The organism is uncultured Varibaculum sp. (genome assembly GCF_902489465.1).
Classification (GTDB): Bacteria; Actinomycetota; Actinomycetes; order Actinomycetales; family Actinomycetaceae; genus Varibaculum.
Genome location: NZ_CABTZZ010000012.1, coordinates 1 through 57,671, shown reverse-complemented (window position 1 = coordinate 57,671; position 57,671 = coordinate 1). Strand labels below are relative to the sequence as shown.

The following is a 57,671-nucleotide window of genomic DNA, read 5'->3' as shown; positions in this document are numbered from 1 at the left end:
ACGGAAACTCGCTAATCAGTGCGGTTGAGGCCGATGGTAAAGACTTCAAAGTCAAAGACCAGATCACTTACAAAGACCTCAAACCCGGCACCTACACTGCCTTCGCCACCCTGGTAAACAAAGACAATCCGAAAGACATTATTGCTAGCGGACGTCAAGTATTTACCAATGGTTCCGAAAATGGCTCCGCCCTGGTAGAGCTGACAGTTCCTGGTTCCAAAGTAAAGGCCGATGGCAAGTATGTGGTGTTCGAGCGCATCTACCAAGGTGAGCAAAGCACTGAACCCAGCGGTGAACCCTACGCGAAACACGAAGAAATCACCGATGGCTCCCAAACCATCACCGTAACCCCCAAGAATCCGGTACCCGCCGAGTTCAAGATCGTGAAAAAGACCGTCGGGGGCAACACCGATAGCGATCGGGTATTCGACTTCGATGTAAGCTGTGACGGGTTTAAGACCACCGCCACCGTGTTGGTGCGCAAAGGCGAAACCCAAGGCGAGACCACCGTCTCCAACAAAGCACTAACCAGCGGCATGAGCTGCCAGGTCAGTGAAAAAGCAGTAACCGACACCCTGAACACGGTAAAAGTGAAATTCACTGGCACTGAAACCAACAGTGACGGTACCGTAGCGAAGTTCAACCTCACCGAGGACAACGCTAAGACCGTAGTGGTGACTGCCACCAACACTTACACGCCGAAAGAAGCAAAATTCACCGTTCGCAAGAACGTAGAAGGAGCCGGAGTAACCCACTTCAGTGTGCCTAACTCCTTCGACTTCTCCTACAAGTGTGACGGCGACGCTTCCTGGAACGCCCTACCTAGCTTGAAAGCAGGAGAAACCTCCGCGGCCATCAAAGTAAAGCCCGGCGTAACCTGCCAGATCAAGGAAAATAGTGCGACCCCGGAGAACCTGGATCGGAAACTGCAATGGCAAGGTGCCCAAAGTGTGGCCGACGGAGTAGCAACCTTTAAGGCAGAAGCTGCCAGCCAGGTTGCCCTAGTTGCCACCAACACCTACACCGAGAAGACCGGGCAACTGGAAATCTCCAAGCAGGTAGTAGACGGAACCGCCGGTGCAGGCACCATTCCGGGCACATTCGAAATGAAATACATTTGTGCCACCGGCCAGAAAGCCGAAAGTGTAACCAAGCCGCTAACCTCCATTAGCGTAAACAAAGGTGGAAGTGCAACCATCACTGGTATTCCAGTAGGTTCCCAGTGTGCAGTCTACGAAGATACCACCGGTATCAACGTACCGAACACCACTTTGACCACCACGTTTAACGGTAACGCCCCGCAGCAGGTAACTATCGGGGGACAAGTTCTGCACAACGCGGCACTATCCAACCCGATCAAAGCCGGTGAAAACCAAAAAGCTACCATCAACGTAGAAAACAAATACGTAAACCAGAAAGTTGGGGGCTTCGAAGTAGAGAAGCTCGTCTCCGGAGTAGTTTCTCCCGAAACCGTCCTCAAAGACGTAGCCTTCGACTTCGGATACTCCTGCGAGATTCCTGGCAATGCGAACGCGGTTAAAGGCAGCTTCAAGCTCAAGCATGGTGAAACCTTCACCAGCGCTGACCCTGCCAACCCGCAGCTGAACAACCTGCCCGTAAACACCGTATGTAAAGTATGGGAAGAAACCCCCAAGTCCAGTGCAAACGCTGACTATGTAGGTTCTGAGCTACGGGCAAGTGCCACCAACGGTGCGGAAGTAACCGGAACCGACGGGAAACTAGAACTCACCATTAAGCTGAACAAAGCTGCAGCTAAAGCCAAGATCTTGGCTACCAACCAGTACAGCCAGCAGCTCGGTGGGTTCACCCTGAAGAAAGAAGTTCAAGGCAGCGCTGACCAGGCTCTGGATATCCAGTCCTACAAGTTCAAGCTGACCTACATGGACGGCACCAACACCCACGAAGTAGAGAAAACCATTACCGCTGGTGGATCCTACTCGCATTGGGGAATACCGGTTAACAGCCAAATCAAGGTGGAAGAACTCGGCGCTATTGACAGCAAGGGTAACTTCATTCCGGTAGACGAACTGTCTACTGCCAAAGTGAAGCACTCGATTAGCTGGAACGGCACCCAGGATGATTCCTCTACCGCGTCCGCTAACACCTTCACCATCAACAAAGCGATGACTGAAGCACAGTGGAAAGAAAATGGTAAGCAGGCGAACGTGGTAGTGAAAGCCACCAACGCCTACAAGGCGATCGAACAAAAGGGTACCTTCTCCGTGCAGAAGACTTCGGTGAAAGTAGCCGGTGAAAGCGCTGATAAGGTAAAGGATCTACCCGCCAGCTACAACTTCACCTATGACTGCTCCGATGGCACTCACGGTAATATCCCCAACGTGAAGCCGGGCGGCGAGCCGGTAGTGGCTCCCGCACAGTTCCGCGCAGGTACCGTTTGTACCGTAACTGAGCAGCAAGTGCTACCTAAAGGTACCAATGCCCAGACCGTAAGCTGGACAGTTGACGGTAAAGGCAAAGGCGTAGGTCCGGCCGCTGGAACCAGCGCCACTGTAACCATCGGTTCAGATGCGAAGACCCCGGTAGCCGTACAGGCCGCTAACGAATATCAGACCCCCGATGAGCCGAAGATTGCTACTGAGCTTAAAGGCGAAGGACGCGATGGCAATATCGACCTGGTAGAGGACGCGGATCACACCTACACCCTGACCGATAAGATCAGCTACTGGAACCTGGAGGTCGGCAAGACCTACAAGTTCTCCGGTGAACTGGTAGTACCTAACGCGGATAAGACCGATGCCACCCGCACCGGAATCAAAGCCGAAAAGGAAGTTACCATTACCACCCCAAGTGGAGTAGTGGAACTGCCGTTCAAGCTGACCCAGGAAGATGTAGCCAAGTACTCGACGCTAGTAGCGTTCGAAAAGCTAGACCTGCAGGTCGAAGGCGGATTTGAACCGGTCACTAAGCACGAAGATCCCAAGGACGAAAACCAGACCAAGCAGGTCAATCCCTGGATCGCCACCGTACTTACTGATGAAGGTGGAAACAAGCAGATCGATACCACCGGTAAAGCCGATAGCGATCTGGTAACCCTGGTTGACACCGTGAAATACCGGAACCTAGAAGCTGGTAAGACCTACCACTTGACCGGGAAACTGGTTGACGGATCCGGAAACCCGATCGGGGTCAGCTCCACCTCCAAGGCATTCACCGTTCCTGGCGAGGCTGGAACCCTCCAGTCCGGTGAAACCAAGATGACCTTCCAGGTCACCGTGGGGCAGATCCGTCAGAACGCGAAACTGGTGGCATTCGAATACCTCCATCCGGGCGAACCTAACACCCCCGGTGACGAGACCGTAGTCACCAAGCACGAAGACCCGAATGATGAAAATCAGACGGTAAACGAAGGGCCGCGGGCTGCAACCACCGCTCAAAGCTCGACGGGTACCAAGGTATTCGACGCTAAGACCCCGGCCAAAGTACTTGACCGCGTAACTTGGTCGAAACTGCCTGCCGGAAACTACGTGCTGGTTGGTACCCTGATGGACAAAGGCACCAAACAGCCGGTACCGAACGTAAATGCGGAAATCGTGAAGTTCACCGTGAGCAGCGGCGAGCTGAAAGGTATCCAAGAAATGACGTTCACCGTTCCCGCAGAGCAGGTGAAAGCGAACTCGCAGTTCGTTGCCTTCGAGAAGATTTACCGCCAAGGCGATGTCGATGAAAACGGCAACGTTAAGGACGGAACGACCGTAGTAGTGGAACACTCGGATCTCAACGACTCGGCACAAACGGTAACCATCGGTGAAGAACCTCAAAGCCCGGTAACTCCGACACTAACTTTGCAGAAAGTTGTGAAGAGCGAAGGACTAGAGGTTCCCTCCACCAAGGAGTTCACCTTCACTTTGAAGTGCTCCAACCCTGCCAAGCAGCAGACCTACAAGGTTACTGCCGGATCCAAGATCTCGCTGCCCTACGTCAAGGGAGCCAACTGCACCCTTACTGAGGATCGCGAGGCTGCCAAGGTAGCGGGCATTGCCCCCTCCCAGGTATCCTTCAGCGCGGACTCCGACAAGATCGGTCTGATCAGCTCCGAAAACTCGGCCTCCTTCAAGATGCCGGCAGAAGAGCTGACCGAAGTAAATGTAGTGTTCACTGCGACCAACACCTACCCGGCACCGGAGAAGCCCACCGTGGCGACCTCCGCTAAAGATGCCAACGGCACCAAGGGTATGTATGGCCAAACCAAGCAGGCCAACCAGATTTATGCTGGAACCTCCGCCAAGATCGTGGACGAGGTATCCTGGGCGAACCTGCTGCCTGGCGACTACGTGCTCATCGGTAAGCTGATGGACAAAGACACCGGTAAAGCGGTAACTTCCTACACTTCAACCCCGGCACCATTCACGGTGAAAGAGGGCGAGAAGAACGGGACGCTGGATAACACCTTTACCGTCAGCGGTGATTCCCTGAAGGCTGGTAGCCACTACGTGGTTTACGAATACATCTACCGTGCAGGTGATGTAACCGGAGTAACCCCGAACAATGACGCCAAGCCGGTTGTAGAACACGCCGTAATCACCGACGCAGACCAGACGGTGGAGGCGATTACGCCTCCAACTCCGCCGGCTGCCAAAGTAAAGGTTATGAAGAAGGTAGTGGCCTCGGGTATGGAGGTATCCAATAACCGCGCCTACTACTTCACCTTGAGTTGCCTGGATAAGGATGGCCAGCCTGCAGGCGATAAGACCCTGTTGGTACGTCCGGACAAGGCAACCGAAGTAACTGATTTGCGGTCCGGCTACGTGTGCTCGATTCACGAGGATCTCAATGCCGCACTCGAGCAGCAGGTAACACCGTCAGTCTCACTGACCAGCGGAACCAACGGTTTCAGCGTGCAGCAAGACTCCACAGCAGGATCGGCACACTTCACCGTACCGGCGGCCACCGACGAGGTGCCCGAAGTGCTGGTGAACGTGACCAACACCTACAACAAGATTGGCAAGCCGGAACTGCAGACCAACGCGGTAACCGATAACGGTACCTCAACCGTGCAGGCAGGAATCGCTACCACCGTGACCGATAAAGTCACCTGGAAGAACCTACCTGAAGGTAAGTACTTGCTGACCGGTAAACTGATGCACATTACGGATAACAACGCTGCTCCGGTAGCGGGAGTTACCAATGAACCAGTGGTAGTGGAAATCACCAAGGATAACTCCTTGGCGGGTAGCACCACCATGAAGTTCAATGTGCCGGCGGGAGCCATCAGTCAGGCTGGAAAGTACGTAGTGTACGAATACCTGTACAACTATGAAGATACTGAAGGTGGAAATCCAAAGCCGAACACCTCTACCGTGGTTTCCCACAATGACCCCAGTGATGAAGCGCAAACCGTGACCGTTACCGAGGCACCCTCGGTAAGCACCACTGCCACCACCGATGGAGCCAATGAAAAGGAAATCCAAAAAGGTAAAGCTGCGGTAGTAACCGACACCGTTAACTGGAAGAATCTGCCTACCGGCAACTACCAGGCGCTCAGCGAACTGGTAGACGCCAAGGGCAATCCAGTTGTCGGAGCCACCACTAAGGCGGTTCCCTTCACTGTTAACGATGGTGAAGAGGCAGGCAGCGTGACTACCAAGATCCAGCTACCGGCAACTGCTACCTCGACTGTAGGAGCAAAGTTCGTAGTCTTCGAACGGATCTACCGCGCCAGCGATGTGGATTCTAAGACCGGGCGTCCCACTGCAGGCGCTCAGCCGGTAGTGTCCGAACTGGATCTGAACGCTATCAACCAGACCGTGCGCGTGGTTGAAAGTCCGAAGGGACCGCCAGCCATTACCTTCACCAAGGTAACTGAGAAAGTTCTCGACGGTGAGGTTCCGGATAAGGATCGTAAGTTCAAGTTCACCATTAGCTGTGACAAGAACTTCGGAGGAGCATTCGAATTTGATATGCCTGCCGGAGTATCCGCCGGACTGCCTGCCGACAAGCAGCTGCAAGTGGGTACGGTATGTACCTTGACTGAAATGCTGACCGATGAGGCGAACCCCGACGGGATTCTCCCCGATACGATCAGCTTCAGCTCCTCGGATCCGGCCATGACGGTTTCGAAGATTGGCAAGCAAACCGCTCAGTTCACGGTGCCCGATGTAGATACCAAAGTGGTTCCCGAGATTCAGGTAACCATTAAGAATACCTACAGCAAGGACTTCCCTGAACTAGGAACCATTGCTCGCGACAACGCCGATCAGGACAAAGTCCTCAACCTTAAGAAGGGCGAGAACGCTCAGGTACAAGATGTTGCTACCTGGAAGAACCTGAAACCGGGCAAGTACACCATGATCGGTACCTTGATGGACAAGCTGACCGGTAAGCCTGTCGTAGGGGCCAACACCCCGGCGGTTGACTTCGAGGTCAAGAAAGGCGAAAAGACCGGAACCATCTACGCACTATTCACAGTGCCGGGAGACAAGATCTCGACCAAGGCCAGTTGGGTAGTATTCGAGCAGGTATACAAAGCCTCCGATGTTAAAGATGGCAAGGTAGTGGGTAAAGCTACTCCGGTAGTGGATCACTCTAACCTCGAGGATGCCGACCAGACGGTTCAGGTAACACCTCCGCCGGCCTCACCGGAAGAAAAGACTCCGGAGATCGCCACGGTTGCCCAAAACGGTACCACCTACAACGACGGAACCAAGGATCCGAACCTTGGTAAACCGGTATTGACCCCAGGTCAAGATGCGGTGATCGTAGATACGGTCAAGTGGAAGAACCTGGAGCCTGGTGAATACACCATCACCGGAACCCTGATGGATAAATCCAGCAGCGTTCCACTAACCTACCTGGACAAGGACGGCAAGCTGCAAGTGGCTGCTACAGCTGAACGCGGATCCTTCTCCGTCAAGGAAGGCGAAACTGCAGGAGAGGCGAAAGTCTACTTCAAGGTTAAAGGTGAAGCTATTCAGGCTAATAAGCAATACGTAGTATTCGAAGATCTGTACAAGACTGCGGATATTAAAGACGGAGAGCCTAGCCCTGGCGCTGAAAAGGTAGCGCAGCACCATGACATTAATGATGCTGCTCAGACCCTAAGCGTCGAGAACCCGACACCGGGTACGCCTCCGGAAACTCCGGAAACCCCCAAGACTCCGAACACTCCGGGCACCACGCCTCCCGGACCGACTCCGAGAACCCCCTCCGGGTTCCGGGGAGTGGTGAGCACGGTCTTAGCTAAGACCGGTTCCACCACCGGAATCATGGCAATGACCGGTGTTCTAGCAATGGTTGCGGGAGTCGGATTAGTCCTGATCCGCCGCTACCAACGCGAAGAACTCGAGGACTAGGAAAGACATACAACTAAATAGCTAGAAGGATCTCGGGGTCGGAAGTAAAGCTTCCGACCCCGAGGCTTTGTATCCGTGCCTTTTTCGGGGGGTTGAAAATCTGGCGGCAGTCCACTAAAAATGCTGGCGAAAAAGGAGGGTCTGGCACGGTTCAGGTGGCGTCTGCGGGGGCAAAAGTTTTCCTCCTGCCCAAGAATTTGGAAAACGTAGCGACGTTTTCCAAATTCTTATGCCCACCGCACCCACTCGGATAAAACTTTTGCCCCCGCTCCTCCAGTCGTTCCTTTTTACCGGCCGCGACCCTTATGAACCGTCAACCCAACGTTTTGATGTCGCCGTTGTCATCTTGTTGTTAAACCCGAAATTGAGTGCGGTAGGAGGTCTTATACGTGTCTGGCAGCTTCTAAATCACTTACGTACTGAATAGATGTGCAGCGGCACAAGGATGTCGCTGTGAAGTGGGCCTAAGTTTTATCCGAGCAGGCGCGGTGGGCATAGAGTCCGGTAAATACCCGTGGTATTTACCGGACTCTGGGCAGGAGGAAAAACTTAGGCCCGCTTTGCGTTGTATGCGGGTAGCTTGTTACCGAGCCAGACCCGTGCCGGGGCGTCACGTGGTTACAGCAGCAAAATGGCAGAAAAATGCCCTCCCTGCTTGGGCAGGGAGGGCATTGTTAACTATTTGAATGACTTACGGGTTACTTTTCAACCTTGTCTTTTACTGCGTCAACAGCTTTATCGGCTTTATCGGCCACGTCCTCGGCAACCTCTTTGGCCTTGTCCTGAGCCTTTTCTGCTGCTTCCTGCGGATCGAATTCGCTCACTTCTACATCCTCCCAGTACTCTTCTGCCCACGGATCGTCAACTGGTTGCGAACGCCGGTACAGTACATACCCAACGCAACCGGCAACGGCAGCTAGTAGCAGGAATAGTAGAGTCTTACGCCCCCGCTTAGGTTCCGGTTTACCAAATGTTTCTGCTGATTGTTTCTTCACTTGCTTAGCAGCCTCCTTCAAAGACTTCTCGGAATGCTTCTTTACCTCATGGAACTGGTCACGCACATTGTCTACCGCATGTTCTACACCCGGTACTAGTTCACTGCTAACTTTTTCCTGCAGATCTTGAGCGCCCTCAAGAACAATATCTTTCCCTTGATCTGCCAAACTCCGTGCCTGTTTGAGCAGCTTATACGGGCAGCATTTCTTCATGTTCGCTCCTTTATCTTAGGCATACCGAAGCACCCCGCTTCGGTAGCGACAGCTTGTACTCTCTTAGTCTAAACGTTACCGCCTAGCTTGTGGGAAGAATAGCCCCAGATTTAGCTACTCTTCGGTAAGCTTGAGTGTCGGTAATTTGGCTTTCATGAAAGGATAAGGACTATGGAAGCAACAATTCACACTTCAAAAGGCGACATTAAAGTCGAACTATTTGCGGATAAAACTCCGATTACGGTAAACAACTTCAAAGGTCTAGCCACTGGCGGACGAGAATGGCAAAACCCGGCTACCGGACTTAAATCCAATGAACCCCTTTACGACGGGGTGATTTTTCACCGCGTAATCCAGGGATTCATGATTCAGACCGGCGATCCCCTCGGTAACGGCACCGGTGGCCCCGGTTACCGTTTCGGGGACGAGATCGTACCGGAACTGACTTTCAATGAACCCTACGTGCTGGGAATGGCCAATGCCGGTCCGGGAACCAACGGATCCCAGTTCTTCATCACCCAGGTGCCCACCGAATGGCTAAACGGCAAACACACCGTATTCGGTAAAGTAACCGACCAGGCATCGCGCGAGGTAGTCGACGCGATCGCCGCGGTGAGCACCGACGGACGTGACCGTCCGCTCGATGACATCATCATCGAATCCATCGAAATCAGCGAATAAGCTGTGGTTTGCACCAATTCAGTGGTGGCAAAAATAATCATCGGGACAAATGACGAACTCTAAGCAGCGCGTCAATGTAATCAACGCCCTCATCATTGCCTGCGGGATTGTCTATGTGGCCTCATGGTTAGCTCCGAGCCTGGTAGAGCAGTTTCTGTTCTATCCCGGCTTGGGGTTCACTCAGCCCTGGCGGTTTTTGACCGCAGCCTTCCTGCATGGCGGGATCGTGCATTTAGCGTCTAATATGGCGTTCTTGTACATCCTGGGTGAGCTCGCTCGCCGGGTGATTAGCAACTATCAGATCCTACTTATCTACCTGCTCTCTGCCTGGGGAGGATCGCTCGGCACCCTGGTGTGGGCACTGATTACCGGGCAGCAGCAGGCGGTAGTCGGCGCCTCTGGAGCAGTGTTGGGATTATGTGCGGGAGTATTCGTCTATACTCGCAACCTACACGGCTCCTCCAGCGCTCTGGGTGGGTTGCTAATAATTAACCTGCTGATCGGATTCGTCATCCCTAATGTCTCTTGGCAAGGACACTTAGGGGGCGCCCTGGTGGGAGCGCTTATCGGATGGGCGCTGCGCCTGGTGGGCGTGATCTCCGGTAGACGGGGACGGAAAAAACTGGGGACAGGCCTGCCGGACGTGGTGGATCGACAGCGAGCCACCGCCACCGTTAAACGCACGCAAATTATCGGAAATATACTGGTCACCCTGCTATCGGTAACATTACTGCTGGTGATTACCGTGGCCTGCTATATCTGAGAAAAACCAGCCAACCCCGCTCTGGGCGAACCCTAAGATTCCAAAGGTGCTCCCCTGAGTCCGGTAGATGCCCTATTTCCTCGCTGCGACGTCCTCGTCCTCGTAAAAAAATAACCTTAGCCGGTAGTGAAACCAAGCGAGGGCACGGGGAAAAACCTAATAATGTACATAGTGGAGTCAATTCCCTAACCGAAAGAATCCTCTCCAAAGGTCAAGGAGTAAAATGTTCGAACGCTTTACAGATCGGGCGCGCCGGGTAGTGGTGCTGGCGCAAGATGAGGCACGCAGCCTGGAGCATAACTATATCGGTACCGAACATATCCTCTTGGGGCTGATCCGCGAGGGCGAAGGCGTCGCCGCGAAAGCATTGGAAATGGCGAACATTTCCCTCGAGGGCGTGCGCGATCAGGTCATTGAGATCATCGGCAAGGGCGAGAACGATTCGAAAGACCATATCCCCTTTACTCCGCGCGCCAAGAAAGTCTTAGAACTGTCGATGCGGGAAGCCCTGCAGCTGGGGCACAACTATATTGGTACCGAGCATATCCTCTTGGGGCTGATTCGCGAGGGCGAAGGCGTCGCCAACCAGGTGCTCACCAACCTGGGTGCTGACCTGGGAAGTATTCGCCAAAACGTGATTCACCTGCTCTCCGGTTACCCGGGAGCGGGGCAAAACGAAGCGGGCGGAGAAACCGTGGGGGTTGGTACCGGCACCCAGAAGCCGCAAAAGTCAGGTTCAGCCATCCTCGACCAGTTTGGACGGAACCTTTCGGAGGCGGCGCGGGAAAACAAACTAGATCCGGTGATCGGGCGCGTCAACGAGATGGAACGGGTAATGCAGATCCTTTCGCGGCGCACCAAAAACAACCCGGTGCTGATCGGGGAACCCGGGGTGGGTAAAACCGCAGTAGTAGAGGGACTTGCGCAGGCGATTGTGCGCGGAGACGTTCCCGAAACCCTGAAAGACAAGCACATTTACTCCCTGGATATGGGGTCGTTGATCGCCGGATCGCGTTACCGCGGCGACTTCGAGGAACGCTTGAAGAAAGTTCTGAAAGAAATCCGCACTCGCGGGGACATTATTCTATTCATCGACGAGATCCACACCCTGGTGGGTGCCGGAGCCGCCGAGGGCGCGATCGATGCCGCCTCCATCCTTAAACCGATGCTCGCGCGGGGGGAATTGCAGACCATTGGGGCTACCACCACCGAGGAATACCGTAAATATATTGAAAAAGATGCGGCCTTGGAGCGGCGCTTCCAGCCGGTGCAGGTAGAACAACCCAGCGTGGAGGACACGGTAAAGATTCTGACTGGTTTGCGTGACCGTTACGAGGCGCACCACCGGGTAATCATTACCGATGATGCGATTCGGGCGGCAGCCTCTTTGTCTGACCGTTATATTTCGGATCGCTACCTGCCTGATAAGGCCATCGATTTGATTGACGAGGCCGGGGCGCGCCTGCGGATCCACCGCATGACCGCTCCTCCCGAGATTCGGGAAATGGACGAAAAAATCAATGAGGCGCGCCGGGATAAAGAGGCCGCGATTGATGCCCAAGATTTCGAGAAGGCCGCGCGCCTGCGTGATGAGGAAAAGCAACTTGGCGAAAAACGCGCCCAGTTGGAGGCTGACTGGAAGTCCGGGGAAGGTGACCGGATCGGTACGGTTGATGAAGATGCTATCGCGGAAATTTTGGCGATGTCTACCGGCATCCCGGTGTTTAAGCTGACTGAAAAGGAAAGCGCGAAACTGCTGCATATGGAAGATGAGCTGCACAAGCGGGTTATCGGCCAAAACGAGGCGGTCAGTGCGCTTTCGAAATCTATTCGCAGGACGCGCGCAGGGCTTAAAGACCCGAATCGTCCCGGCGGCTCCTTTATCTTTGCCGGCCCCACCGGGGTGGGTAAAACCGAGTTGGCGAAGACTTTGGCCGAGTTCCTGTTCGGTGACGAGTCAGCGCTAATCCAGCTGGATATGTCGGAGTTCGGGGAAAAACATACTTCCTCACGCCTATTTGGGGCACCTCCCGGATATGTCGGCTATGACGAGGGCGGGCAGCTGACCGAAAAGGTGCGCCGCAAACCTTTCTCAGTGGTGCTCTTTGACGAGATCGAAAAAGCCCACGCCGATATTTTCAACACTCTCTTGCAGGTGCTAGAAGATGGGCGGCTTACTGATTCCCAAGGGCGGATGGTTGACTTCAAGAACACCGTAATCATCATGACCACCAACCTGGGCACCCGCGAAATCAATAAAGGGGTGCAAACCGGTTTCCAGGTCGATAATGACCAGGTCGGTTCTTATCAGCGGATGAAGAATCGGGTTCAGGAAGAACTCAAGCAGCAGTTCCGTCCGGAATTCCTCAACCGTGTGGACGAAGTAATCGTGTTCCCGCAACTGGGTATGGAAGAAATCCGCGAGATTGTGGACTTGATGATCACTAAACTGCAAGAGCGCACCCAAGAGCAAGATATGACCCTAAAGCTCACCGATGCAGCTCGCGAAGAACTAGCCACTCGCGGTTTCGATCCCGTGTTGGGGGCACGCCCTTTGCGGCGGACTATCCAGCGCGATATCGAGGACGCCCTCAGCGAAAAGATTCTTTTCGGAGATATCGAGCCGGGTCAAGAAATCGTGGTGGATGTACGCGAGGGCGAGGACGGGGAAAAGGAATTTACCTTTAACGGCAAGTAAACTGCACCTACTTGTCTCTCCCCCGTAAGTTGTCCTTCCGGATATATTTTCGGTGTCCCTGCCCGCGCTTTGATATAGGGGCAGTTAACCTGTAAGTGAGGATAACTTTGTAAACCTGTCTGACCCTTGAAGTTAGAACCTATAAGTTCTAAACTGTTAGTGTGTGGACGGTTGATGTTGAGCTGGTAGCCGAATGGCTGGTAACGCTCGACGAAAACTCGCGCGCACAGGTCGTTGCGGCTTTGGAGATACTGCAAGAGCAAGGTCCGGCGCTGGGCAGACCTCTGGTAGACCGGATTTCAGGTTCTCGGCATCAGAATATGAAAGAGCTGCGTCCAGGCTCTAGTGGCAAGAGCGAAATCAGAATTCTGTTCGCTTTTGACCCTATTCGGCAAGCTATCTTGTTAGTTGCTGGGGATAAGTCAGGGCAGTGGCAACGCTGGTACCGAAAGAATATCCCTATTGCTGACGAGCTTTATGACCGGCATCTAGAACAGTTGCGAAGGAGGAAGTGAAATGACTGTAACTTTAGAGGATTTTCTAGCGGAACATCCGGTGGACAGAACTTTAGTTGATTCTCATAAGCAACGGATGATGGCGGAAGTGCGCGCCTATAAACTGCGAGAACTGCGGGAAGCGTCCGGACTAACGCAGCAGCAACTGGCCGCACGTATCGGGGTTTCGCAGCGACAGGTTTCCAAGATTGAACGCGGAGATTTAGAAAGCACCAAAGTTGGCACTATCAGGGGTTATCTGGAGGCCGTGGGGGGAGGGCTCGCGGTAGAGTTCGTCCGCGGTGACGCCCGTATCCGCGTCGCCTAGAAAGATAACTGGGCACGCTTAGACTAGGTGGATCAATACTGCACGAAGGGACGGGGAAAAGGAAATTTACCTTTAACAGCAAGTAATCCCCGTGCACAGCTAGCCTCTGCGTCCATTCTTGCCCGGCGAGGCTGGTAGCCTGCAGATTAGGGCAGTCTTTTGACTGATCATATGCTCCCGGGTTAAAAGATCCTTTCATTACCTCCGCTGCTTATAATCTCGCTATAATGTAGAGGTGAGAGCGTAAGGAGGATACGTGAGTGCAGTAGCGGAGGGAAAGATCGGGTTACGACCTGAGATAACTCATGCTGCTGATGAGGCTTCGTCCTCGCAAATTAAATCTACCGACCATGCTGGTGCTAAAGATAGTGCTCACCGGGAAACCTCTATAGGGCAGCCGATTCTGTTCCTGGACGTAGATGGGCCGCTAAACCTGTGGGGGAGGGCAAACCGGCGTATCCTCAATCCGCTGCTGCGTGCCCACTTGGTACATCTACAACCAGATAATTCCTTTAACGTTAATGTGGTGCTATCCCGCCTTCTGGGCTCGCGCCTGCGGGAACTTGGCAAATATTTCGAAGTGCGGTGGGCGACCTCCTGGAATCAGTGGGCTAATCAGCATCTTTCCCCCCTGCTGGGTATTTCGAAGAATCTTCCCTGGGTGCGCTGCCCTAACGGTGACCCGCGAGCAAAGTTTCCCGAAGTTATGTCTGCTGCCGGAGCCGCCAGTTTCGCCTGGGTAGATGATTACTTAACCGAGGAAGTAGCCCAACAAACTCGTACGAAATTGCGCTCTCCGCAGTGCGCTCTTTTGGTTTCGCCCCATATTATGTGTGGTATAGATCGCGAAGTTGCCCACCTGCTAAAATGGTTTTCGCAGATCCCGCAAACGGAGCGGGAACCAGGCAGACGCGAGGCGCGGAAAGCGGCTAGCCTGCTAAGTTCAGGGCGAGTTTCCGCCTGGCTGGTTACTCCCTCAATGGTGATGTGTTTAAGTTTGCGAAAGGGGGCAAAGCGCTATGGCTAAACTGACGCTAGCGAAAGTGGCGAAGCGTTGCCTGGAAATATCAAAACAGCTAAACCCCCAACTTGACGATCCTCGTTTACAGGATCTGCGCGTCAGTATCGAGCAGGCACGCCGCGCGATTAAGGAAGGGCAGTTACCACGTTGGCAGGTAAAACGACTGGTAGATACGGTCGCTTTGACCGCAATGCTCACAGGTAATGCTCAACTCGCGGAACAAGTTTTTGGGTTGTGGATGAAATCCGGGCAGTCTATCTCCCAAAACCCGGCATCTTTGGTATTAGAACCACTCCCGGATTTAGGAAAAAAATCCGCGGGTGAAGGAAACACGAAAATGCGTCCAGCCCCCGCGCCGCCACGAGAAGCGTCCTCACCAGCACCAAATCTCAAAGTAGCCCCCGGCTCTTCCCGCCCGGTGGCACCCAAAGCACCCGAACCTGCGCCAGCACCAATAGTTTCCAGTCGTCCCGCAGTTTCAGCTGGTCACCCCCAAGATAATTTTGATAGTGCCGAGGGGGCATCACCACTTGCTAACCCGGGGCAACCTGCTGCGGAGATAGCTGCGGAAGATGTTGATGACCCCCAAAGCTTAGGAATGGGACTAGCGGCTATGGTCTCGGCAGCTTACGCGGCTGAAAACGATAGTGCCCAAAATCCTGCGGATAGTGCCGGGGTGAAGCAAGCCCCCAGCACAAATCCGGCGCCGCAGCCTGTGGAAGCAGAATCAAATTCTCACCAGAGCAATCCAGAGGCAGTCGCAACCACGCCAGCTCCTGCGGTTTCTGCTAACCCTGAATGGAGCGCTTCGCGCGGACAAATGCCCTGGCTACCCGTACAGAGCCCGGCTAGCGCACCGGATCAGCGAGGGGAAGTCCAACCGGCTCCCGCCGCGAGTGGTGCGGCGGACTCATCCCAGGTAAAACCGGAAACCAGCCCGGGCAATGTTTTGGCTCCGGGCAGCGAGTTTCCTCCGCGCCGCTCCCTGGTAAACCGAGATCTGCCCCCACAGCCTCCCACCCTTGCCAACAGCCAGATACGACCGGCGCCTGCTCCGCCCTCTGATCAGCCCTTGCCAAGTACAGCTCCTCCAAAGCCAGCGGCGCTACCACAGTCGGCATCGGTTATGCCCCTAGATTCCCCAACCTCACCGGTATCAAATCCAACTACTCCCATGGAAACCCCACTCGCGGTATCGATGTCTTCGCCAGCTCCGTTGGCTCAGGAATTGACCCCGCAACTACAAACTGAATACCCGGATGGTAACGCGACGATTACACCACTTGCAGCTGCCCAGCCGCCGGAAGCGTTCCCTGCTGCTCCCGCGCAGGCAAGTCCTGCGCCATCACCGACAGGAACGCCGGCAGCTGCCCCAACTGAAGCGGCGCCGGCGCAGGCAGCACCACTTGATGATGCTGCTATCTGGGATTATTTCCAAAAGATGGGTTTTGATTCCAAACTCAATATGAGTTTCGAAGAGTTCGTGGCACGCAAGAACCATACTGTGACCAGTAACGCTGGAACTGGGAGTAACCTAGCAGCGCATCCGGCAACGCAACCAGAAGCACCGCGTTCGGCTTTTGCAGAAGTGCCGGATGAAATGCCAGCTAACCTGCTAGCATCACAGTCAGAATCCTCAGAATCAGCCCTATCGCCAGCAGCATCAGCTCTGCGACGAGCTGCCCAAAGTCCGCTGGCGCCCTCCCGAATACCTCCCGCCGCCCCTCATAAGCCCCGGGAAATATTAGCCGATGCCGACCGCCAACCTTCAACCAGGCTAATCACTATTCGAGTACGCGGATACTTTGACTATCAACCCCGCTTTACACGTCCGAAACAACGTCTTGATGAACCAGCAGTGGCCGGCTCTACCACCTCTTTCGCTAAAAGTATTATTAGTGTCGAAGGGCCGATGCCACTGGAATTTCTGGCGCGCCGCTTGTGTCAGAAGTACCGGATTGAATATCACGATCAGCGACCGGAAGAAATCAGCCGTTGCCTCGGATCCGCTTTACGCCTGATATCAGAGCCCGGAATGCGCACTGTTTGGCCAGCTGGGGTCGATCCCCTCAGCTGGAATACTGCCCTGCAATCTCCAATTGGATTACCCCGTAAACTGGAGTCGCTGACCCTAACTGAGGTAGCTAACGCCTTGCGGTGGCAGATTTCCCGTACTAACAGCATGGAGCGAACAGAAATTATAGGTGAAGCCTTTAAGTTGCTTTACGGTATTTCTCCGTTAACTGCGCCAGCTAGACAGTTAGCAGATAGAGCTATTTCCTATGGGATAGCCAATAATCTATTGGCAGCCGGGGACGGCACCCTGTGGCTGCCTTAATCGCTGTCTGAAAACTAATACGGGTAAACGTTTTTCGGAGCTAATTCGCTATGACATAAACATTGGTTTGTTCAGCGGGTTTAAACTGATAGTTGTTGGATTTATGGTTAAGTCCAAGAAACTCCCCATTTTAAGGAATAAGAAAGATGGTTTTTTGTTCGCAATGTGGCAATGACAATCCTGACGCGGCAGTTTTTTGTAGTAAATGTGGTACTCGTCTTGAAGCAACTAACCGTACTGCGGAAGCTAACACCGGACAGGATTCGCAGCCGTTAGCTACTAATGTCTCTCCAGCCTCGCAAAATCAGCCTCATCCCGATAGCACTTACCCCGGTTCCAGTGCCTATCCCGGGCAGTACTCACCCGTCTCCTCGCCCTATCCGGGACAGCCCACTCCCGGATACTCGGCTGCGGGTGCGTCTTCGCCTGGATACCCCAATTCCGGGGGGTACCCCTATCAGATGCCTCCTGCAGGCGGATACGCGGCTCCCGCGGCAAATGCTGTCACGTCCTCGAATAAGAAAAATCGGGGGCTAATCATCGCCCTGGCCAGTGCCCTGGCAATAGTGTTAGTGCTAACCATCGGGGGCTGGTTTTACTACTCGAACTATGTGTCGCAGCTTTCCGGCACCACAGCCGACTATGATGCTTTGCGTACCGAGCTAATGGAAAACCATGCCAACTATGATTTAGAAATCGTAAGTACCGATGTCTCTCAATATCCGACGGTGCGGCTGTACTTGTCGTTAACAGATAGTGATCAGCAAGAACTTACCCTTAAATCCCCCACCGGGGCGATAAAAGAAAAAATAGCTGGTGGGAGCGAAATAAAACGCGAAATAAAGAAGATAGAGAGGATAAAAGACAACCAGGGCGTAGGTTTCGAGGTGCTCTTAGATAAGTCGGCTTCCATGTCGGAAGATTTAGGGGAAATGCAAAACGCCATGCGTAACTTTGTAAACACTCTCGACTATAAAGTGGGTGATAAAGCGGAGCTAATGGCGTTCGATACCTACCTGATGTATATGTCCACGCTAACCGGAGAAAAAAATAGGTTATTGACCGGGATCTCAAATATCACCGCCGATGGCGATACTGCTTTATATGATGCTTTATACGAGGGCGTAGCAAATGCGGGGAACCGGACAGGATCGAACTGTGTGATTGCCTTTACCGATGGGATCGAAAACTCTAGTTCCCACACCTTGGATGAAGTAATCAGCCTGGCCACCGAAAAAGCAGTGCCAATCTATCTAATTGGCAGTTCGGAATCTGATTTAGACACCTTGCAGCAAATCGCGGATGAAACCAAAGGGTATCTGTGGGATATTAGTTCGATCTCCGATATGGGCGAAGTCCTAGAAAAGATTAACTCTCGGCAAAAGAATCTTTACACTATCGAATACACTTCCGACTCCAAGGCAGACCCTTATGCAGAGCGGACAATTTCGGCACTGATTGGTGATGCCGATGACTTCAAAGTGGGAGCTATTAAAGACGGGTTTGCCTTTACTCCGGTTAAACGTTCTGGCATAGAGAAGCACAAGAGCCGTTACGAGGCATTTAGAGAAGATAAGACCTGGTCAGAGGCTAATAATACCTGTATGGCAAAGGGTGGGCATTTGGTGACTATAACCAGCCAACAAGAAGAACAACAGGTGATTTCGTTAGTTGAATCTAAAGGAATCGAGTTCGCCTGGATGGGTGGATACACTTCCGAAAGAGATAGTGGCGTTTTTGCCCACTGGGTGACTGGCGAAGAATGGTCATATCAGAACTGGTTCCCCGGCGAACCCTCACATACTGATTTAGACGGGGCACCGGAGTTCTATCTGCTGTTGTGGAAGATTAGAGGTCAGTGGTCGTGGAATGACGAACGTGACAACATGTTTGCTGCTCCCGATGCCGGAGACAGAATTAGTGGGAAAGCCGGTTACGTTTGTGAGTACGAACAGTAGGAATCACGGATAACGATGACAAAAAGAAAACCAGTGGTTAGCAAGAGTTTTATAAAAAAATGGCGCCTGGTAGTGGCGGCAATCCTAGTGACATTTGCCATGGGAACGGTAAGTGCTTGTAGCAGCGCCACTGATGCCCCAAAAGCGACGCCGGAAAAATCTACTCCCGGCTCTACCGCTAGCACTTTGACGAAAAGTACCGATCCGGATCCGGCTGCATCCTTGGTAGCAAAAATGTCTTTAGAAGATAAAGTTGCGCAGATGTTTATGGTGACTCCGGAAGCGCTCTCCAAGTTCAATGGGAGCGTAGTGGCTTCGGGGGAACAAACTAAACAGGCGTTTGCGAAGCGACCAGTGGGGGGAGTTATATATAACTCTGCGAATCTACAATCGCCGGAGCAAGTAAAAACCATGCTCTCTAACCTGCAAAAATACAGTAAAGATCGGGTCGGGATCCCCGTCTTTATCGCGGTTGACGAGGAGGGCGGCACGGTCGCTCGGGTCAGCGGCTCCAAGAGCATGGGGATTAAACCCTATCCGAATATGAGTGAGGTAGGTGCTGGCAAAGATGGTAATCGCGCCCTCCAAATTGGTGCCGAAATGGGGAAATATCTTGCTGATCTCGGGTTTAATATCGATTTTGCCCCCGATGCCGATGTATTGACGAATCCGCAAAATGATTTGCTTAAATATCGGGCGTTCGGCAGTGATCCCCAGACGGTTACCACTATGACAGCTGCTTTTACTAAAGGTTTGCAGACCAGTGGAGTACTTGCCACCTATAAGCATTTTCCTGGCCACGGCTCTACCAGTGCAGACTCCCATAAAGGGATAACCGTTTCGCAACAGGATGCGACCGAGCTGGAACAGGTGGATTTAGTGCCTTTTAAAGATGCGGTTGCTAAAGACGTAAAACTGATTATGGTTAGCCACGTTTGTTTTCCGAAAGCTTTTGGAGATAACACTCCTGCCAGCCTGTCAAAAAAGGTGGTGACTGGCTGGGCGCGAGAAAAGCTACAGTATCAAGGAATTTTGATCACCGATGCCATGAGTATGGGGGCGATTAGTGATAACTATCAGCCCTCAGAGGCCGCGGTTAAGGCAATCCAGGCAGGGATTGATATTGTGCTTGATCCTAAAGATTTTGATGCCGCCTACCAGGGGGTTCTGGCAGCGGTTAAATCCGGGAAGATCAGTCAGGAACAAGTAAACCAGGCAGTGACTAGAATCGTAGCCACCAAGTTGCAGTTAAATGCAGCTAAGTGATTCCAGGAGCAATTAGCGCAGCGGGAAGTATTGCGCTGCTAGTAGGCTTTTCACGCTGTTAAGTCAGCTGGTCAGCTAGAGCGTAGGCTCCTGACTGTCGCTTGCGTGATCCAACGTGGATCCTAGGGAACGAGGACGCCGATAGCCTAGAGGGCGCAGCGGAATAATCGGGCTGATGGGTAATCCCCATAATCAGCGATTACCTACCCGCGGTAGTCCGTAAAACGTGCGGGGGAAACTTTTGCGGGGGTTGGGAAATATTTCCCAACCCCCGCAAGGCATTTATTTAGTTATGGAACTACCGCAGTGCCTAGATTTTCACCTGCTCCGAAAGTGGAGTGTGATTACCGAAGCGGTGGTTAGTGAAGGCTACTGCCTGTTCGCGAACAAATGGGATCATTTCTACTCGTCCACAAGCAGTCACCGGATGCGACCAGACCGCCACATTCACATTTCCGTTAACTGCTTCATTGACTGCCTTAACATCTCCACCGATTAGGCGGATACGTCCATCTAGTCCGGCACCGGCGGCCCAGGCGGGCAGACGGTCACGGAAGGCCTGATCGGACTCGACTTCGTAATCGATGTGCTGTACTCGCAGGTACTGGAGCAGTGCGGAGTCTGGTTCTTGCGGCATCGATACCGAGACTTGAGAACCAACGGCGCGACCGGCAGCTGCCAGCATTAACACCTGAGAAGCGTCCTCTCCTTCGGATAGGCGGATAAGTACCGGCAGTGGGCGGTAACGCAACACGTTACGTTCAACCCGCAGATCCGAGGGGTCATGTCCGATAGCGAACTCGCTGTCCAGAGCCTGCTGTGAAGAACGCAGCGAGGACATTACGAACTCTTTGTTGGAGTCCAAAGAGCGCGCTACTTTCGCGGCTTCAACCAAGGCGCGGTTGCGCAGCTCCACGTCCTCGTTTTCCGGAATACCATCGGCTTCCCATTCGCCTAAACCGAACAGATAGGACGGGCCGCCAGCTTTCGTACCCGCCCCAATCGCGGAGTTCTTCCAACCGCCGAAGGGCTGACGGCGCACGATAGCGCCGGTGATACCGCGGTTGACGTAGACGTTACCGGCCTGTACGCGATCTAGCCACAGGTTGATTTCATCGGCATCCAATGAGTGCAAACCAGCGGTCAAACCGTAGTCGGTAGCGTTTTGGATCTCGATGGCTTCTTCCAGGGTGTCACAGCGGATAATCCCGAGAATCGGACCGAAGTATTCGGTCAGGTGGTATTCACTGCCCGGTTGTACCCCAGCACGAATGCCGGGAGTCCATAGTTTCCCGGATTCATCAAGCTGCTTGGGTTTGAGCGCCCAATGCTCTCCCGGTCCCAAAGTGGTTAGGCCGCGCAGCAGCTTCCCCTTTGCGGGAGTACACAGCGAACCGGTTTGGCTGGAGGGGTTGGAGGGGTAGTCCACAACCAGGGAACGTACACCGTCAAGTAGCTGACGATGAACCCTTTCGGAGTATCCGACTGAACCGACCAGGATGGCCAGGGAAGAAGCGGAGCACTTTTGCCCACAGTGGCTAAACGCAGAGTTAATAATATCTTTAACCGCCAGGTCTAGATCCGCCGAGGGGGTGACGATAATAGCGTTCTTACCAGAGGTTTCCGCCAACAGCCCCATATTGTTGTCCCAGGAACGGAACATCTTGGCGGTGTCGATCGAACCAGTCAAGATCACGCGATCTACTCGCTCATCAGCCATCAGGTTCTTGCCGAGTTCCCGATTGCCTAATTGGACAAACTGTAGAACCTCACGCGGAACTCCCGCTTCCCACATAATCTGGGCAAGCAGCGCGCCCGTGCGGCACGATTCTTTGGCCGGCTTGAAGATCACTGCCGAACCTGCTGCCAACGCCGAAACGGTCGAACCAGTAGGAATAGCGATCGGGAAGTTCCAGGGCGGGGTCGAAACCGTTACCCGTGCCGGCTGGAACTTAGCGCCCGCTTGCTGTTCTAGCTCCAGGCACTGCTGCGCGTAGTAGTGGCAGAAGTCCACGGCCTCCGATACCTCGATATCGCCGCCATCTAGGGCTTTGCCACATTCTGCGGCCGCAATCTCCATCAGCTTCGCCCGGTTTTGGCTCAATAGCACGCCAACGCGGTGAATAATCTCGCTGCGTTCCTTAGCGGGACGTGCTGCCCACACTTCGGCGGCCGCGGCTGCTCCAGCCAACATTTGATCTAGCACCTTAGCATCGGAAACGGTAGCTTCCTCAACCTCTTTAATCCCAATCTGGCAATCGGGAATCGCCTTTACGATTTGGCGTGACCATTCGATGTTTTCCGGTAGCGAAGGATCAGAATCCGGAGTGTTTTCGAAAGTCCACTCCCCATCCTTTTGTACGAAAGATTTAATATCTTCAGCCGTCTCGGTGAGACGATTTTGCTGGCGTACCGGGCCGACCTCGACGTCGTAGACCCGCTCTAAGGCGCGCCTAAAACGCTGCTCTTCCTTGTGGAGCACATTGGCGTCATCCAGATCAAAAATATCAGACATAAAGTTCTGATCCAGCGAGTTTTCTTCCAGCCGCCGCACCAGATAGGCAATGGCCACGTCGTATTCTTCCGGATTAACTACCGGCACGTAGAACAGGAGGTGACCGGTGTCCTCGGCTACTGCCTTGGACTGGGGAGAAGCCATTCCGGTCAGCATCTCGAACTCTACGCCGCCGGACTCTAACACTCCCCGCTCATGTGCCAGTTCGTAGGCAAAGCCCACGGTGAACAGGTTCATTCCAGCCACGCCGATTTTAATGTTGCGAGTGTGCTCTTTAGTCAGGGCGTAGTCCAACACCTTCATATAGTTAGAGTCGGTGTCTTGCTTGCTCTTTTGGGTAGTGAGTTTCCAGCCACGCTCACGAGAATCAACGGTTTCCATCGACAGGTTCGCGCCCTTAACTACGCGAACTTTGATCCTTCCGCCCCCATTGGCTACGCGCCGCGCTGCCCATTCTTGCAGGTTCTGCATTGCGGGGAGGGCGTCGGGCAGGTAAGCCTGTAACACGATGCCGGCTTCCAGCTTTTCTAGACCGGGGGTTTCCAGAATCTTCTTGAATACATCAATGGTCATATGGAGGTCTTTGTATTCTTCCATATCCAGGTTGATGAACTTCTTTGGTTCATAGGAGTTGGCGCGGCGATATAGCGGCAGGAGAGCCTTTACGGCTCGATCGACCACGTGATCATATGCCCAAGGATTGTGAGGGCCGGTGACTGCAGATACCTTCAAAGATACGTATTCAACATCTGGACGTTCCAGTAGCGCCATGGTGTCGGTGAGCCGCTTATTAGCCTCTTCATCACCCAGGATGGCTTCACCCAGCAGGTTCATATTGAGCCGCATTCCGCCTTGCTTTAACCGCTCAATCGCCGGTCCTAGTTTGGCATCAGATACGTCCAGAACCAGATCCCCGACTAGTTTCGCGAACACAGTGCGGGTAATGGGAATAACCATTTTAGGTAGCAGCGGAGCCATTGCGCCGCCCACCTTAAAGGGTAAACGCAGGTACCAGGGCAGGAAGCTCACGGACGAGGACGAGAGACGGTTTAGCTCCTCAGCGGCGACTTTAATGTCCTCGGGGCGAATAACCCCGTCAACAAAGGCAACGGTGAAGTCTAGACCTGCTTGATCTTCGAGCACCTGGGACAAGAGTTTGGCTGCCCGATCTTCCGGGTATTTCTCAGACTCTCGTACCCATTTTTGGGCACGAGCAACCGCCAAATCCGCTAAGTGACGGCAGTCGCCGGTTTCCCCACCAACTTTGGGGGGAGCCACGCTTTCTGACATTTGTTTGCGTCCTTTCTTAGGAAACTGTTAATAGGTATCGATCGCACCTAAGGCGTAGAGAGCCGAGCTGTATAGTAGCTCGACCCTCTACGCACTTATATGTTCAAGGTAACACTAGATGCGTGGGCGTGTACCCTGATTTAGGGGACTTTTTTCCTAGAGTCCACTTTTATTTGCTGGACTTGTCTGTAGTCAGCGATTCCTCCCCCGCTACCTGGGCAAACGGAACGGTAGTAATAGGAGTTACGGAGCGACCTTTCAGAGCCGAATTGATTTCATCTTGTGAAGCGTGAGCGAGCTTGACCGACAGATCGAACTCCTCATCGATTTCGGCATTCGGCTTGTAGGTGGCGCGGGAAACCAACCAAGATACCAGGAGGTTCAGCAAGAACCCAGGCAGGATCTCGTATACCTGGAAGATCATCGGTAAGGTATCGGGCAGGTTGCCCCAGATACCCACGGTAATAGCGCCCACGGCCATACCGGCTGCCGCACCCTGCCAGGTGTATTTACGCCAGTAGAGGCTGAGTACAATTACAGGACCAAAGGCGGCGCCGAATCCTGCCCAGGCGAAGGATACCAGTCCCAGGATCGAATCAGTGCGGAACCAGGCAAAGAAAGCGGCGATAACCGAAATCGCTAAAACCACCATCCGGCCGGCATTGATACCCTTGGCGCCCAGCAAACGGCGCTTCTTGATACCGCGGTAGATATCTTCTACTACTGCAGAGGAAGTCACCAGCAGCTGTGAAGAAACGGTAGACATGATGGCGGCCAAAATAGCAGCCAACATAAAACCGGCTAGTACCGAGGGGAAGAGCTGTTGACCCATCACCAGGTAGATACTTTCTTGCGGATTCTGTTTCACCAGTGCCAAGGCTTCTTTGATTCCAGCGAGACCGTTTTCGGACAGGGCACGCCCGATTAGGGCGGTCAAAGTGGCGCCCAAAACGCACAGGAACATCCAGCCGATGCCCAGGCGACGAGCCGAAGTTGCTTCCTTGGGCGAGCGTAATGCCATGTAGCGCACGATCACATGGGGCATACCTACATAACCCAGACCCCAGGCCAAGCCGTTAAGGATGGACAGTTTACCGGCCGCTCCATCACCTACTATGGAGAACATATGTCCTTCCAGGCCGTTCAGGGTGTCGGTCATTACTCCAAAGCCACCTAGGGCAACTATGCCGAAGATTGGTACTAGGAGCAGGGCGATTAACATCATAATGCCCTGTACCATATCGGTCCAGGAGACAGCTAGGAACCCGCCTACCAAGGTGTAGAGGATGACTACGCCGGCTACGAGCACCATGCCTACGTGGTAGTTGACATGGAAAATAGATTCGAAGAACACCCCACCGGACACCATGCCGCTGGCTACGTAGATGGTAAAGAAGAAAAGAATAATAATCCCGGCTACCAGCTGGAGAATAAACTTATTGTCCTTTAGTCGCGCAGACATGAAGGAAGGTACGGTAATCGAATCTCCCGCTATTTGCGAATAGGAACGCAAGCGAGGAGCTACCCATTTCCAGGCGCACCAGGAGCCGATCAGCAAGCCGATAGCAATCCAAGATTCAACTAAACCGGTTAAATAGAGTGCCCCGGGCAGTCCCATCATTAGCCACCCTGACATATCTGCGGCTCCCGCAGAGAGGGCGGCGACTAGGGGAGGTAAGGAACGTCCACCAACCATGAAGTCATCCATGGTTTGAGTGCGGGTGTAACCATAGATACCAATCAGAATCATGGCTACGAAATAGATAACCATTGCAATGGCGATACCGCTGGTGCTTCCGCTGCTAATAAAATCTGCCGCACCGACGGTGGGCATCAGTAATGTTGAGAATGTAGTTATCATTTGCTCTCCATTGGGGTTAATGCCGATACTTTCGACTTCGAAACATATTATCTTGCTGTCAAGCAAATCACAATATCCCCCGGGACTTTAGGTATGTGAGAGCTAGAGATCCTTTTTGCTATATTTGGGGTAAAAGGCCAGGAAAATCCCGGTTTTAAGCGCATATTTATTAAGTATTTTTTTCTAAAAAAATCTAGGCCTTAAGACCTGTATTGCTATGATGCAGGTCACTAAAAACCTAAAAAGCTGGCTTCAAAAAGCTTGGAAAGACAAAATTCGCCGAGCGTATTTTTACTAACTTGCTTTTTTCTTTACCTTCGGAGGAGAGTTATTTTCACCAACCCGGGAGCGCAGGCATATCGACAGCTTGCCTAGAGAGGGTCAGAGTATTTCTCAGATCCCGGCTTTCAGTTCAAGTTAGTTAGGGGATAAACCAGCGCGGTAGCTATGGCTGCCGCTCCCTCCCCACGGCCGGTGAAACCCAACTTGTCCGAGGTAGTCGCAGAAATCGATACCGGTGCCCCTACCGCTTCCTCCAGTACAGCGCGCGCCTGTTGATAACGCTGCCCCATCCGGGGGCGGTTCGCGATCACTTGGACCGCGGCGTTTCCCAGTCCCCACCCGGCCTGATGAATAATCTCCATAGTGGCTGCCAGTAGCTGGGTGCCGCTGGCACCTTTCCACTCGGGACGGTCAGTACCAAAATGGGTACCCAGATCCCCTTGACCAGCAGCTGATAGAATCGCGTCACACAGAGCATGAGCCGCAACATCGGCATCCGAATGTCCTTTAAGCGGGGGCTCTCCCGGCCAAGAAAGTCCAGCAACCATGCAGGGACGAGCAGCCGAGCTGGGGTCTTTGGGTTCGGCAAAAGCGTGAACGTCGCTACCGATGCCCACTCGCGGTAGTAGGCAGGGAGCGGAATTATTATCCGTACTAGGGGGATTGCTAGCCGAAAAATCCGGGCGGACAGAGGCGCGGGAATTGTTCATGTCCTCAGTTTAGCGATCGTGGTTCCCTTGCGAGTCACGGTTGCCTGACAGTAATAAAGCCCGATGGTATCCACAAGGCCTAGGGACACTAAAATATCTCACCGCTAAAACCCCTAGGGATCTAGGCGAAATACCTCCAGGTCAACAATTCTCGGCTCCGGGTAATCTGCCATATGTACGATTAGCATTCCCGCGGTTTTTAAATAGGGGTCATCCTGGGGCAGCAATCTGCCTAGATGGTTAGGGGTGAGCGGTGCTAGCTCCCCGATAATCCCCGGAATCGTGGGACGATGTACGCAAATTGCCAAGGGAGCGGCCGGCTGACCTTGCTGACTTTCCGAAAGCAATCCCCGGATTATCCCTCGCATCCGCGAGGGATCTTCCCGATAGGCGTCCTCGGTGAAGGAAGCCTCCGTTTTTAAGGTAGTGCCCGAAAGCGTGGCATAAGGGGCGACCGTGGCCACGCAGCGGCGCCACGGCGAAGTTATTATCTGATTGATACCAAAGGCAGAAAGCGCGGGAAGTAGGCGTAACACTTGCGAGGAGCCGCGCCTCGAAAGCGGCCGGGTCATTTCGTTACCCTCCCAATGGGAGCGTTTAGTGGCTTTAGCGTGCCGGAGCACCGCCAGTGTCCGAGTGCTCAAAGTACGTTCCGCCAGTCGGGTGAGCAGTTCTTCCAGCAGGCGTCGATCCCCGCGGCGAGTCAGCAGGCGCATCGCTTTGCGCGCACCCACCCATTGTGACTTATCAATTTCCTTGCTCGGAGCTGGGGGAGCCAGAGGGCGCGCCCGCAAAGTTTCCGCGGGAACATCTGGGAATCCTACCCAGTAATAAACTTCTTTGGTCACTCCCGATCCCAAACGGTAACGCTGCACGGTCAGCGGCGCTCCTAGGCGAATCGGAACTCCAGTTTCCTCTTCAACTTCGCGTACCGCGGTTGCAGGGATTGCTTCCCCGGGTTCGCGTTTGCCTTTGGGCCAAGACCAGTCATCATAGCGGGGACGATGTACAATCAGCACCTCTATGTCCTGGCGCTGGGCGGGGATGGAAGTGCCGGGAATTGGGGTGGCTCCCTCTCGCAGACGCCACACTAGTGCGCCTGCGGAACGTACTATCCGCATATGCGGTGGCTTAGGTCGAGCCGTCATGGTAGCAACTTGCCTTTCTCGTAATCTGTCTCTATTGTCTAACAAATTACTTATAAGGTCATTTCCCCAGGTAAAAAGGGTGGTAACTGTTCAACATGAAGAGTTAGATGGACGATCAGCCGTTTAGCGTCCTTTCATCCGCGAGTTAGCCTTGTTAATTAGGTACTCTTGAATGTCCATAAGGGGCGAGCCATCTTTGCTATTAATATGTCGCCGCCAAGTACCGTCCCGGCGTAAATGCCAAGAAGATACTGCTGGAGAGGCCTGAAGCTTCACCAAATCCATTAGTTCCGCGGTCATATCAGGATCTTTGATCCTAATCAAAGCCTCCACCCGGCGATCTAAGTTGCGGTGCATCAGGTCAGCTGAACCGATCCAAACCTCTGGTTGTCCGGCATTTTCAAAAGCGTAAATACGCGAATGCTCCAGAAAACGCCCCAAAATGGAACGCACTCGGATATTTTCCGATAGCCCACGTACCCCGGAGCGAATCGTGCAAATCCCGCGCACCACAATATCTATCGGTACCCCGGCCTGACTGGCTCGATAGAGAGCATCAGTTACCGCCTCGTCTACCAGGGAGTTTACTTTAATCCCGATATAGGCGGGCAAGCCTTTGCGGTGATTGTCTACTTCACGTTCAATGCGTTCAATAATGCCCGGGCGGATAGAGCGCGGAGCCACCAGCAGGCGATGGAAGGAAGTGCGGGGCGCATAACCGGATAGCTGATTGAACAGGCGAGTAAGGTCTTGGGCTACCTCGCGATCGCAGGTAAGCAACCCCAAATCCTCGTATCCGCGTGCTGTCTTGGGGTGATAGTTGCCGGTGCCCACATGGCAGTAACGGCGCAGGCCGTCGGCTTCTTCGCGAACCACCATCGACAGTTTGCAATGGGTCTTCAAACCTACCATGCCATAGACCACATGTACCCCGGCGCGCTCTAATTTACGCGCCCAGGAAATATTGGCGTCCTCGTCGAAACGGGCTTTGATCTCTACAATCGCCAACACCTGTTTGCCGTTTTGTGCCGCCTCGATCAGGGCAGACACGATCGGTGAATCCGAGGAAGTACGGTACAAGGTTTGTTTTAGGGAACGCACTTTGGGATCCCTGGCGGCGTAGGTGACGAAATGCTGCACCGAGGTAGAGAAGGAATCATAAGGGTGATGCAACAGCACATCGTGACTGCGAATCATGGCGAAAATATCGGTGGGGGTAGCCGATTCTACTTCGGCAAGACCGGCAGCAGTGGCCGGTACAAACTTTTGGTATTTCAGTTCCGGTAAATCTAGTTCATGCAGCTCGTTTAGGCAGCGCAAATCAATTGGTTCCGGTAGAGCAAAAACGTCCTCCATTCCGATCTCTAATTTGGCAACCAGGAAGTCTAATACTGGCCGCGAGATGCCTTCGGCAACCTCTAGGCGCACTGCTGGGCCGAAACGGCGCCGTAGCAATTCTTGTTCCATTGCGGTAAGCAGGTTCTCGGCGTCGTCCTCTTCGACTTCCAAATCCTCATTGCGGGTCAGGCGGAACACGTGATGTTCCAAGATTTCCATCCCGGGAAAGAGGTGATCGAGGTGCGGACCAATTACATCCTCCAGAGTAATGAAGGTGGCTTCCCCGTTAGTATCAATCGCGTCTTCCGGGCTGACCTGGTCTATTGCTTGCTCCACACAGATTAGCCGAGGCAGGCTTTCCGGGATTTTAACCCGGGCAAAATGCTGTTTTCCCGTTAAGGGATTGCGCACTACTACCGCCAAATTAACTGACAGTCCCGAAATGTAGGGGAAGGGGTGTGAAGGATCGACCGCCAGCGGAGTCAGGATCGGGAAAATCTGGCGGCGGAAATACCCGTGCAGAAAATCTTGTTGCTCCGAGGAAAGGTCATTCCAACGCCGCAGTTTGATCCCCACATTTTCTAGTTCGCCTAGCAAAGTGTTTTGCACGAAACCGGCTTGCCGAGCACACAATACTTGGGCGCGCTCTGTCACCAGGTCAAGCACTTGCCGGGGGGTAAGGCCGGAGGCGGCGGTGCGGGCAATTCCGGCGGCAATGCGGCGTTTTAGTCCCGCTACGCGCACCATATAGAACTCATCCAAGTTGGAAGAGAAAATAGTGGTGAACCAGGCGCGCTCTAAGATTGGGAGCCGCTCGTCCTCTGCTTGCTCTAATACCCGCTGGTTGAACTGCATCCAAGATAGTTCCCGGTCCCCGAAACGACCTTTGGGGAGGGGCTTGTCTTGACCGAGGGGACCGGCTTGTGCGAGTTTGTCCATCCCGGGTGCCTCTCGCAAAGTGGAGGGGCTGATTTGGGAAAGATCATCGGGGCCATCGGTTTGGGCGTGACCGCCCGCTAATGCTTCTGTATCGGAATACCTTTGCGCCTTAGATTTGGCTTTTCCTGGGGAATCAGCAGGCTTACTGGCAGCTGCCGGTTTCCCGGTCTTGGCTTTCTTTTCGCTAGCTGGTTTTCCAGCGTTATTTTCCGAGGCAGGAGGCTTACCGGATTTATCGACCTTTTGCCCCCCTATAAACGGGGGTTTTTTATCGGGGAGGGCGTAGTCCGCGTCCTCGTAATCGGTGCCGGGAAACTGTTCAGGAGAGGTTTTTGAAGATATTAGCTCGTCAGCGGTGGCGGTCTCAAAGTTGGATTGTGCCGCTTGCCGGTCTACCTGGGATACTGGTTCAGTTTGCGGGTTTTCTTTATATATCCGGGCAATGTCGGCAGGCGAAGGCACCACCTGGGGGTCCCCTTGCGCATCCTCTTTAATTTTAGCTTTGCCTACTTTAGGTTCTGGCTTGTTGTCAGCTTCCTGTTTGCTGTTCATGCCGATCCCTTCTAATGAATGATTTGGTGACGGTACTGAACTAGTCCGGGTATATTTAGTTCTAGTTTAGGCGATTTACCTTGGCTGCACGCGCTGAAAGCTTTAGGTCGCGCGCGGTTTGTAATAGCGCTTCGGGACGCAGGGTTACCGGATCAGCCAGTTTATCTCGGGCGTCTTTAATCCAGTCAGCACTGACCCCACTGGCCAGTACTTTCAGGAAATCGCTGGTGCGATCTAGCAGCGGAGCCAGCTGATCAATTGAGGTTTGCGTTCGCCAAAGCTCCGCTAGTTTATTCATGAGGGCAAAAACCGATTTTTCGCAATGCTCGCGCGAAAAAACTTCCCCAATTTCAAGAGCTGCCAGCCCCTGCTGGAAGCGTTCATTTACCAGATCTGGATCGCGTAAATACCATTGATACACCAAGTAAAGCCGCCAAAGCGTTCCGGGCAAAGTATTGGCTGGTGAGGCGGACCAGAGTTCACTGACCGTATCTATCCCGCCAGATTCTAGCAGCTGGCGTAAACGTTTAACCTTATCGTCACTTTCTTTTTCGATTCCTAGCAGAGTTTGCGCTACCAAGTGGGCAACCTCCGAAGAGATCGCCCCGTCCTCGGCACCGGGAATGTTTTCTGCCTGCTCGGCATCTAGCATCGCTGGCCTGCGCGGAGTTCTCCGTGTAGTCATTTGTTTCCTCCTTTAATATTCCTATTGTCTCCCATGCATCATTACTTGGGGCAGCTTTGCTTTTATTGCGTGAGTTAGGAGCTAGCGGCGTTCAAAGTAGGGTTTGCCCGTTTCTTCGCCGCTGCTTCCTGCACTCGTGCCTATTAGTAAAAGTGGCTGAGCCAATGTGTGAGACCGCTCAATAAAATGCGAGATAGTCGCTACTCGCGGATAGAATAATTTCAGGTTTGAGGTGCTAAAAGATGGCGCCGCCAGATTGAGTATGTAAAAGGAAGGGTTTTAGTGTCTGACCGTCCGCTTAGTGTCGCTGTAGTTGGAGCCGGCCCCGCCGGCATCTATGCTTCTGATATTTTGTCCAAATCTGGTCTTGACGTAGAGATTGACCTCTTTGAACGTCTACCTGCACCCTATGGATTAGTTCGGTATGGCGTAGCGCCCGATCATCCCCGGATTCGAGCCATTATTACTGCCCTCTACAAGGTCTTGCAGCGCGGTGATATCCGTTTGCTGGCAAATGTGAATGTTGGCGGCGAGGACGCCGATATTACTGTCGATGACCTGCATGAACACTATGATGCGATTATTTTCGCTACCGGGTCTGACCGTGATAAACCGATTGATTTGCCCGGTCAGGATTTGCCGGAATGCTATGGGGCTGCCGATTTTGTTTCTTGGTATGATGGCAACCCGGATTATCCGCGTTTTTGGCCCTTAGAAGCGAAAGAGGTCGCGGTTATCGGGGTCGGTAACGTCGCCCTCGATATTGCGCGGGTAATGGCGAAGCACCCTGCCGATATGCTCAAAACCGAGATTCCGGAAAACGTGGCGAAAGAGCTCTACAAATCCCCGATAACCGATGTGCATGTTTTCGGGCGGCGCGGACCGGCTCAGGTGAAATTCACCCCCTTGGAACTGCGCGAACTCGGGCAGCAGCCGGGAGTAAAAGTTATTGTTTCCGAGGAAGATTTTGAGTTCGATGAAGGCTCGGAGCAGGCGATTGCGGCTTCTAAACAAACCAAAATGGTGGTTGATACCTTAATTAATTACGCTATGGACGAGGACGATAGGGATGCTGATCGCCGTATTCACCTGCATCTATTCTCGGCTCCGAAAGAGATTTTAGCTGATGAGGACGGGCATGTGCGCGCCCTGGTTACCGAGCGTACCCAGCTGAACGGGGACGGAACGGTTTCCGGGACTGGCGAGCTGCGGGAAACTCCGGTACAGGCGGTTTATCGCGCGGTGGGATATTTCTCTTCCCCGATTGCGGGCTTGCCTTTCGATAAGCGTCGGGGAGTAATCCCCAATCAGGAAGGACGGGTCACCGATTTGGAGGGAACTCCTTTGAACGGGATTTACGCTACCGGTTGGGTAAAGCGCGGCCCGGTGGGGCTGATTGGGTCTACCAAGTCTGATGCGCAGCAAACTATCTCCCACCTGGTAGAGGACGCGGAAGCTGGCAAGCTAGTGGCTACCGGGGAAGCGGTGGGTCACGATGCCATGATTGAGCTTCTGGAGCAGCGGGGGGTTCCTTTCTCTACCTGGCATGGTTGGGAACTGTTGGACGAATACGAAAAGCAGCTGGGCGCAGACTTTGGCGAGGTCGAGGGCGGCCGTGGTGAGCGCGAACGGGTCAAGGTAGTTTCCCGCAAAGCCATGAGCGCGATTTCTCGCGGGGAAACAGTTCCGGAAGATTTAATCGGTAAGGACGGCGAATAGTTAGCTCACCTGTCTTTTTATCTTTGGTGAAGCTGCAGGTCTTTGGCAGGAATTTGTCAGTATTTGTGCAGTTTCACCTGTTAGATTGCGGGTAAACCAGGAGGAACAAATGGGCAAGAAACGTATTAGTAATGGCTTGAAAACTGGGCTGCTGTTCGCTGTGATGTGGGCGTTGCTGCTGCTAGTTGGCTATCTGATTGCTTACGGTACCGGCAGTTCCGCTTTTATCTGGATTTTTGCGGCTATCGGGTTGATTTCAACCTTCTATAGTTACTGGAATTCAGACAAGATTGCGATTAGATCTATGAACGCCTACCCGGTGGATCCGGGGAAATATCCGCAAATAGTGCGGATTGTTACTGAGCTTTCGCAAACTGCTGGTCAGCCGGTTCCTCGGATGTATATTGCTCCTACTTCGGCCCCTAATGCCTTTGCTACGGGACGTAACCCCCAAAATGCAGCGGTTTGCTGTACTGAGGGGATTTTACAGATCCTTGACGAGCGTGAGCTTCGCGGGGTTTTGGCGCACGAGTTAATGCACGTCTATAACCGCGATATTTTGACCTCTTCGGTGGCCTCAGCCATTGGCGGTTTAATTACTTCGGTAGCGCAAATGTTGTTTTTCTTTGGGGGAGGGCGCCGCGACGGTGACAATAACCCGCTTGGCGGGTTGGCGATGGTGCTTTTGATGTTGTTAGCTCCGATTGCCTCGATGTTTACCCAAATGGCGATTTCTCGTACACGTGAGTTTGACGCAGATGAGACCGGTGCTGAGCTTGCGCGAGATCCTTTAGCTTTGGCCAGTGCTCTAAAGAAACTTGAGGCGGGAACGGTGGCACGTCCTCTGCAGAGTAATCCGCAAACCGAGAAGGTTGGCTTCATGATGATTGCTAATCCTTTCCGTGGAAAGGGGATGAAGCATCTGTTTTCTACCCATCCGCCGATGGATGAACGGATTGCCCGCCTAGAAGAAATGGCAGGCTACAGCCATTAATTTGGCTATCAACCTAGTTGATCAGGGGTAAGTAGCTTCTAAGCGGCACTTATTTTTCCGGAGGATTTATCCCCCTAAACACTATTTGAGCTGATGATACTTTATTGGGGGGCGCTGCCTGGCAGCGCCCCCCAAAGTGCAAACGGGCTATTGACCCATCTGCTGCTGTTTACTCGTCAGCACTAGCTAAAGCAGCTACCGGGCTGGCTTTAGCGGCTTGACGACCGGGCAGCACCGAGGCTAGGAAACAGAACCCTTCAGTTACCAGGATTATTATCCCTAACCACAGCCACGGGATTTGCAGGTGAATATCCTTTGGACTTATTAAATCGCTGAAAGGCATACATTGCATCACGAACCATGAGAACAGTATCGACAATGCAATCCCTACGATCAGCGCCCCTAACCCGATTAGCATCCCCTCGGTTAGTAGCATGGCGCGAATCTGTTTTTGAGTAAAACCGACCGCTCGGAGCAGGGCGTTTTCGCGTTTGCGATCTACTACTGAAAGGCTCAAAGTGTTCGCTACCCCCACCAGGGCGACCAGGGCAGATACCCCTAATAGCGATAGCAGAATGGTCATCAGTACTTTAAGCACCAGATTTATGGAAGCCGTAATCATTACCCCTCCAGTTTCCGCTAAAGAATCTGCCGGAGCCAAGATAGATAGGTCCTGTATATCCTCCATAATCTCGGTAGGCGTTTTTTCCATATCCATTTTGAGGATTACGCCTGCCGGATTTTTCCCGGTTTCACTGGGGGTAATACCGTCTAAATCTGCTCGCGAAAGTACCAGATAGGAACCAAATGCAGAGCTAGGGAAGGCTTGATTCTCTTGTGGAGGAGTCTTTAAAGCAACCGTCAGCTTCTGTCCGCTAGCAAAAGTTAAGGTCACCTTGCTAGGGTGTTTCCTCTCGTCCTCGGTCATTAGCCAGGCGGTGCCTTTTTGAGGGGTTTTAACCTGATGACGTAATACCGCCTCGGGGTTATCGGGCAAACCGACCGCTAAAACTGACCGGTTTTCAGGCTTTTGGTTGCCGGAATCGGTGGCAATCGCATCCGAAGTGTTTCCCGTTTCCCCCTCTTCGGGAGCCGAGCTGGCTGTTGCTTCTTTCTCGCCCTCGTAAGCTTCTACCCGTTCGAGCGCTAAGTTCAGTTGAACCGGTTTACCGTTTTCATCATGAGCCTCTTTGATAATCCGAGAGGGCAGGGAAGCAACCTTAGTTACGCTCTGCAGTTTCGGTAATTTCTTGGTTATCTCCTCCGGCATCTGATGGGATTCATTTACGGCAACTAGCGACATATCCACTGAAAAACGCCGGTTTAGTTCATCAGTGATGGTGCTTTGTAAAGATATCGTGCCTACCAAAATAGTGGCCATTAAGGTTACCCCTAATACCAGGGCAGTCCCGGTAGCTCCAGTGCGATTAGGATCGCGTTTTACATTTTCTCCCGCTAATTTCAAAGTAGCAGAGCGGGAGGCGAAAGGCCGCGTTAGGGCAGCTGTGAATGCCGGAAGGAAACTGCGGCAAGCTAGCAGCGCGGCTAAGAAAATAAATAGGCATCCTGCCAGGGCACAGCTCAGCGCGATGGCCATAGCTTGATCGTCTTCCTGCCCCTTATTTAGCCACGCCAACGTCCACAACCCAGCTCCCACCAGTGTAAACAGTGCCATAAACACGCCGCGTGCGATATGGCGTTTCTTCTTGCCCATTTTGGTTAGCTCCATGGGGTTCAAGGCAGCTACCGGCAAGATTTTCGCTAACCCCAGGGTGGGACGCATTCCGCCAATCAAAGGCACTATTATCCCGGTTAAGAGCGATACCACTGCCGGGGTGAAACCAATTACTTGGGCAGCTTGGGTAAATGAGCCAATCATTCCGGTGGCTACTGCCACCACAACCGAGGCAGTCCACCCTAAGGCAGTTCCCAGAAGGGCAGAGATTACGCCCACCATAATGCATTCGGAAAATGCCGAACGCCTGATTTGAGAAACGGTAGCCCCCACGCAGCGTAGCAAGGCGGTTTCTCGCCTCCGCCTAGCTAGAACCACCTGGAAAGTTACGGAAACGATTCCAATACATACCAGTACCGCTAGCAGTGGGAAAGCTAAGGAAGCCGCTTGCATTGCCACAGATTTGGCTAAATCGGAATCGGATGATTTTTGCAATGCATCTACGGTAACTACCCAGCCGTCTTCGGATAATAGTTTATTGTCATTTAGGTATTTTCCGAGTTTTTGTACTACCGCTTTTGGGTTTTGCTGCGTGTTTATCAGGATTTTCGAGGGTGATTCCTTTGAATAATCGCTAAGTGTTTTGGTTAGCTGGGCGGAGTAATATACATCCGGTAGGTTCCCGATTCTCATCGTGGCATCTTGCTTAACTGTGCCGGTAATCGTAACCGGAATGGTTTTTTCTTTCGCGCTGTGCTCGTGTACTAGCTCATCGGTTTTCAGTTCAATCTGGTCACCGATCTTGGTTTTGCCGTTTTCCAGGTAGCTTTCGCCTAAAATTATTTCATTTTTCCCGGTAGGATAACGTCCCTCAGCTAAGGGAGGACGATAATAGCCTTTAGGCAATAGTCCTGTCCCGGACAGATAAATGTTTTTCTCATTGATATTGGCGAGCGTAACTAGATAATAAAGCGGCTGTAAGTCAAGGTCTTCACCAACTGCGTTACGAATAGCGTCTTGTTTTTTCAGAATAACTTCATATTCGTTATCGGGTGTTTTTTCCCAGCTTAAGGTTCCCTGTACTGCCTGCGAGCTATCGGGATTGTCCAGATCTACCTCTCTGGTTATCTGTACCTGGGTATTCTGGTTGAATTGGGTTTGTCCTACCCCCATCACCCAACTCATAACGGAGGCAAAACTGCTGGCTCCGCAAATAAAAACACAGCAAATAATGATGGCGATGGCGGTTGCTACATATTGGCGGCTGTGCGCTTTCAGGTTTGCTTTTGTTAAAAACAACATTTAGATCACCTGTGCCAGTTCTTCGCGGCTGGGTTGGTTAAGTTCTTGGGTTACTTGCCCGTCGCGAACCACCAGTACCCGGTCAGCTACCGAGGCGGCGCGAGCATCATGGGTTACCATCACTACGGTTTGTCCCAACTTGTCTACTGCTTCCCGCAGCAGTTTTAGTACTTCCATTGACGAGGACGAGTCCAGGTTTCCCGTGGGCTCATCAGCTACCAGCAGGGCTGGTTTGGCTACCAGGGCGCGAGCTACCGCTACCCGCTGCTGTTGTCCCCCTGATAGTTCTGCCGGTTTATGGGTTAGGCGGTCTTGTAAATTCAAGATTTCGATAATCTGTTTTTCCCACCTAGGAGCAGTTTTCTTTCCCGATAGCAGCGCGGGCAGATGGATATTTTCGGCAGCCGTCAACGTGGGAATCAGGTTGAATGATTGAAACACAAACCCGATATGGTCGCGGCGAAACTTGGTGAGTTTAGTGTCGTCCATAGCGGCCAGGTTTTGCCCGGCAACCGTAACTAGTCCGCTGGTAACCGCATCTAGTCCCGCTAAACAATGCAGCAAAGTTGATTTACCGGAACCAGAAGGCCCAACGATGGCAGTAAATTGACCGGAGTAAATATCCACGTTCACCCCGTTGAGGGCGCGTACTTCTACTTCTCCTTGCCGATAAATCTTGTAAACATCTTTTAAGCTCACTAAAGAACGTCTATTGGCTGGCGTTTGCGGATAGTTTCCATTTTGAATCATGGCTGCTCTTTCTCTAGTTCGTCCATTTATATCTACGAAAGTATTTTCTTTTCTTCTGATCCACCATCACTTAGGCAATGATTTTTTCTTATAGCTAGCTCTACCTGGCATAGGGGATTGGGATACACTGCCGCTCCGGTTAAGTGCCATAAAGGTCCCTACCTGTACTAATACACTTACCGCTAACATGGCTGCCATCGGGGCAGTAATCTTTAGGGTTGTTTGTAGCTCTTCGCTTACCCCTATACCGCCACCAGCTACCAGTAAGGTTAAAAATAGGATTACCCCCAGGATTAGCTGGCTGAATCCGAAAATATAGGGCAAGATTATTTCCCACCATTTTGCTCTGCGAATAGTACGTGGCGGGCATCCTAACTGAAGCAATAGGGCTTTTTGGGTGCGGCTTTGCTCATTATCTGCAGTGGTGCTCACGGCTACGCAAAGACAGGTGAGGGCGGCTACTAAAATTGCGGTAATCAGCCATCCGCTGCGAATATCGGTTTGCAGTAGGGAAAGAAACTCGCCCTCGTCGCTTAAAAGTGACTGCCAAGCCCCGGCGCTTTCGCTGGAACTGGTGAGGATAGGTTCGCTAGATCCTTTCCAAAGATAGGGAAAAATAGTTAAGAACATGAAAGATAGCAGGTAACTTAGCGCTAAGGATAGTACCGGGGTGATTGATACCCAGTATCTTTGTGGGTGGAAGCGGATATTTCGCACTGCTAAAAGCAAACTTAAGTGGCGAGTGCGGCTGAGCGGCCAAACCGCTAAGGAGAGGGCATTTGCTGGTAAAAATATTCCAAAAATCCAGGCGAAAAGTATACAAAATAGGAATATCACTACCATTAATAACAGGGGAGTTAGCGGGAGAATAAACGCTAGCCCCGGAATCGAGACCAAGCAGGCACCGATAATTATTAATCCTATGGTTGCCCCTGACAGTTCTCGGACTCTGCTGCGGGGGCGTAAGTAGCGGGGAATGCCAGTGTATTTACGGGTTAAGCTCAGCGCTTTCAACAGGGGAACTATGGCTAATACTAAGAAAACTATTATTACTGCCTTAATTGGCGGGATCAGGTTAAATCCGCCTAGAGGAATTCCTAATAGTTTCAGCTTTCCTAATAGCGGCACAGATGCACAGTAAAGCGCTACTCCTCCCAGCCATCCCAGCCCCGCATAGGCGAGTATCGATACTGCACATACGACCAACCTGGTGTGAAACGGAGCCCCTAATTTTCCTAAAGTGTTCAATAACTCAGCTAGTCGGCGTTCATCTAGGGTTAAACGGTTCCACCACAAAATAGTTAAGGGAAAAATAATCAGAATTACCGCAGCGGTAAACATTAATCCGTACAGTACGGTCACTACGTCTGCTAATTGGTTCCCTAAATCCGATTCATGCAGCGAAAATAAGTCTTGTACCGAGCCAGCACATTGAAAATCTGCTCCCGAGGGGCAAAAGACTCCCAGACGGAAAGCCGCCTTTATTCCTCCTAGCAACAAACAAATACTATAAGCAGTCAAACAAGCTGAGAAAAGTGACAAAAACTCCGCAGTTTTCGGATAATGGAAACGCCGCGACCAGCTATAAAGAAGTTGTAGGGTTCGCATTTAGTTTTCCCCAGGATTCTCCGGCAAAGGCGTTTTGCTTCTATCGGAAACTATCAGTCCGTCCCGTAAAGTAATCGTGCGTTCGCACCAGCTAGTGTCCTGGGAATTAAGGCTAGTTATCAGCAGGGTGGCTCCCATTTGATGCGCGGCAGTAGATAGCACCTGCATAGTTTCTTGCGCCGTTACCTCATCTAAACAGTCAGTCGGCTGGTCGGCGATAATTATTTCTGGTCTGCCAACTAGGGCGCGCGCCAGAGCTACTTTTTGGCGTAGCGCTGCCGATAGATTCCCACTTATTTGACTACTAATGGTTTCTAAACCCAGTTTTTCTAGCTCTCTTTGAGCCCGGGACATCGCCTCGGCGCGCCCTATCCGTTTTAACAGCAGTGGTAAAGCCACATTTTCCCGTACGCTCAGCTGGTCTACTAACTGCTCTGATTGGAAAACAAATCCAAATTTTTGCCGGCGTAGCGCCAGTAAATCTCTCCGGGAGTACTCTTTAAGTTGGCTACTGCCCAAATAAATCTCACCACTAGAGGGCGCAATAATTCCGCTGAGCAGGTAAAGTAGCGTAGTTTTTCCTACCCCGGATGGCCCGGTAAATGCTACCTGGCTGGCAGTGGGAATCTGTAAATCAATCCCCGCTAAAACAGTGCGTGAACCATAAACCTTAGTCAATGCGCGGGTAGATATATCCATATTCTCTATTGTTGCGAACTGCTTTCAATCCGGTTAGCACCTTAGAGCTAGTTTTTAGGTAGTGCTAGCTCTACCTAAATAATAGTGAGGGCGCTCTGTCGGAACGCTTGCGCTTGCCAATAGGATAGAAACATGCAGCGAATAGATCCCTTTTTCCAGGGAATAAACGACAAAAAACGGGTGGCTCCCCGCATGGCGCTGCTGCTAGGGCCAGCCTATTTTGTAGTAGAACTCTTAGCGCTGCTAGTACATTTTGCGTTCATGCTGATTCATCCTAAAAAAGCTCGCATTACCCTCGCCAACTATACCTGCGCAGTGCGGTATCGCGCCGGCGCAATGCTCGGTAAACCGGACGCGAACATTTGGCATCTTTGGGTGATTCCGGGGAATGATTCTTTATTTACTGGAGAGGGAAAACTTATCCAACCAGCAAAAACCAGCCGAGACATCCCTATATTGCTGTTTTGCCTGTTCGTTAATGCGATTAGTTTCTGGGCGCTAGTAGTTTTAGGTTACCTGGTAACCCAGTTCTTTCAGTTCTATTTCGGACGGCTGCTAGCGCCGCTATCGTTGGGGGACGGTTCGCCAGATTTAATCGCGACCATCGCGTTGTGGCTGGTATTTAGCCTAGGAGCGGCTATTTATCCGCGAATCATCTATTCGTTAGCGCAAGACAATCCGATGGACGAGCAAGAAATCAGGCAGCTGCATCGTTCTCGCCGAGAAATCGTAGATGCTTTCGAGATTGAACGCCGCCGGATTGAACGCGACCTGCATGATGGGGCGCAACAGTACTTGGTGGCAGCTTCCATGAAAGTTGGAGAGGCAGAGCTTTCTCTTAGTTTGCTGGAGCAAGAATTAGCGAAGGCTGTGGCTTTAAGGGACGCTGATTCTAGTCAAGACCGGCAGCCGACAGTATCCGGGGGAGCGGTATTGGGCGAGGATACGCCTCCTAGAGCATCTGCCGGTTCTTTAAACTGTTCTGTGAATCAGGAATCAGTCTCCGTGCCACAGTTCAGCGCAAAAATACAGGAGGTACTGTCTTTACTGCGACAGGCGCAAGACGCTAACGATAGATCCTTAGTGGCGCTCAGACGCACAGTTGCGGGAGTGCATCCGAAAGTATTGTCTGACAAGGGACTAGCGGAGGCGGTGCGAGACGTGTGCGCAGATTCTCCGGTGCAAGTTGAGATGCATCTGCCGGAAGAGTTACCGTCTCTACCTGCTGGAGCCGCTGCTGCCGCCTATTATTTGGTGTGCGAATCTTTAACTAATATCGCCAAACATGTTGCAAATCCTAAAGCATCTCTGCTGATAGTTGCGGGTTCTTCCCTGGTTATTTCCATAGTGGATAATGGGGGTGGGGGTGCGAAAATCATTCCGGGACACGGCTTGGCAGGTTTGCAGGCACGCCTAGAGGCTTTCGGGGGAAACTTGCGGATAGTTTCGCCTCTGGGCGGACCAACTACGGTGCGCGCCGAGATTCCGATTCTAATTCCTAGCGTTGAGGAGGACGGGTTTGAAAATCATCTTGGCTGATGACGCGACTTTGATTCGGGAAGGCTTAGCGGGGCTACTGGAGCGACTAGGGAATCAAGTAATCGCTCAAGCCGAGGACGCGCCCTCCCTGTTAAAAACAGTCGATCAGGTATACCGGGGCGAGCAGGTTCCCGATATTTTGATAACTGATGTGCGAATGCCTCCAGGTATGAGTGACGATGGCTTGCGCGCTGCCGTAAAGATTCGGGAAAAATATCCTGACCTGGGAATCATGGTTCTCAGCCAGTATGTGGCTCCCGCCTATGCGGCTCAGCTTTTTAGTTCCGAACAGTTTTCACTGCCAGGAAATCATGCGGGTGGTACCGGTTACCTGTTAAAAGAGCGCGTGTCGCGGGTAGCAGATTTTTTGAATGCGCTCAAAACCGTGGCTAGTGGCGGGGTAGTGGTGGATCCGGAAGTAGCGGTTAAGTTGGTGCGGGAACGCAGTTCTGCTCTTTCCAGTCTTACTCCTCGCGAAAGCGAAGTTTTAGAGCTGATGGCGCAAGGTTTAGCGAATGAGGAAATCGCGGCGAAACTGTTTCTATCCGGCGCATCGGTGGCTAAACATATTGCGAATGTGTTCATGAAGTTGGGTTTAACCCCGGATGAACCCAACCGCCGGGTGCGAGCCGTCCTCGCCTACCTGACCGCCACCGGTTTGCGTTAGCTAGGCGAACCGGTGGCTGCCGTTTTTGAGCAGTGGAAATAACCTTAAAACAGCTTAGCCAACTGCGCTTAACTCGCTATTGTGGCTGGCTCGATTTCTTCACCCTGCCTAAATAGTCGTTGTATCTGATAATCAGAATCTAAGAGCATAAAGCTAGGTTTGCAGCCAGCAGTAAAGCGGGTAGTTACCCCGGGAGCGTCCTCGGGAATAGAGGCTGCCTGTACCGGGGTGCCCACGCAAGCACGAATCAGTTTCGCTAGGGGGATTTGTCCGCGCCGAGCAAAGAGGGCGAACTGATTGAGCAGGCAGGAAGCCCCACCCGAGAGGGTATTAGTTCCATCCAGATAGCAGGCTCCGTTCTTTACTTCAACCTTTAATCCTCCCAAAGTGTATTTACCGGGAGGCATACAGGCGGCCGCCAACGCATCAGTTACAAAGAATAGGGAAGCGTCGGGGAAAGTAGCGAACATATCTTCCACCAGTTCTGGTTTCAAATGATGTCCGTCAGCGATAACCTCAACGCCTGCTGTTCTGTCTTTTGCCGATCGCAAGAACTCGATAATCGGGCCGGGAGAACGGTGATTAATCGGGGACATGGCGTTAAACAGGTGAGTAACGGTTTGCGCGTATCCCTGCCAGTTAAGTTCGCGGGCGGTTTTAACCGTGTAATCCAAAGCCAGGCGGGCTTGATCCTCGTTACAGGAAGTGTGACCCCAGGAGGGAACCGCTCCATATTTGAGTAACAGTTTCGCGGCCGCGAGGGCATTATCGGTTTCCGGCGCGATAGTCATGGTTTTAAACCAGCCTTGACCAGTCTTAAGCCAAGTTTCAAGCTCCGTTAAATCAGCTGGGCGGATAACTTCTGGGTTTTGTGCCCCACATTTTGCTTTCGAGATAAAAGGACCTTCTAAATGCAAACCCGCAAGCTCGCCCTTTTCGCAGAAAGGAATCAGCGCCTTGATATAGGGCAGGGGGTCAGCCAGAGAAACCAGGGAAGCAAATAGGGCGGTTGTACCCCCGCTGCGGTGTGCTTTAATCGCGGTAGCTATTTCCTCGGGGTTAGTGGTGTCGGGAAAAGAAAACCCGCCACCTCCATGGCAGTGAACATCGACAAAACCGGGAACAATGAGCGGCCAATTTGCATCAGGAGTTCCCGGGATGACCTCGGTTAACTGGTTGCCATCTAGAACTAGACCGCTTCCAATCTGGTTTCCGAAACCATCAAAAACTCGCCCTTTTATCGTGGTCATCTCGGTTGCTCCCAACGCGCTGTTAAAGTTCAAACACTTTAACTTTACGCCGGCCACTGCGCCTGAACAATGCTGTCGCTCAGGGAAACAGCCAGGTTAATAAGGATGCTGGCTATTAATAGTTCATCAAAACCGGGTTTTCCTCACTTTTATTGGGTATTTGTTTACCAGCTTCGCAAGGTGGTGAGGCTACCTAGCTTGTTAGTATTGAGTAGTAGTTTTTCTAAATCTGGTTTCAAAGGTGATTAATATGGCGGTTACTAAAGCAGTTATTTTGGCTCGCGGACTAGGTACCCGGATGCGCGCAAATGACGAATCTACTAATCTCTCTGGCGAACAAGCCGCCGCCGCTTCGGCAGGTACCAAGGGATTAATTAACGTTGGGCGACCTTTCTTAGATTACGTAATCAGCGCCTTTGCTGATGCCGGAATTAAAGAGGTCTGCCTGGTAATCGGTCCAGAACATGATGCGTTCCGTAACTACTATGACAACGTAGAAAAGAATCGGGTAACCATCACCTATGCGATTCAAGAAGAGCCGTTAGGAACCGCAAACGCGGTCGCGGCTGCCGCAGATTTTATTGGTAAAGATCGCTCCTTGGTTTTAAACTCTGATAACTACTACCCCTTGCCGGTATTAAAGCAATTGCTGCAAGCCCCAGGGCTTGCGGTAGCCGGGTTTTCGCGGGCAGAGTTAATCGCGAACTCTAATATCGAGGCAGAACGGGTTAAGGCCTATGCAATCATGGATGTTAGTGACGGTTTGTTGAATAACATTATTGAAAAGCCCTCTGACGTGGAAATGGCGGCGCATCCTGACGCCCCGGTCAATATGAATTGTTGGCTATTTGACCAAAGTATTATTACCGCTTGCGATAATATTGAGCCCTCGGTGCGGGGAGAATACGAACTTACGGATGCAGTGCGTTATCTAATTCAAAACGGTTCGCAGATTAAGGTGGTTCCAGTCGCTTCGGGAGTGCTGGATATGTCCTCCCGTAAAGATATAGGTGCGATTAAAGACGCTTTGCAGGACGTGAAGGTTAATCTCTAATCAGCGTAAGCAACCTGGAAGGTGCCGCCTCGGTGTTTTAACTCAGTTTGATATTTTTTTAGATACGAAAATATCTCATTTTCATATCAAATTCGGGAAAATTTCAGGAAGAAACCAGTTTTGCTATAATCCTTAATGAGTTTTCAATGACTCGCATTGTAGCGGGTCAGCTCAACAAGGAGGTTTGATTTGTCGCGTAAGCTAAAACGGAGTATTGCTCTCGCTGGCGTAGTCGCAATGGCATCATTGGGGCTAGCTGCCTGTGGCGGTGCTGATGACAAAGCCGGTTCTGCAGACAGCAACAGCAACGAAAAGGTAGAAATTGAATACCTACACCGTCTTGACAATGCCGATGATGCAGTAAAAGTTCAGACGATTGTTGATAAATGGAATAAAGAAAACCCGAACATTAAGGTAACCCCGAAGAAATTCGACGGTAAAGCTCAAGAGCTAATCAAGAAAGTACAGACTGACACCGACGCAAAGAATGCGCCTTGTTTGTACCAGGCCGGTTACGCTGACTTGGCTGAACTATACGTAAAGGGTCTAGTACAGGACGTTAGCAAGTATGCTACCCAGTACAAAGACAAGTACCTGCCCGGTCCGTTCGATTCGATGGCGGTAGACGGAAAGTACCTAGGACTTCCGCAGGATACCGGCCCGCTGGTCTACTTCTACAACAAAGCAGAATTTGACAAGCTGGGTCTGAAAGTACCCACCACTTGGGAAGAATTCACCACCACCGCGAAAGCTGCCGCTGAAAAAGGCAAGTACATCGTGGCCTACGAAGGTGACGAGGGCGCCCAGATCTTCTCCGCTATGACTGCCGCCGCTGGTGGTCAGTGGTTCGGAGTAGAAGGCGATGCCTGGAAAGTTGATACCACCGATGAAGGCTCTGCGTCCGTTGCTGCTTTGTGGCAGAAACTACTTGACGAAAAGTCTGCAAAGGTAGTTGGTCGCTGGGCTGACGAATGGGCTCCTGCTGTTCAGAAGGGCGAAATCATCGGTACTATCGGTGCCGCTTGGGAAGCTCCGCTGATCGCTGGTGACGCTCCTGACCAGTCCGGTCAATGGGCTATTGCTCAGCTGCCTGGTGGCGCATCCGGCCCTGATGGTGGTTCTGGCGTAGTAGTTTCCAAGACCTGTGAGCATCCTGAACAGGCCATGAAGTTCAACGCTTGGTTCAACGAGCAGGTTGATGATCTAGCCAGCCAGGGTCTGGTTGTAGCTGCGAAAGCAACTCCTAAAGCGCCTGATTATGCCAAGTTCTATGGTGGCCAGGACGTAATTAAAGAGTTCACTACTGCTAACACCAATATGAAACCGTTCACCTTCCCGCCCAGCTGGTCGGTACCTCAGGGTTACCTCAGTGGTGAAGGCGGCGCTGCTGCTGGAGACGGCACCATGAAGGTTGCAGACGTGTTCAAGAATTCGGGCGATCAGCTCAAGGACGCCTTGAAGAAACTGAATCTGGAAGTTAAGTAACTAAGTTTCAGGCTTAGTTGATGTTCTTGGATACCGGATGTACCCACGTAACATCAGGGAGGCACCTACCATCCCGCAAAGTTGGTAGGTGCCTCCATTTCTATATCTGATATTCCGTAGATTATCTTTACGAATTTCAGGCCGTATACCGTATATCCCAAACTGTTGAATGAAATAAAATATACGCATCCACTTTCTGGTGCATACCAATAATCTTTAATACAAATACGTGGGGATTTAAGCATGAGTGCTACTAAAGTAAAAAAGCGTGAACCAGCAGGTAATGCTGATACGCTCCCACCTGAGGCAGGGGTCGCAAAGGAGCGAAAGACGCCTCGAGCAAGAAAGGAAGCGTTGACGGGCTGGGCGTTTATGGCTCCGTTCACGATTCTGTTCCTGTTTATTTTTATCCTGCCGATTTGCATATCGGTATTTTCAAGTTTTTTCCAAGTTAAAACACAAGGTGGCGGCGCATTCGGTGGGGGTGAATCTCAGAATGTTTTCGTCGGCCTGGAGAATTACCAATACGTTATTTTCTCCGGAGCCTTCTGGGCAGGAATCGGCCGGGTAATCCTGTACACCATAGTGCAGGTACCAGTGATGATTATCGCCGCTCTCGCTTTGGCGCTACTCATTGATTCCCTAATCGTTCGCCACGTAACTGTTTTCCGTTTAGGTTGGTTCTTGCCCTATGCGGTACCAGGGGTAGTTGCCGCTATTATTTGGCTGTGTATTTATACCCCGGAAGTTTCCCCGCTTAACTCCCTGGTCGAGGCTTTCGGCGGAGACCTCACTATTAACTTCTTCGGCAAGAAAATGATTTTGCTTTCTATGGCCAATATGACTACCTGGACCTTTACCGGCTACAATATGCTGATTTTCCTGGCAGCTTTGCAAGCTATTCCCCATGATTTGTATGAGGCGGCTCGCCTTGATGGCGCCAGTAGCTTCCAGATTGTCACCAAGATTAAAATCCCGATGGTGCGGGGAGCAGCCCTGCTGGCAATCCTGCTGTCCATTGTGGGAACGATTCAGCTGTACAACGAGCCAGCGGTGATGGAAACCAGTCAAAAGTGGATGGGCTCTGCCTATACACCGATGATGATGGCGCTTAATACCGCGAAAGGATATATGTCGCCTTCAGGGGACGGCCCGGCGTCTGCAATCGCCATCGTTATGGCGCTAATCGCCGGTATTTTGGCAGTTGCATATTTCTTAGCCGATCGGAAACTAGGTGGTAGTAATGACTAAGAAAACCGCTGTTACCCCTGGTGGGGTGGAGTATCGCCCCTCTATCAAGGGCTTACAATCACGTTCCTTGAAACCGGCAATGTGGTCGAAAATCCTCGCCATCTTGGTGATGATAATCGTCCTAATCTATTTCATTTTCCCGATTTACTGGGTGATCATCGCTTCTACCAAAACTAATGCCGAGATTTCCGGATCCTTCGGTTTCTGGTTCGCTCCGCATGATGATTCTGGGTCTGTTTGGGAAAGCACCAAGGCTAACTACGTCGGGTTGCTCGGCTGGACCAAGAATATGGTTTGGCGCTGGATTGGTAACTCCCTGTTCTACTCAGCCGTTGCTGCTACTATCGGAACCTTGGTAAGCGTTATGGCGGGCTACGCGCTGGCGAAGTTCAAATTCCCCTTTAAGAACGGTACTGCCGGGATTATCATGGCCGGTCTGCTGATGCCGGTTTCGATTCTGACCGTTCCTATGTATGTGATGTTCTTGCATATGGGACTAAATAACACGATGGCATCGATCATTGTTCCTTGCTGTGTGTCACCATTCGGGGTATTCCTAGGGCGCGTATATGCCCAAACTTCGGTGCCAACCGAGCTACTGGAAGCAGCACGTATTGATGGGGCGGGAGAATTCCGGATCTTTTTCGGCATGGTTTTGCGTCTACTAGCACCCGCTATGGTGACGATTTTCCTGTTTATCTTCGTAGCGACTTGGAACAACTTCGTGCTACCACAGCTGATGATTTCTTCCGAAGAGCTCAAACCGATCACCTTGGGTCTATATGGCATGGCTTCCTACTTCTCGCCGCCCTATGGACAAATGATGATGGCATCGCTATTCGGTATTATTCCGCTGATTGTGCTGTTCCTGGTACTGCAAAAGTACTGGCAGTCCGGTCTGGCAGCGGGTGCGGTGAAGGGATAAACAGTTTAGTTCCTTTTAGCATCTGCCAGATGCTCATCTAAATAAAGAGGTGGGAGGCGCGATTTTCGCGCCTCCCACCTCTTTATTTGACCGGGAGCCCAACTCTTCCGTTTTTCCTAGTTTTTAGGCTACGTTAGCGTTACTGATGGTGCTGCCGGCCTTTATACAGGAGGCTAAGGCTTATCGCATATCACGCTGGAGGCACTGTTTTCAGCTTCATTCATCCTCGTTGCCGATAAAGAGGCGATCTGTCGAATTAAGGTAGGAAAGTTTAGGGGAAAGGGGTGAATCTAGCTATTGTTGTCCAATCTTTCGTATCCTTATCTGGTGCACACTGATAATCCCGAATACTCTCCTTCGATCCTAAGGCGCTTAAACCCAGAGGTACTGGCACCAGCCGGTAATCTCAACACCCTAAAAACTGCTATCGATTTCGGGGCAGACGCGGTTTATTGCGGTGGGAAAGCTTTCGGGATGCGCGCGGCTCCCCGCAATTTCAGTCTCGAAGATTTCGAGGAGGCGATCAGCTATGCTCACCAGCGAGGCGCGCGGGTTTATGTAACCTGCAATATCTTGCCGGACAGTGATGAAGTTGTGGCCATGAACGAATATATGGGACAGCTAGGCGAGATTGGGGTAGACGCCCTCATAGTTACCGATATTGGGGTTTTAATGGCAGCGCGTCGGGTTGCGCCCGATACGGATATTCATATCTCCACTCAGGCAGGAGTGACCAACTATCAGGCCGCTGAAGCTTTAGCTGCCCTGGGGGCTAGCCGGGTAGTCCTGGCACGCGAACTTGATTTACCGGCAATCCGGATGCTGCGCGCTCACGTTTCTCCCGAACTTGAGATTGAAGCATTCGTACACGGCTCAATGTGTATGGCTTTTTCTGGGCGCTGTCTGATTTCTCAACACACCACCGGGAGGGACGCTAACCACGGGGATTGCGTGCAAGCATGTCGCTATAAATATCACGTGGTGGAAGAGAAAAAATCCGGGAACTGTATTCCGGTTGAAGTAACCGATCAAGGTACTTTTCTTTTTAACTCCCAAGATATGAATATGGTGGAACACGTAGCAGACGTGATAGATGCCGGGGTTACCAGCTTAAAAATAGAAGGACGTGCTAAAAGTGCCTACTATGTGGCTGCCATGGCGAATGCCTATAAATGCGCGGTTAATGAATATATGCTGCAACGTGGTTTCGAAAATGTGCAAGGGCAAGAGCTGAAACCCCTTATTCCCGGCGAATCAACGGATAAGGTAGTGCTGCCTGATTGGATTGGCCAAGAGCCCTATAAAGTTACCCATCGTGAATACTCAACCGGTTTTTATTATCCCGAGAACCCGGCCAGTGAATCCATTACCAAGGGAGGATATATAAATTCTTGGCGTTGGTTAGGTAGCGTTCGCGAACACCGGGCAGATGAAGGACGGGTCTATATCTTAGCGAAAAATAAAATAACCCCCTTAATGCCTATCGAGTTTTTAATTCCTGGTGCGGGGCCAATTGAATACCAAATCCCTGACCATGATTTACGGGATGAATTTGGACATGAAGTACCAGAAATCAATCATCCCGCACACGAGTTTTCCTTTCCTTGCTCATTGCCCCTGCCAGCTGGGGCAATGATTCGTGCCAAAGTGCGTTAAAGGGCTGAAATCCTATCACTGACATCCCTAAAACTCTCATCGTTTGCTGCCGATAGCTACTTGGAAATCCTGGTAACTGGACATTGAAAATGCGGGTTCGGAAAACAAAAGGTTTTCCGAACCCGCATTGGAGGTTTCACTATTTAGTTATTACAGGTATTACCCCGATATGCCACACAACAAGTATTTTCTTGCGTGACTAAACGCCTTGATGACTAGGCGTTCTCTACATCGGTATCTACCCATTCGAAGGTGCGAGTTACCGCTTTCTTCCATAGACGGTAGTTGCGGTCGTACTCTTCGCGATCTTTACCCGGCTCCCAGCGTTTGCCTTCTGCCCAGTTATCAATCACATCTTGTTCACCGTCCCAGAATCCCACGGCGATACCGGCAGCGTAAGCTGCACCCAAAGCAGTAGTTTCTAGTACTTCAGGACGAACCAGGGGTACACCCAGCTGATCGGCCTGGAACTGCATAACCATTTCATCCTTGGTCATGCCGCCATCTACCCGCAGTTCTTTCAGCTCTACGCCCGAGTCCGCTACCATCGCGTCGAATACCTCGCGAGTCTGATAAGGAGTAGCTTCCTGTACCGCGCGGGCAATGTGTCCCTTGTTGTTGTAGCGGGTTAGACCCACAATCGCACCCCGGGCATCGTCCTTCCAATAGGGGGCGAACAAGCCAGAGAATGCGGGCACAAAGTAGACGCCACCGTTATCATCAACTGTGCTGGCCAGCTTTTCAATCTCATCCGAGCTCTTGATCATTCCTAGGTTGTCGCGTAGCCACTGTACCAGCGAGCCAGCAACCGCAATCGAACCCTCCAAGGCGTAAACTGGCTTGTTATCACCAATCTTGTAAGCCACGGTAGTTAGCAAACCATTTTCAGAAAATACCGGTTCTTCACCAGTATTCATCAGTACGAAGCAACCAGTACCGTAGGTGTTCTTTGCCATGCCTTTCTCAAAACAGGCCTGACCGAAAGTAGCAGCCTGCTGATCGCCCAAAATACCCGAAATCGGGGTGTCAATCAGCAAGCCGTTCTTACGGCCATAACCGTAGACCTCGGAAGAGGAGCAAATCTCCGGCAGCATCGACATGGGAATCCCAAAGTCTTTGCAGATGTCTTCGCGCCACTGGAGGGTGCGAATATCCATCAGCATGGTACGGGAAGCATTGGTGACATCGGTCTTGTGTACCCCGCCGTTCACGCCGCCAGTCATATTCCACAGTACCCAGCAGTCGGTGTTACCGAACAGCAGGTCTCCGGCTTCTGCCTTCTCGCGTGCGCCCTCGACATTATCCAAAATCCACTTGATTTCTGGACCTGAATAATAGGTAGATAGGTCAAGCCCGCAAATATCCCGGTACTTTGACATTCCCTCTTCGCCGGCGAGTTCCCGAATAATCTGCGAGGTACGGGTATCCTGCCAAACAATCGCGTTATATACCGGTTCCCCAGTATTCTTGTCCCAAACGACTACGGTTTCTCGCTGGTTAGTAATCCCGACTGCGGCAACTTCGTGCCGGTTTACCTGGGCTTTTTGTAGCGCATCAGCTACGCAGGAGCGAATATTGTCCCAGATCTCAATCGGATTGTGCTCAACCCAACCGGCCTTCGGGAAAATCTGTTCGTGTTCTTTTTGTCCTACCGACACGATTTGTCCGCCGTGGTCGAACAAAATCGCGCGCGAGGAGGTAGTCCCCTGGTCAATGGCCATTACATATTTTTTTTCGGTCATATCTCTTTTCTTCCTTTAGGGTTTTTCTATTTGTCTTTAAACAGTCTTCCTAAGCTTCCTAGGCAGCCATACCCACGCCGACTACGATCAGCGGAGTGATGATGGCAGCAATCGTGGGGCCAACAATCGGAACCCAAGAGTAAGCCCAGTCAGCGTTCGGCTTTCCGCCCTTCATCGGGAGCAAGCTAAACATGATACGCGGCCCCAAGTCACGAACCTGGTTGATGGCGTATCCGGTGGGGCCACCCAAACCAATACCGATGACTACGATACAGAGAGCCACCGCCAAGGGGCCTACCTGAGTCGGGGTGCCACCAGAAACCATGACGAAGGCGAGTAGACCGAAGGTGCCGATGATCTCGGTGAGAGTGTTCCATCCATAGGAACGAACCTCAGGCGCAGTAGAGAAGCACCACAACTTGGGGCGAGGATCTTCCATCTGCAGGTCGAAGTGCTTCTTGTAAGCCAAGTAGGCGATTAGCGCACCAACCATCGCCCCCAATAGCTGGGCAACAATATAAATGCACACATTCATGCCGGTAACAGGAATGCCACCATCAGCAATACTGGGGCCATTGAGGGTTACTTTGCTGTCCAGTCCGTGCCAGACAGCTTTCATGATGGTAACTGCCGGGTTAAGGTGACCACCGGTCTTATAGGCAGCATACACACCCATGTACACTGCCAAACCCCACCCAAAGTTGATCATTAACCAGCCGCCGCCGTTACCCTTTGATTTCAAAAGGTTATTGGTGCAGCAGGTGCCAACACCAAACATGATGAGGATGGCGGTGCCAAAAAATTCTGATGCGAAGATTTCTCCACTACCTGGGGTGGCTGTTGCCATTGGTACCAGGAGATCATTCAATGTCGCAAACATGCGCGCTCCTTTGCGCTAGGTTATGGGATTATTTCTTATTCAATTTTGTTAGGTCATGGTTAAAAGTGAGAAATCTTTTGCGATGCCTCTCACTTTTTCCCAATGGTCTACTTCCATTTTTTGCTTTCGGACACTAATGTTCAACATAGTAGAACAAACGTGCGCACATAAGTCTCGAGGTGAGATTTTTGTCAAAGGAAGTAAAACCAACCGAGGATCAGTTTACCGAAGAGAATGTCAATAGAGATGAATTGGCACGCGCTGCTGCCCTGGCTTATTACGTACAGGGACAAACTATGGAGGCAATCCGCCGTCGCATGGGAGTGTCCCGCTCTACGGTGTCTCGCCTGTTGTCATATGCCCGCAAGCGCGGAATCGTCACCATTTCGGTGCAAACCTCAAATACGCCGCACACCCGCTTAGAGCGACAATTGCAGGACCGATTTGGGGTAAATGTACACATAGTGGAAATGCCTCCCGACACTACCCAAAACCGCGTCCTCGAAAACGTTACGAAAACCGCTGCCCAAATGCTAGGGCAGATGGTTAACGACGGTGAAGTAGTAGGTATCGCCTGGGGGAACACCACCACCGAGATGGCCGGTCACATAACTCAAAAGGACGTCGATAACGTCACCTTAGTACAGCTAAATGGCGCGGCCTCTACCGAAACCTCCGGAATCGCGCATGTAGGCGGGATCCTAGCGCGCATGGCTTATCAGTGGAAGGCTAATATCGTGCAGTTCCCGGTTCCCGCTTTTTTTGATGATCCTGCCACTAAAGAGGCACTTTGGCGGGAGGGATCGGTACGGCGCGTCCTCAACTGGCAGGAAAAATGTACTTTAGCAGTGTTTAGCGTAGGGGCATTACGGGCGGAAATTCCCTCCCATGTGTATGCTGCCGGTTATCTCTCGCGCAGCGAGTTAAATAAATTGGCGCTAGATAAAGTGGTGGGGGATGTTTGTACGGTACTTATTAGACCGGACGGATCCTGGAGTGATATTTCCTTAAATCGCCGCGCCACCGGCCCTAGCCCCGATAAGCTGCGTCGTATTCCCCGGCGTTTTTGCGTAGTTGCGGGGAAGAACAAAGCCCAATCCCTGCTAGGAGCGCTTAACGCGGGGGTGGCTACCGATTTGGTTTGCGATAAAGCGATAGCAGAAAAGGTTTGGGCATTAGCAAAGTCCTAGAATAGAACCATGGTAAAAACCGATTTCACTGACGCTTGCGAGTGGATTCCTCCCCACGCCGACCAACAACCCACCCAGCCGGTTCCGGCTTGGTATCGAAGTTACGAAGCTGCCCCGGGCAATGGCGATAGCGCTAAAATCCCGGCTTTGAAGGATATGACCACTATCAAAGTTGGGGGTACGCCCGCCGATTTTATCCCGGTGGATACCGAAGATGATTTCGTGGCGGCAATTCGCGCAGCCGATAAAGAACGCCGTCCCCTGCTGGTGCTAGGGGGCGGTTCTAATCTGCTTTGTGCCGATGAGTTAAATGATTTGGTAGTTATCCAAGATCGGCGCAGCGGCATTAAGGTTACCGAAGATACTGCTTGTGGGGGCGCAATGGTTAGTGCCCCGGCTGGGCAGTCATGGGATGAATTCGTGTGCGGGTGCATCGATAATGACCAGATGGGTTTAGAGGCGCTTTCGGGGATACCGGGAACGGTGGGGGCAGCCCCGGTGCAAAATATTGGTGCCTATGGTCATGAAGTGGCCGAAACCTTGTCTACGGTGCGGGTTTTTGATCGTATCCGTGACGCTATCCGGATTTTGCCGGTCGGGGATTTACGCCTCGGCTACCGCACCTCGATTATTAAGCGCTCCCTCCACGATGAGCAGGCAGGAGGCGGACGGACTTGGAATAATACCGGGCGTTACGTGGTGCTTTCTGCCGATTTTCAACTAGCTCATGCCTCTTTGTCTGCCCCGATTGAATATCAACAGCTGGCCGATAAGTTGGGGGTAAAACTGGGGGAGCGTGCCGATATGCGGCAGGTACGTGAGGCAGTTTTAGAGCTGCGCCGCTCTAAAGGGATGGTACTTGACCCTGCCGACCCCGATACTTACTCTTGCGGTTCTTTCTTTACTAATCCGATTATCTCGAACGAGGATGCACTGAAGCTTCCCACCGCTGCTCCTCGTTTTCCGGTTTATGATTTACAGCTGCGTAATTCCGTTACCGGAGTGGCTCCGAAACTTGAGGGAGTGGTGAAAACTTCTGCGGCCTGGCTGATTTCGCACGCTGGTTTTTCCAAAGGTTTCGCCCTGGATGCTGCGCATGGAGATGACCAGCCAGTGAGGGCGTCACTATCTACTAAACACGTCTTGGCGTTAACTAATCGCGCCTCAGCTTCTAGCGCTGATATTGCCCAGTTGGCAGCCACGATTAAACGCGGGGTGTGGGAAAAATTTGGGGTTGAACTGGTCGAAGAACCAGTTCAGGTAGGTTTCTAAAAGTTTGGGGGTCTCGGATTAGTATCCGAAACCCCCAAACACAATTTATTTAAGCTATAGATTCAATAACCGATTAGTGAATCTTTTTATTCGGTTTCGAGCTTTGCCGCTTCTGTTACCTTGTTATCAGCTTTTTTATTGAAGAAAGCAAGGGTGAAAGCACAAGCTGCCCCGAAAGCTGAAACCAAAATGGTTATCAGGAATAGTTTTCCAAATAGAGGAGCTGCCGCTTCCATCGAACTGGCTTTATTGGCTTGTTCAACAATCTTGCCTGCCCAGGGATTTGCCCAGAAAACCGGGGCATAAGCTAGGAAAGAGCCAACTGCCATTGCGGATCCGTTAATAGCTGCTGGTAAATGTAGCTCAGCTACTGGGGCTAAAATAACGGCTTTACCCATGAAAACCCCGATTGCCATCACCATAAGCAGAATCATTGAAATCCACATAGCAGATTCATTTACCGGCAAAACATAGACCAGACCTGCACCGATAGCGGTAACTGTCAGGGAAACCCCCATCATGACGGTAGATGATTTGAAAATGTAATCAGCTACCACGCCCGAAACCAAACCGGCGAATACCCCGACTAGACCGGTGTTGAAGATACCAAAGGCACCCGAAACGCCGTCTGAGGCTTTGAAAACGATAGTCATATAGGGGGCGGAAGCATAAATCAGGTGAACGTATGCCCAGTAAACACACATGGCGGCCAGTCCAGCTAGCCAGACCCTGGGACGCATTAGCACTTTACCGAGACCTATTAGGGCGGCGAGATTATCCGAGTGGGATTCCTCGTGAGCAATAGCGTTGGAAGGAACCATCTTCAGTAGGGCAATAATCATGGGGATTAGCAATAGTGCGTACGCCATAGCAAAAATCCACATGATGGTTTCTTTATTATCTGGGCGCCAGGCAATTAGCCCTACTACCAGTAGATTCATCAGCATTTCTGATCCGCGGCGAATGGTTTCCAAAAGTCCCATGGCCAGGCCGCGTCCTTTGCTGTTTTCGTCAGAGGTGATGAAAGAAACCCCGTTCACTACGGCGGGCCAGCCGATGGCATCCCATACCGCCCAGGAAATGGCAATAGCAATCATTACTTTGAACGACAGGTTGGGCACCAGGAATAAAATCATGTAGGTGACCAGTCGCCATCCGCACCAGGCAATCAAAATATGCTTGATTTGGAAACGATTGTTTATCCAACCGCCCGGCACGTATAAGAACATGGCAATCCCAATCCAACCCATCAGGGTTCCGAATTGGCCTTCGGTAATACCAAGCATTGCGCATAGGGGCAACAGTAAAGCGCCCTTAAAAGCCTCAAAGGAGGAATAGGGAATCTGACCTGACATAACTACTGTCAGGTAAGAACCTATTTTTCCGCGACTCAAAAAATGCGGCCAGCGCGAAGTTTTTGTCTCGGTAGTAGACATATTTTTCCTTTCATTTAAGGGAAAATCATATTGATTTGGTTGATATATTTATTGGTTGCTTGAAACTCGTGATAGATAACCGAGTTTGGGGGTAAATAGTCGATTGATTGAATTATTTACGGGGAGGAATCAGGTGGGCAGTATCGGTGAATACCCCGGTTACGCCCCAATTGAATAGTTCATTAGCCCGGGCAGGAGAGTTCACTGTCCACACGTTTACCCCAAAACCAGCATCTCTAAATGCCCGCACTTTTTCGCGGGTTAAACCGGTGTCCTCGGGGTGGATATAGCTAGCCCCCACCAGTTCTAACACTGAGCGCCAATCATCGTAGAGGGCGCAAGTTTCATAGAGACATCCCAGGGGAATCTCTGGGGCAAGGGCGTGGAATTCGGATAGTAGTACATGGTTGAAGCAAGAAACAATAACTTCTGGTCCGTCTAGACGTTTTAGTTCCCTGATTACGGCCTTTATGAGCTGGCGGGTCATGGTGGCTCCCGCTTCATTCGACTTTATTTCAATATTGGCGTTCAGTCCGGTTTCGTTCATGAAATCCACCAGTTGATGGAGCGTTGGTAAAGGTTCCCCCGCAAATTCGGGACTAAACCAACTACCGGCATCAATGCTGGGTAAATCTTTGGCAGTTAATTCATAATAACCACCAGTTTTGTTGGTGGTGCGATCTAAAGTGGTGTCATGGCAAATAATGGCAGTGCCGTCACCTAAAATATCAACATCGGTTTCAATCCAGTTAAGCCCATGTTCAACCACTTTTTTGAACGCTGACATGGTGTTTTCGGGAGCTAGAGTGTTTAACCCCCGATGCGCAAATACCCGGTTTTCTAGTTTCATTTATCATTAGCCTTTTCGTTACTAGGTTGCCCTCATTGGCAGACCTACATTAACCAATGAGCACTATATAAAAACCATATAAAAACTGAATAGAAGAGGACGCACCATTCGGGTATTAGCTCCCCATATTTCTTCCCACCTAAGGATTGGACTAGTGCCGGGCTAACGCCAGCGCGATTTAGCTAACGAACGAAAAATAAGAGTCGGGGGGGCGGGGCGGTCAGCGGCGCCACCCCCCCCGCAATACAACAAAACACAAAAAACCCCCCCCCGCAACGCAGCTCCCCTGAGATTTCCGGCTCCCCCGCCGCAACGCCCTTG

General features: G+C 51.9%; 37 protein-coding genes (1 of these 37 running past the window's edge). 21 read left to right on the top strand and 16 right to left on the bottom strand.

All coding sequences use genetic code 11. From position 1 onward, the window contains the following. Positions 1-7,331, top strand: partial view of a VaFE repeat-containing surface-anchored protein gene (locus RDM26_RS03870; protein WP_307737723.1) — the 3' portion only. The gene continues 2,389 nt to the left of window position 1, outside the view; only the last 7,331 of its 9,720 coding nucleotides appear in the window; its start codon lies off the left edge, out of view; its stop codon occupies positions 7,329-7,331. Between the two features lie 698 nt (positions 7,332-8,029). Here the strand turns inward: RDM26_RS03870 and RDM26_RS03865 are convergent. Next, positions 8,030-8,539 carry a hypothetical protein gene (locus RDM26_RS03865; RefSeq protein ID WP_307737722.1) on the bottom strand — a complete coding sequence of 170 codons (510 nt, stop codon included), beginning with the start codon at positions 8,537-8,539 and terminating at the stop codon, positions 8,030-8,032. 171 nt (positions 8,540-8,710) lie between these two features. On the opposite strand from RDM26_RS03865, the gene RDM26_RS03860 reads away from it, so the two are divergent. The 9 genes from RDM26_RS03860 to RDM26_RS03820 all read left to right on the top strand — a co-directional run bounded on the left by RDM26_RS03860 (position 8,711) and on the right by RDM26_RS03820 (position 20,086). After that, positions 8,711-9,220 carry a peptidylprolyl isomerase gene (locus RDM26_RS03860; RefSeq protein ID WP_307737721.1) on the top strand — a complete coding sequence of 170 codons (510 nt, stop codon included), beginning with the start codon at positions 8,711-8,713 and terminating at the stop codon, positions 9,218-9,220. A gap of 49 nt (positions 9,221-9,269) precedes the next feature. Further along, a complete protein-coding gene (locus RDM26_RS03855; RefSeq protein WP_307737720.1) occupies positions 9,270-9,983 on the top strand; it encodes a rhomboid family intramembrane serine protease in 714 nt (237 codons plus the stop codon). Between the two features lie 223 nt (positions 9,984-10,206). Further along, a complete protein-coding gene (locus RDM26_RS03850) occupies positions 10,207-12,681 on the top strand; it encodes an AAA family ATPase (protein WP_307737719.1) in 2,475 nt (824 codons plus the stop codon). Positions 12,682-12,842: 161 nt separating this feature from the next. Then, on the top strand, positions 12,843-13,196 hold the full coding sequence (locus RDM26_RS03845; protein WP_307737718.1) for a type II toxin-antitoxin system RelE/ParE family toxin: 354 nt from the start codon (positions 12,843-12,845) through the stop codon (positions 13,194-13,196). Position 13,197: 1 nt separating this feature from the next. Beyond that, a complete protein-coding gene (locus tag RDM26_RS03840; RefSeq protein WP_307737717.1) occupies positions 13,198-13,503 on the top strand; it encodes a helix-turn-helix domain-containing protein in 306 nt (101 codons plus the stop codon). 256 nt (positions 13,504-13,759) lie between these two features. Further along, a complete protein-coding gene (locus tag RDM26_RS03835; protein ID WP_307737716.1) occupies positions 13,760-14,530 on the top strand; it encodes a hypothetical protein in 771 nt (256 codons plus the stop codon). Then, entirely contained in the window at positions 14,523-16,862 is a 2,340-nt protein-coding gene (locus tag RDM26_RS03830) for a hypothetical protein (protein WP_307737715.1), read from the top strand. Before RDM26_RS03835 ends, RDM26_RS03830 begins: the two co-directional genes overlap by 8 nt. Positions 16,863-17,008: 146 nt before the next feature. Beyond that, complete coding sequence (locus RDM26_RS03825) at positions 17,009-18,820, top strand: VWA domain-containing protein (RefSeq protein ID WP_307737714.1); 1,812 nt, start codon at positions 17,009-17,011, stop codon at positions 18,818-18,820. Positions 18,821-18,853: 33 nt separating this feature from the next. Further along, positions 18,854-20,086 (top strand): glycoside hydrolase family 3 N-terminal domain-containing protein, encoded by a 1,233-nt coding sequence (locus RDM26_RS03820; RefSeq protein ID WP_307737713.1) that lies wholly within the window; start codon positions 18,854-18,856, stop codon positions 20,084-20,086. A gap of 310 nt (positions 20,087-20,396) precedes the next feature. On the opposite strand, the gene RDM26_RS03815 is transcribed toward RDM26_RS03820, so the two are convergent. From RDM26_RS03815 to RDM26_RS03790, 6 genes are all read right to left on the bottom strand, one after another. Beyond that, entirely contained in the window at positions 20,397-23,891 is a 3,495-nt protein-coding gene (locus RDM26_RS03815) for a proline dehydrogenase family protein (protein ID WP_307737712.1), read from the bottom strand. A 169-nt stretch (positions 23,892-24,060) separates the two neighbouring features. Next, a complete protein-coding gene (gene putP / locus RDM26_RS03810; protein WP_307737711.1) occupies positions 24,061-25,752 on the bottom strand; it encodes a sodium/proline symporter PutP in 1,692 nt (563 codons plus the stop codon). A gap of 407 nt (positions 25,753-26,159) precedes the next feature. Then, positions 26,160-26,744 (bottom strand): 2-C-methyl-D-erythritol 2,4-cyclodiphosphate synthase, encoded by a 585-nt coding sequence (ispF, locus tag RDM26_RS03805; protein WP_307737710.1) that lies wholly within the window; start codon positions 26,742-26,744, stop codon positions 26,160-26,162. A gap of 113 nt (positions 26,745-26,857) precedes the next feature. After that, positions 26,858-27,892 (bottom strand): NUDIX domain-containing protein, encoded by a 1,035-nt coding sequence (locus RDM26_RS03800; protein WP_307737709.1) that lies wholly within the window; start codon positions 27,890-27,892, stop codon positions 26,858-26,860. 123 nt (positions 27,893-28,015) lie between these two features. Then, complete coding sequence (locus RDM26_RS03795; protein ID WP_307737725.1) at positions 28,016-30,169, bottom strand: RNA degradosome polyphosphate kinase; 2,154 nt, start codon at positions 30,167-30,169, stop codon at positions 28,016-28,018. 613 nt (positions 30,170-30,782) lie between these two features. Next, positions 30,783-31,406, bottom strand: coding sequence for a hypothetical protein (locus RDM26_RS03790; RefSeq protein ID WP_307737708.1), 624 nt, complete (start codon positions 31,404-31,406; stop codon positions 30,783-30,785). 282 nt (positions 31,407-31,688) lie between these two features. Between RDM26_RS03790 and RDM26_RS03785 the strand changes: the two genes are divergently transcribed. Continuing rightward, a complete protein-coding gene (locus tag RDM26_RS03785) occupies positions 31,689-33,125 on the top strand; it encodes an FAD-dependent oxidoreductase (protein ID WP_307737707.1) in 1,437 nt (478 codons plus the stop codon). 109 nt (positions 33,126-33,234) lie between these two features. After that, positions 33,235-34,119, top strand: a complete 885-nt coding sequence (gene htpX / locus RDM26_RS03780; RefSeq protein WP_307737706.1) for a zinc metalloprotease HtpX — start codon at positions 33,235-33,237, stop codon at positions 34,117-34,119. A 169-nt stretch (positions 34,120-34,288) separates the two neighbouring features. Here the strand turns inward: htpX and RDM26_RS03775 are convergent, their stop codons facing one another. The 4 genes from RDM26_RS03775 to RDM26_RS03760 form a co-directional block, all read right to left on the bottom strand. After that, complete coding sequence (locus tag RDM26_RS03775; RefSeq protein ID WP_307737705.1) at positions 34,289-37,096, bottom strand: FtsX-like permease family protein; 2,808 nt, start codon at positions 37,094-37,096, stop codon at positions 34,289-34,291. Continuing rightward, positions 37,097-37,846: an ATP-binding cassette domain-containing protein gene (locus tag RDM26_RS03770; RefSeq protein WP_307737704.1), complete on the bottom strand. Its 750-nt coding sequence runs from the start codon at positions 37,844-37,846 to the stop codon at positions 37,097-37,099. Positions 37,847-37,912: 66 nt separating this feature from the next. Continuing rightward, complete coding sequence (locus tag RDM26_RS03765) at positions 37,913-39,454, bottom strand: hypothetical protein (RefSeq protein ID WP_307737703.1); 1,542 nt, start codon at positions 39,452-39,454, stop codon at positions 37,913-37,915. Then, on the bottom strand, positions 39,455-40,153 hold the full coding sequence (locus tag RDM26_RS03760; protein WP_307737702.1) for an ATP-binding cassette domain-containing protein: 699 nt from the start codon (positions 40,151-40,153) through the stop codon (positions 39,455-39,457). A gap of 132 nt (positions 40,154-40,285) precedes the next feature. Here RDM26_RS03760 and RDM26_RS03755 point away from each other — a divergent pair, with 132 nt between their 5' ends. Both RDM26_RS03755 and RDM26_RS03750 read left to right on the top strand, forming a co-directional pair. Next, positions 40,286-41,692 (top strand): histidine kinase, encoded by a 1,407-nt coding sequence (locus RDM26_RS03755; protein WP_307737701.1) that lies wholly within the window; start codon positions 40,286-40,288, stop codon positions 41,690-41,692. Beyond that, positions 41,673-42,359, top strand: coding sequence for a LuxR C-terminal-related transcriptional regulator (locus tag RDM26_RS03750; protein WP_307737700.1), 687 nt, complete (start codon positions 41,673-41,675; stop codon positions 42,357-42,359). The genes RDM26_RS03755 and RDM26_RS03750 overlap by 20 nt, the downstream gene beginning before the upstream one ends. Positions 42,360-42,427: 68 nt before the next feature. On the opposite strand, the gene RDM26_RS03745 is transcribed toward RDM26_RS03750, so the two are convergent. Further along, positions 42,428-43,609, bottom strand: coding sequence for an amidohydrolase family protein (locus RDM26_RS03745; RefSeq protein ID WP_307737699.1), 1,182 nt, complete (start codon positions 43,607-43,609; stop codon positions 42,428-42,430). A 250-nt stretch (positions 43,610-43,859) separates the two neighbouring features. Here RDM26_RS03745 and RDM26_RS03740 point away from each other — a divergent pair, with 250 nt between their 5' ends. From RDM26_RS03740 to RDM26_RS03720, 5 genes are all read left to right on the top strand, one after another. After that, positions 43,860-44,663, top strand: a complete 804-nt coding sequence (locus tag RDM26_RS03740) for a sugar phosphate nucleotidyltransferase (RefSeq protein WP_307737698.1) — start codon at positions 43,860-43,862, stop codon at positions 44,661-44,663. Between the two features lie 189 nt (positions 44,664-44,852). After that, on the top strand, positions 44,853-46,148 hold the full coding sequence (locus RDM26_RS03735; protein WP_307737697.1) for an extracellular solute-binding protein: 1,296 nt from the start codon (positions 44,853-44,855) through the stop codon (positions 46,146-46,148). Between the two features lie 372 nt (positions 46,149-46,520). Continuing rightward, positions 46,521-47,399 (top strand): ABC transporter permease subunit, encoded by an 879-nt coding sequence (locus RDM26_RS03730; RefSeq protein ID WP_307737724.1) that lies wholly within the window; start codon positions 46,521-46,523, stop codon positions 47,397-47,399. After that, positions 47,392-48,324: an ABC transporter permease subunit gene (locus tag RDM26_RS03725; protein ID WP_307737696.1), complete on the top strand. Its 933-nt coding sequence runs from the start codon at positions 47,392-47,394 to the stop codon at positions 48,322-48,324. Before RDM26_RS03730 ends, RDM26_RS03725 begins: the two co-directional genes overlap by 8 nt. A 297-nt stretch (positions 48,325-48,621) precedes the next feature. Further along, positions 48,622-49,980 carry a U32 family peptidase C-terminal domain-containing protein gene (locus RDM26_RS03720; protein WP_307737695.1) on the top strand — a complete coding sequence of 453 codons (1,359 nt, stop codon included), beginning with the start codon at positions 48,622-48,624 and terminating at the stop codon, positions 49,978-49,980. A gap of 215 nt (positions 49,981-50,195) precedes the next feature. Here RDM26_RS03720 and glpK read toward each other — a convergent pair whose 3' ends face one another. Both glpK and RDM26_RS03710 read right to left on the bottom strand, forming a co-directional pair. After that, complete coding sequence (glpK, locus tag RDM26_RS03715; RefSeq protein WP_307737694.1) at positions 50,196-51,722, bottom strand: glycerol kinase GlpK; 1,527 nt, start codon at positions 51,720-51,722, stop codon at positions 50,196-50,198. Positions 51,723-51,780: 58 nt separating this feature from the next. After that, positions 51,781-52,602, bottom strand: coding sequence for an aquaporin (locus tag RDM26_RS03710; RefSeq protein ID WP_307737693.1), 822 nt, complete (start codon positions 52,600-52,602; stop codon positions 51,781-51,783). Between the two features lie 188 nt (positions 52,603-52,790). Between RDM26_RS03710 and RDM26_RS03705 the strand changes: the two genes are divergently transcribed. Next, the gene (locus RDM26_RS03705; RefSeq protein ID WP_307737692.1) at positions 52,791-53,792 is read left to right on the top strand and encodes a sugar-binding domain-containing protein; all 1,002 of its coding nucleotides are present in this window, start codon (positions 52,791-52,793) and stop codon (positions 53,790-53,792) included. A gap of 9 nt (positions 53,793-53,801) precedes the next feature. Further along, complete coding sequence (locus RDM26_RS03700) at positions 53,802-55,064, top strand: UDP-N-acetylmuramate dehydrogenase (RefSeq protein ID WP_307737691.1); 1,263 nt, start codon at positions 53,802-53,804, stop codon at positions 55,062-55,064. Between the two features lie 86 nt (positions 55,065-55,150). On the opposite strand, the gene RDM26_RS03695 is transcribed toward RDM26_RS03700, so the two are convergent. Continuing rightward, positions 55,151-56,500, bottom strand: a complete 1,350-nt coding sequence (locus RDM26_RS03695) for an MFS transporter (protein ID WP_307737690.1) — start codon at positions 56,498-56,500, stop codon at positions 55,151-55,153. Positions 56,501-56,612: 112 nt separating this feature from the next. Beyond that, positions 56,613-57,350, bottom strand: a complete 738-nt coding sequence (locus RDM26_RS03690; RefSeq protein WP_307737689.1) for a glycerophosphodiester phosphodiesterase family protein — start codon at positions 57,348-57,350, stop codon at positions 56,613-56,615. Positions 57,351-57,671 lie beyond the last annotated feature (321 nt).

What these genes read in the sequence shown, in the direction of transcription:
- RDM26_RS03865 (WP_307737722.1), bottom strand. Translation starts at nt 8,539, where the DNA reads ATGAAGAAATGCTGCCCGTATAAGCTGCTCAAACAGGCACGGAGTTTG.
- RDM26_RS03860 (WP_307737721.1), top strand. Translation starts at nt 8,711, where the DNA reads ATGGAAGCAACAATTCACACTTCAAAAGGCGACATTAAAGTCGAACTA.
- RDM26_RS03855 (WP_307737720.1), top strand. Translation starts at nt 9,270, where the DNA reads ATGACGAACTCTAAGCAGCGCGTCAATGTAATCAACGCCCTCATCATT.
- RDM26_RS03850 (WP_307737719.1), top strand. Translation starts at nt 10,207, where the DNA reads ATGTTCGAACGCTTTACAGATCGGGCGCGCCGGGTAGTGGTGCTGGCG.
- RDM26_RS03840 (WP_307737717.1), top strand. Translation starts at nt 13,198, where the DNA reads ATGACTGTAACTTTAGAGGATTTTCTAGCGGAACATCCGGTGGACAGA.
- RDM26_RS03830 (WP_307737715.1), top strand. Translation starts at nt 14,523, where the DNA reads ATGGCTAAACTGACGCTAGCGAAAGTGGCGAAGCGTTGCCTGGAAATA.
- RDM26_RS03825 (WP_307737714.1), top strand. Translation starts at nt 17,009, where the DNA reads ATGGTTTTTTGTTCGCAATGTGGCAATGACAATCCTGACGCGGCAGTT.
- RDM26_RS03815 (WP_307737712.1), bottom strand. Translation starts at nt 23,891, where the DNA reads ATGTCAGAAAGCGTGGCTCCCCCCAAAGTTGGTGGGGAAACCGGCGAC.
- putP (WP_307737711.1), bottom strand. Translation starts at nt 25,752, where the DNA reads ATGATAACTACATTCTCAACATTACTGATGCCCACCGTCGGTGCGGCA.
- ispF (WP_307737710.1), bottom strand. Translation starts at nt 26,744, where the DNA reads ATGAACAATTCCCGCGCCTCTGTCCGCCCGGATTTTTCGGCTAGCAAT.
- RDM26_RS03800 (WP_307737709.1), bottom strand. Translation starts at nt 27,892, where the DNA reads ATGACGGCTCGACCTAAGCCACCGCATATGCGGATAGTACGTTCCGCA.
- RDM26_RS03795 (WP_307737725.1), bottom strand. Translation starts at nt 30,169, where the DNA reads ATGGACAAACTCGCACAAGCCGGTCCCCTCGGTCAAGACAAGCCCCTC.
- RDM26_RS03790 (WP_307737708.1), bottom strand. Translation starts at nt 31,406, where the DNA reads ATGACTACACGGAGAACTCCGCGCAGGCCAGCGATGCTAGATGCCGAG.
- htpX (WP_307737706.1), top strand. Translation starts at nt 33,235, where the DNA reads ATGGGCAAGAAACGTATTAGTAATGGCTTGAAAACTGGGCTGCTGTTC.
- RDM26_RS03775 (WP_307737705.1), bottom strand. Translation starts at nt 37,096, where the DNA reads ATGTTGTTTTTAACAAAAGCAAACCTGAAAGCGCACAGCCGCCAATAT.
- RDM26_RS03770 (WP_307737704.1), bottom strand. Translation starts at nt 37,846, where the DNA reads ATGATTCAAAATGGAAACTATCCGCAAACGCCAGCCAATAGACGTTCT.
- RDM26_RS03765 (WP_307737703.1), bottom strand. Translation starts at nt 39,454, where the DNA reads ATGCGAACCCTACAACTTCTTTATAGCTGGTCGCGGCGTTTCCATTAT.
- RDM26_RS03760 (WP_307737702.1), bottom strand. Translation starts at nt 40,153, where the DNA reads ATGGATATATCTACCCGCGCATTGACTAAGGTTTATGGTTCACGCACT.
- RDM26_RS03755 (WP_307737701.1), top strand. Translation starts at nt 40,286, where the DNA reads ATGCAGCGAATAGATCCCTTTTTCCAGGGAATAAACGACAAAAAACGG.
- RDM26_RS03745 (WP_307737699.1), bottom strand. Translation starts at nt 43,609, where the DNA reads ATGACCACGATAAAAGGGCGAGTTTTTGATGGTTTCGGAAACCAGATT.
- RDM26_RS03740 (WP_307737698.1), top strand. Translation starts at nt 43,860, where the DNA reads ATGGCGGTTACTAAAGCAGTTATTTTGGCTCGCGGACTAGGTACCCGG.
- RDM26_RS03730 (WP_307737724.1), top strand. Translation starts at nt 46,521, where the DNA reads ATGGCTCCGTTCACGATTCTGTTCCTGTTTATTTTTATCCTGCCGATT.
- RDM26_RS03725 (WP_307737696.1), top strand. Translation starts at nt 47,392, where the DNA reads ATGACTAAGAAAACCGCTGTTACCCCTGGTGGGGTGGAGTATCGCCCC.
- glpK (WP_307737694.1), bottom strand. Translation starts at nt 51,722, where the DNA reads ATGACCGAAAAAAAATATGTAATGGCCATTGACCAGGGGACTACCTCC.
- RDM26_RS03710 (WP_307737693.1), bottom strand. Translation starts at nt 52,602, where the DNA reads ATGTTTGCGACATTGAATGATCTCCTGGTACCAATGGCAACAGCCACC.
- RDM26_RS03700 (WP_307737691.1), top strand. Translation starts at nt 53,802, where the DNA reads ATGGTAAAAACCGATTTCACTGACGCTTGCGAGTGGATTCCTCCCCAC.
- RDM26_RS03695 (WP_307737690.1), bottom strand. Translation starts at nt 56,500, where the DNA reads ATGTCTACTACCGAGACAAAAACTTCGCGCTGGCCGCATTTTTTGAGT.
- RDM26_RS03690 (WP_307737689.1), bottom strand. Translation starts at nt 57,350, where the DNA reads ATGAAACTAGAAAACCGGGTATTTGCGCATCGGGGGTTAAACACTCTA.